Genomic DNA, 57671 nt, shown 5'->3' with positions numbered 1-57671 from the left:
CCGCGCCGCAGCAGGTGGCGCTGCTGGCGGCCGCCCAGTTGCTGCACGCGGCCACCTTCGCGCTGCATCATTCAGCCTCGGTGACGACCTTGCAGCGCTGGTTCTCGGGGCCGCTGCAGGCGCGCGGGCAGGCGCTGTTCATCAGCCTGTCGTATGGCATCGGCGGTTCGCTTGGCGGCTTGTTCCTGGCCCAGTGCTGGCAGCGCCTGGGGCCGCAGTCAGTGTATTACGTGGCGTCGTTGCTGGTGCTGGGGGCTGCTGCAGCGGCGGGACTGTCGTTCCGCTGGCAGCGCGAGGATGGCCGGGGCTAGACCAACGCCAGTCCAACGCTCGGTCAACGCCGGCCGGCCCTCGGCGAGCGCCAGCCGGTGCCGGGCACGCGCCCGGCCAATGCCAGGTCATCCCCGGCCAGTGCCGTCGCGCGCCGCTTATACGCCGCGGTTGACGATCACCGCTTCCAGCTTGTGGCGCCGCTCCACGTTCTTCATCACCAGTGCCCGCATGTCGTTCAGCAGCGCGAATTCAGTCTGGCTCAGCTGGATCGGTGGGAAAGTCTCGTCCCAGTCGCCGTACAGGAAGCCGGCCGGCTGGCCGTTCGACGACAGTGGCAGGATGACGAAGCTGCGCGCGTCGGACATGGTGTCCTTCCACCACTGCGGCAACTTGGCGCCGAACTTGGCATCCTTGGCGTTCTCGATGAAGATCACGCGGTCGCTGTTGAGGGCGGCATGGAATACGTTGGGCTCATAATTGTCGGAGAAGGTCATCTCGGCCAGCCGCTCCTTGACGCCTTCGCCAAAGCAGATCTTGGCCGCGTACTGGCCATCCTTGCGGTTGCGCACGAAGGCTACAGCGCGCGAGAAATCCAGCCCTTGATAGACGGTTTCCAGCGCGATCGACACCATTTGGCCAGGGGTGGCCGTATCGAGCACGTCGCGCATGTCGGCCAGGCCGGACAGCAGGATCTTGTTGCCCTCGGCCCGTTGGCGGGTGCTGGCCAGCACCTTGGCGCGCCGTTCGGCCGGGCGCGACAGGGGCGCGATGGTCAGGTCCTCGGCCGCCACGATCTTGGCTTGCTCGATGGCGGCCATCAGGTGGTCCGGCTGCACGCCCAGCATGCCGGAATAGCGCTCGGTCAGTTGCTGCACGACGGCCGCACCGGCCGCGTCGTCATGCCACAGCGAGTCGGCGCACAGGGCCGACATGGTCGACAGGCCGGCGATCCAGTCGGCCGGACTCACGTCCTGACCGGCTTCGGCCGGTTCCACCTTGCGCATGCCGCTGATCAGGCTTTGCGGCAGGCCCCAATGGCGGGCGGCGGCATGGCCGATATCCTCCAGGCTCAGGCCCAGTACTTCCGGCGCGATATCGTCCACCGTCAAGTTTTCCGCGTCGCCCCGTTGCTGCAGGTCGTGCCAGCGCTCGGGCATGTAGAAGGTCAGCATCATGCGCCCCAGCGTGTGCAGCATCGAGCATACGACGGCTTCCTCCGCGTGGCGGCTCTCGGCGCTGGTGGCGATCTGCTGGGCCACGATCCCGGCCAGCACGGCCTTTTCCATTTCAATGTGGGCAATGCCGGTGTCGGGCGAGGAGGCCGACAGTTCCTCGATCAGTTTCAGGCCCAGCGCCAGGTGGCCGATCGCCTCCGTGCCCAGCACCAGCACGGCCTTGGACACTGTGTTGACGTGCTGGCCGAAGGCCGAATACATGCCGCTGTTGGCCAGTCGCAGCACCTTCTGGGTCAGCACGGGGTCCGACAGCACGGTGCGCGCCATGTCGAATTCCTGCTCGTCCTCGCCGCGCATGGCGCCCAGGATGGCGGTGATGGCCTTGGCGAAACCGGGCATGTCGCCCTGGCGGCGGGTGCAGTCCCACAGTTCGGCCAGGGTTTTTTCGCCCAGCGGGGTAGGGGCCTTGAAACCGGCGTTCATTGGTGCACCTGGCGCAGTTCTTCCGGCAGCAGGTTGGCGTAGGTGCTCTCCTTGAGGGCAGTCATCGCCACGTTGGCCGGCATCGGCTTGCCCGTCAGGTAACCCTGGATGTACTGGCAGCCGCGATCATCGAGGTAGTGCAGTTGGTCTTCCGTTTCCACCCCCTCGGCCACCACGGACAGGTCCAGGTGCTTGGCCAGGTCCAGCACGGCGTTGCAGATGGCGCCATCCTTTTGCGAACCGGGCAGGTCGCGGATGAAGGTGCGGTCGATCTTGAGGACGGAGATCGGGAAGCGCTTGAGGTAGGCCAGCGACGAATAGCCGGTGCCGAAATCGTCGATCGCGATACGCGCCTTGCGCAGCGCCATTTTTGACAGGATAGTCTCGGCATGGATGGGGTCCACCATCAGCGTGCCTTCAGTAATTTCTAGAACCAATTGCTCACCAGATAAACCAGAGAATGCGAGTGCGTCATCGAGCACGTCGAGGAATTTGTCGTTGCGGAACTGGCGCGGGCTGATATTGACGGAAATGTACAGGCGCCGTTTGCACACTTCCTCGAACTGCTTGAGTTGCACAGTGGCCGCCTTCAGCGCCCACGCGCCCAGCAGGTTGATCAGGCCATTGGTTTCGGCGATCGGGATGAAGCGGGCCGGCGGCACCATGCCCAGCGTCGGGTGCTTCCAGCGCATCAGGGTTTCGAAGCCCTGGATCTCGCGCGTGCGGGCATCCACGATGGGTTGGTAATACAGCAGGAATTCGCCTTCGCGCACGGCCTGGAACATGGCCGCTTCCAGCGAGATATCGTGTTCCGGCGGGCCGCTGTGTTTGGGGCTGTAGACCACGCAGCGGGCCTTGCCGGTTTCCTTGGCGCGCGTCATGGCCGCATCGGCCAGCGCCACCAGCCGCACTTCGTCTTCGGCATGGTTGGGATAGACGGACACGCCCACCGAGGCGCCCACGTAGATGGTGTGGCTGTCGACCTCGAACGGCGATTGCAGGGTCGCGATCAGCCGGCCCGTGACCAGCTTGATCTGCGCTTCCGTGCTGGTGCCGGGCAGCACGGCCACGAATTCGTCGCCGCCCACGCGGGCCAGGGTGTCGCTGTCGCGCAGCGTCTTGCGCAGACGCGCGGCGGCCATGCGCAGCACGGCGTCGCCGACCGGATGGCCCAGGCCATCGTTGACTTTCTTGAAGCCGTCCAGGCCCACGGTGGCCACCGCGAAGCCCTGGCCGGAACGGCGCGCGTTGGCGATCACCATGCGGATCCGGTCCGACAGCAGCAAACGGTTGGGCAATTCCGTCAGACCATCATGGGTGGCCATGTGGCGCAGCCGTTCCTCGGTGGCGTGCTGGACCGACATGTCGCGGCCCACCACCAGCATCTCCGGCACCTGCAGCTGATTGAGGAAGCAGGACACGCGCAATTCGAACCATACTTCATGTTCCGGGGTCTTGAGTCGCACTTCGACCACGCTGGGGGCGAGCGACTGCAGGACTTCGGCCAGCGCTGCCTTGAGCGCCGGCTGGTCGGCTGCCGCCACGTGTGCGGCCAGCAAGTCGCCATGCAGATCGTGGGGGCTGGCGATCAGGGTCACCGCCCGCTTGCTGGCAAACAGCACCTGACCCGGTTGATTGAGTCTGAAGACAACATCGCCTGCCTCTTCCATGAGGTGATCTAATTCATCACGCGGATCGCGCTGGGGCAGGGATGGAGAACTGGAAAGCATTGTAACGATCTAATCTTTCATTTTGTCACGTAACAAATTTTACAACGTTTTGCCCCGGCCCATCGGGGCTGCGGCGCGGCGGACTTGCAAAACCACAACGAAATGTATCACTGATGGGAAAGCTTTCACATGAAAAAAGACAACATCTGCGCATGTTTTGATGAAATCGGCCTGGTTCTGAAGAAAAATCAGGCGCCAGAGGGGGATAGACTGAATATTTCTTAAATTTTCGGCTACTTGGCGAGCAATTGCTCGGTATTTGCAGGGCGGACTGGCTTGTCTAAAATCAAGGGAGGAATGCTTGAAATCAGTTATTCAAGCAAACGCTTGATTAGCGCATGGATCTGGGCTAGGCTAGCCTGGTCGCCATACCGGCCCCGGATACCACTATCTCATTGGAGCGCAACATGAATGTCTTCGATACGCATGCCGTCAGCAACACCGTGCCCCCGTTTGAAAACATCAACTTGTTCGCCTGCGACCCGGCCTTGGGAGCAGCGCTGGAACGGGAGGGCGGCGCCGCGTATGCGGCATCGCTGCACGCGCTGGGTGAGCGCCTGGGGCGGGCGGAAGTGCTGGACCTGGCCAGGCTGGCCAATCTGCACACCCCGCGCCTGCATAATTTCGACCGTGGCGGCCACCGTATTGATGAAGTGGAATTCCACCCTGCGTGGCACAGCCTGATGGCGCTGCTGATCGAGAACGGCGCCCATGCCTCGCCATGGGAAGCGCAGGGCGCCGGCGGCCAGGTGGCGCGGGCGGCCCGCTACATGTTGTTCGGCCAGCTGGAGAATGGTTCGCAATGCCCGGTCACGATGACCTACGCGTCCGTGCCGGCGTTGCGCCAGGCGCCCAGGATCGCGGCCAAGTGGTTGCCCAAGATCCTGTCGCGCGAATACGATCCCCGTTCGCTGCCGATCGAACAAAAGCGCGGTGCGCTGATCGGCATGGGCATGACGGAGAAGCAGGGCGGTTCCGACGTGCGTGCCAACACCACCATGGCCGAGGCCTTGCCGCCAGGGGAAGGCCGGCGCCTGTTTGGCGACGACGGCGAGGATGCCTGGCGCATCGTCGGCCACAAATGGTTCTTCTCCGCGCCCCAGAGCGACGCCCACCTGATCCTGGCCCAGACGGAAGCCGAAGGCAGCGCGGGCCTGAGCTGCTTCTTCGTACCCCGTTTCCTGCCCAATGGCGAGCGTAACGCGATCCGCGTCCAACGGCTGAAGGACAAAATGGGTAACCGCTCCAACGCCTCGTCCGAGGTGGAATTCGCGGGCGCGTACGGCTGGCTGGTGGGCAAGCAGGGGCGCGGCATCCCCAACATCCTGGAGATGGGCAGCCACACCCGGCTCGACTGCGTGCTGGGCAGCGCCGGCACCATGCGCGCCGCGCTGACCCATGCGCTGCACCACGCGCGCCGCCGCCACGCATTCGGCAAGGCGCTGTCCGAGCAGCCGCTGATGCAAAACGTGCTGGCCGACCTGGCGCTGGAATCGGAAGCGGCCACCGCCTTCGCGCTGCGGCTGGCCCGTTGCTACGACGAAGGCGGCGATCCGGCCCAGTCCCTGCTGGCGCGGGTGCTGACGCCGGCCGGCAAATACTGGATCTGCAAGCGTGGACCGGCGTTCGGCGCCGAGGCGATGGAAGTGATCGGCGGCAGCGGCTATGTGGAGGACTGCCCGCTGGCGCGGCTGTACCGTGAGCTGCCCGTCAACTCGATCTGGGAAGGCTCGGGCAACGTCATGTGCCTGGACCTGCTGCGGGCGCTGGGCAAGACGCCGGCCGCGCGTGACGCGCTGGCGGCCGAACTGGCGCTGGCCGGCACCGCCGACCCGGAATATGTGCGCTACACGCTGGCCCTGCTGGCCGACCTGGGCCAACCCCAAACGGACGAATATGGCGCCCGCCGCCTGGCCGAACGAATTGTGGTGGCGGTGCAGGCCGGGCTGCTGTTGCGCCACGCGCCGGCGTACGTGTCGTCGGCCTTCGTGGCCTCGCGCCTGGCGCAGGACGTGGGTGGCGCGTTCGGCCGGTTGCCGGATGGCGTCGACTGCGCCGCCATCCTGGGGCGGGCGCTGGTGGAGGCGGCGTGAGCGGAATTAATTTTCGGGAAACGGTTCCATGATGGTGTGCGGGCTGGGATAATGCGGCTTACAACCGATGACGCAGCGTGCCCCGTCCCGTACCCCTGGGAATGAGGGCCTCCGTCGACCAACAGCGAGCTCATAACAATGAAACAAGATCCGCGTTTCCCCAACCTGTTCATCACCAACCATCCCCTGATCCAGCACAAACTGAGCCACATGCGCGCCAAGGACACGTCCACGCGCACGTTCCGCGAGCTGTTGAAGGAAATCACGTTGCTGATGGGGTATGAGATCACGCGCGACCTGCCGCTGACCACCCGCACCATCGAAACCCCGTTGATGACGCTGGACGCTCCTGTCATCGCCGGCAAGAAACTGGCCATCGTGCCCGTGCTGCGCGCCGGCATCGGCATGAGCGATGGCTTGCTGAACTTGATCCCGTCGGCCCGCGTGGGCCACATCGGCGTCTACCGCGACCCGGACACCCACCAGCCGGTGGAATACCTGGTGCGCCTGCCCGACCTGGCCGAGCGCACCTTCATCCTGTGCGACCCGATGGTGGCGACCGGCAATTCGGCGGTGCACGCGGTGGACGTGCTCAAGTCGCGCGGCGTGAAGGATGAGCAGATCATCTTCCTGGCCCTGGTGGCCGCGCCGGAAGGCATCACCGTGTTCCAGAACGCCCACCCGGGGGTGAAGATCTACTGTGCCTCGCTCGATTCGCACCTGAACGACCATGCTTACATCGTGCCGGGCCTGGGCGACGCCGGCGATCGTATTTTCGGCACCAAGGGCTGATGCGCGTCCCATGGCGACCGTCACCGACCAGGAATTCCGCGCCCGCATGCAGGCGCTGTGCGACAAGTTCGCCGCCACCGTGCCCGTGACCCTGGACAAGATCACGCGCGCGCTGGCGGCCTGCCGCGCCGATGGCCCGGATGGTCCTGACGCCGCCCATCTGCATGAATTGCATGAATTGCTGCATGGCGTGGCCGGTACCGCCGGCACCTTCGGCTATGGCACGCTGGGCCAATATTGCCGCAACGTGGAGCAGCAGATGCGGGCCGTGCTGGCCGGCCAGGCCGAGTGGCCGGCCGTCGCCGATCAGGTCGACGCCTTGCTGCGGTGGGCGGCCCGCGATCCGCGCGCGCCGTCGTGGTAGGCGTGGCGGCTATCGTGGCAAGCGTAGTGATGAGAACAACAAGTGTGGCGCGCTAGTCATTCTTTTTGATACATCTCAATCCGAACGCTGATTTTCGGGCTATAGTGACAGTGCTACCTGTTAAAAGAGCAAGGTTGAGGTCGGTAAAAGGCGGTTGGGAATGCGGTAAGTATCGGTTTTCACAGTCATTTTCTCCCTCGCGTATTTATTTTTTCGAAAACGTGCTTTTCTCTTGTAATTGGGTATAATGCGGGATCGTTTAGATTCAAGAGTAGTGCAGTTTGTCTGTCATTTCTTTCTTGCCTCAAACGATATCACGGGCGCAAGCCCAACTTAACTGAAATAGGAATTGTAATGGCAACTGGTATCGTAAAATGGTTCAATGACTCGAAGGGTTTCGGCTTTATCACCCCTGACGAAGGCGGCGAAGATCTGTTCGCTCACTTCTCGGCGATTCAGTCGACCGGCTTCAAGTCGCTGCAAGAGAACCAACGTGTTTCTTTTGAAGTGACCGCTGGCCCTAAGGGCAAGCAAGCTTCGAACATTCAGCCACTGTAATACGCTGAGTCAAACGACATAAAGAAATCCTCGGTATCCGAGGATTTTTTTTCGTCTCAAGGTTTTGTTTTCGTCATTATTTCCACGCTTTGCGCCAGTAGTCGGGCTGGGCGTAGGTGTGGCGCAGGAAATCCACGAAGGCGCGGATGCGCAGCGGCAGGTGGCGTCGCTGGGCGAACACGGCGTAGATGTCGTTGCCCGGCGCGGAGTACTGGTCCAGCACCGTTTGCAGCTGGCCGGACTCGATCTCGCTGCCCACTTCCCACATTGAACGCCAGGCCAGGCCCTTGCCGGACAGCGCCCAGTCGTGCAGCACCTGGCCGTCATTGCAACCCATATTGCCCGTTACTTTCAAAGTGACGACCTTGCCGCCGTCGCGGAAGGTCCAGCCGCGCTGGCTGCCTTCGCTGCTGATGGCCAGGCAGTTGTGCTTGGACAGCTCGGCCAGCGTCTTTGGTTCGCCGTAGCGCTTCAGGTAGGCGGGCGCGGCCACCAACACCCGTTCGTTGTCGGCCAGCTTGACGCTGACCAGGTTGGAGTCCGACAGGCTGGCGATGCGGATCGCCACGTCCACTCCTTCACCGATCAGGTCTACCACGCGGTCATTCAAGTTCAGCGTGCACTGCACGTCCCGATGCTCGGCCAGGAAGGAGGGCAGCAGCGGCGCCACGTGCTGGCGGCCAAACCCGGCCGGCGCGGAGATGGTCAAGTGGCCGGTGGCGCGCGCGCTGCGCTCGGCCACGGCCGATTCCGCGTCCTCCAGCTCGGCGAGGATGCGCTGGCAATCCTCCAGGAAGGCGGCGCCCTCGTTGGTGAGCGCCAGTTTGCGCGTGGTGCGTTGCAAGAGTTTCACACCGAGGCGGGCTTCCAGTGCGTCCAGCCGGCGGCCTATCATGGCCGGCGCGATGCCCTCGGCACGGGCCGCGGCCGACAGGCTGCCCTTGGAAACGACTTCGACGAAGGTGGAAATTTGCCTGAACTGACCCATGGATGCCCGTTGCCCGTCACTTGTGAGAAAAACGCAAAGATGAAGTGATTTTTAGTCTTGTTTGCATAACTAAATAGTGAATATACTTGAAAACAGATCGTGATGTAACCGAGTCGCCCCACTAAAAGATTCGGCTGGCAACAAGATTAGCAGTGCTTATAATTTCGGATAGCAGTTCACTTTACCTTATACGGAGAGACATCCATGACGACCATCAACGTACCGGCTGGTATGCAAATTACGGGCGAGATCAAGCCCGGCTACGAACAGATTTTGACGCCGGAAGCGCTTGCCCTGGTGGTCAAGCTGTCGCGCGCCTTCGAACCACGCCGCCAGGAACTGCTGGCCGTGCGCGTGGACCGCGCCAAGCGCCTGGATGCCGGCGAGCGTCCTGACTTCCTGGCCGAAACGGCCCACATCCGCAATGGCGACTGGAAGATCGCCCCGATTCCGAAAGCGCTGGAATGCCGCCGCGTGGAAATCACCGGTCCGGTCGAGCGCAAGATGGTCATCAACGCGTTCAACTCGGGCGCCGACAGCTACATGACCGACTTCGAGGATTCGAACACCCCGAACTGGGACAACCAGATCACCGGCCAGATCAATATGTTCGACGCCGTGCGCCGCACCATTTCGATGGAGCAGAACGGCAAGTCGTACAAGCTGAACGACAAGATCGCCACCCTGGTGGTGCGTCCACGCGGCTGGCACCTGGATGAGAAGCATGTGCTGGTCGACGGCAAGCGTATCTCCGGCGGTATCTTCGACTTCGCCCTGTTCATGTTCCACAACGCCAAGGAACAGCTGGCCCGCGGCGCCGGTCCGTACTTCTACCTGCCGAAGATGGAATCGCACCTGGAAGCGCGCCTGTGGAACGACATCTTCGTCATGACCCAGAACGAACTGGGCCTGGCGCAAGGCACCATCAAGGCCACCGTGCTGATCGAAACCATCCTGGCTGCGTTCGAGATGGACGAGATCCTGTACGAACTGCGCGAACACAGCTCGGGCCTGAACGCCGGCCGTTGGGACTACATCTTCTCCTGCATCAAGAAGTTCAAGCTGGACAAGGACTTCTGCCTGGCCGACCGCGCCAAGGTGACGATGACCTCGCCATTCATGCGCGCTTACGCTCTGCTGCTGCTGAAGACCTGCCACAAGCGCAACGCGCCAGCCATCGGCGGCATGGCTGCGCTGATCCCGATCAAGAACGATCCGGAAAAGAACGAAGTGGCCATGGGCGGCGTGCGCAACGACAAGGCACGCGATGCGACCGACGGCTACGACGGTGGCTGGGTGGCGCACCCAGGCCTGGTCGACCTGGCCATGACCGAGTTCAAGAAAGTGCTGGGCGACAAGCCTAACCAGATCGAGAAGCAGCGTCCTGACGTCAACGTGACGCGCGCCGAACTGCTGGACTTCAAGCCGGAAGCGCCGATCACGGAAGCGGGCCTGCGTTACAACATCAACGTCGGCATCCACTACCTGGGTAGCTGGCTGGCCGGCAACGGTTGCGTGCCTATCCATAACCTGATGGAAGATGCGGCCACGGCCGAGATCAGCCGCTCGCAAGTGTGGCAGTGGATCCGTTCCGACAAGGGCGTGCTGGAAGATGGCCGCAAGGTCACGGCCGAAATGGTACGCGCCATGATTCCGGAAGAGCTGGCCAAGGTGCAGCGCGACGCGCCAGGCGGCGAAGGCCCGACCTACGTGCGCGCTGGCCAGATCTTCGAAGAAATGTCGACTTCGGCGGCATTCGCGGAGTTCCTGACCCTGCCGCTGTACGAAGAGATCTAAGGTGATGTCATTGCCGCCTTCCGGGGCGGCATCAAGATAAAGGGCAAGTCCGTCAACGCGGGCTTGCCCTTTTTTCTGTGCGCGGCAGGGGGGATTGTGTTACGTCCCCCTTTGTTTCAGAAGTCGTTCTTCCACAGCCGCAAGGCGGTGAAGGTGGCCAGCGCCGTGTCGCCCGGCGCCAGCCGGTCGGCCTTGACCAGTTGCGCGGCGATGGCGGGATCGCGGTAGCGCAGGAAGGGGTTGGTGGCCTTTTCCACGCCGATGGTGCTGGGCACCGTGGGTACGTTGTGCTCGCGCCGGTCCGTCTCCACCACCACGCGCTCGCGCAGGGCTTCGTTGTCCGGGTCCACCACGCGCGCGAAGCGCAGGTTGGACAGCGTGTACTCGTGGGCGCAATAAACCTTGGTGTCGTCGGGCAGGGCGGCCAGCTTGCCAAGCGAACTGATCATCTGCGCCGGCGTGCCTTCGAACAGGCGGCCGCAACCGCCGGCGAACAGCGTGTCGCCGCAGAACAGCCAGGTCGGTTCATCGTCCGTGGCCTCGCGCACGTAGGCGATGTGGCCCATGGTGTGGCCGGGTACGTCCAGTACGGACAGGTGCAAGTCCAGTCCCGGCACCTCGATGCGCTTGCCTTCGCCCACCGGCAGCGTGACGCCGGCGATGCGTTCGTTGCGCGGTCCGAAAACAGGAACCGGATAATGCTGCAATAATGCAGGCACACCGCCGATATGGTCAGCGTGGTGGTGGGTGAGTAAAATGGCAGTAAGCTTGAGGCCGTTTTCTTGCAATGCCGCCATGATGGGCTTGGCATCACCGGGGTCGACCGCAACGGCATGCTTGCCATCATGTATCAGCCATAGATAGTTGTCATGAAAAGCAGGTACCGTGAGGACGTGTAACGAGTGGGGAGTTGAGATGGTCATTGGGTCACAAAAGGCTAGACATGGATAACGCTGCATCCGACCAATCCATTATAGCGCTGGACGGCTGGCTGCAAACACCGGCAGGCAGGTACTTGTGTGAGTGGGAACAAACCTGCCTCGATAATCTGACGGCGGATATCTTTGGTTTCAACGCCCTGCAGATCGGCATGCCGCAAATTAATGCGCTGGCGGCCAACCGCATGCCGTATCAGTGGCTGGCCGATAACCGCGTGCGGCCCCGCAGCGTGGGCGTGCCGGCGGAGGACATGCCGCGCCAGGTGGCGGTCGCGCTCGATTACACGGAATTGCCGTTCGCATCGCAAAGCCTCGACCTGGTGGTGCTGCCCCATGTGCTGGAATTTTCCGCCGAACCGCACCAGGTGTTGCGCGAAGTGGAGCGGGTGCTGATTCCGGAAGGGCAGGTGATCATCTGCGGCTTCAACCCGGCCAGCCTGTGGGGCGCGCGCCAGGCCATCGGCCGGGTGACGGGGTCGGATTTCCTGCCGCGGGCACAGGAGCTGATCTCTATGCCGCGCATGCGCGACTGGTTAAAATTATTGAACCTGGGCGCCAGCCAGAGCCATTTCGGCTGCTATGCGCCCGCCTGCCGTACGGAAAAGTGGCTGCACCGCTACGCCTTCATGGATAATGCGGGCGCGCGCTGGTGGCCGTATCTGGGCGGCGTGTATATTGTGCAGGCCATCAAGCGCGTCAAGGGCATGCATTTAATCGGTCCGGCATGGACCAAACGAACGGCGGCGGCCCCGGTGGCCGTGCCAGTAACCAACAAGAGGCGGAAACAGCAGGATGGATAAAGTCGATATTTTTGCCGATGGCGCATGCAAGGGCAATCCCGGTACGGGCGGCTGGGGAGCATTGATGGTGGCCGATGGGGCGGAAAAGGAAATTTTCGGCGGCGCATTAAACACCACCAACAACCGGATGGAATTGCAGGCAGTGATCGAGGCGCTCAACGCGCTCAAGCGCCCCTGTGCCGTGACGCTGTACACGGATAGCCAGTACGTGCAAAAAGGCATCAGCGAATGGATACACGGCTGGAAGGCGCGCGGCTGGAAGACGGCGGCCAAGGAGCCGGTCAAGAACGAGGACTTGTGGAAGGCGCTGGACGCGGCCCAGGCCGTGCACCAGGTGGAATGGCGCTGGGTGCGCGGCCACAACGGCCACCCCGGCAATGAACGGGCCGACATGCTGGCCAACCGCGGCGTCGATTCCGTGCGCAAGCGCTAAACCCTATGTGGCAGCGCGGGGCCGCGCTTTGCTATACTGCGCGGCTCGCTTCAGCAACCGACCATTCAGGCAGACTTCATGCGTCAAATCGTACTCGATACCGAAACCACCGGCATCAACCCCAAACTGGGCAACCGCGTCATTGAAATCGGCTGTGTCGAACTGCACAACCGCATGTTGACGGGTAATAATTATCACGTCTACATCAACCCGGAACGCGAGTCGGAAGAGGGCGCATTGAACGTCCACGGCCTGACGACAGAGTTCTTGAGCGACAAGCCCAAGTTTCATGAAATCGTCGAGGATCTGCGGGCCTACGTGGCCGGGGCCGAAGTCATCATCCATAACGCGCCGTTCGACCTGGGCTTCCTGAACCACGAGTTCAAGCGCCTGAACCTGCCGGACTTCAGCGACCACGTCGGCAAGGTGATCGACACGCTGGTGCAGGCCAAGGAACTGCACCCCGGCAAGCGCAACTCGCTGGACGCGTTGTGCGACCGCTACGGCGTCTCCAACTCGCACCGCAAGCTGCACGGCGCATTGCTGGATGCGGAGCTGCTGGCCGACGTCTACCTGGCCATGACGCGCGGCCAGAACAGCCTGGGCATGGATGTGGAAGAGGAAGTGAGCGCCGGTGGTGCCAGCCTGGAGCATGTGGCCCTGGCCGACATCATCGTCGTGCCCGCGTCGGAAGCGGAACTGGCGGCCCACGAGGATACCTTGAACGGGCTGGACAAGGCCGTCAAAGGCAATTGCATCTGGCGCGCCATCAGCGCGCCGCAGGGCTCGTAAGGAAATTTCCGGAAATTTTCGGCGCAGCCCTTCCATTTTCCTAAAGTTGTATGCGATAATTCGCCCCGCTTCGGGAGGTTAGCTCAGGGGTAGAGCACTGCATTCACACTGCAGGGGTCGCAAGTTCGAAACTTGCACTTCCCACCAAAATTCTAGAAAAAGGCTTACGGCTCATACCGTAAGCCTTTTTTCGTATTGGCGATCGATTTGGCTGTCACATGCCGCCCGCTGTATGAATTCTGGGGCGCGGACTGCCGGTTCATCCTGCGGCGTCGCCAGCAATTGCATTCCACGCGATGCCATCGGCGTCGATCATCACCCTCTGCCCGTATGTTCAGTATGCGGCTCCGGCGCGGTTGAGGTGGAAGAGTCAGCCCCCGGGCCGGAGCTGGTTTTTAGGTGTGATGGGAGAAAGGTTGAGAATTCCAGGCCCCAACTCTGGCTATAATTGAAAAATTGAATTAATTATCAATTTTTCTCGTCGCGAAGATCGGAGTCCCGGGTATGACCACCATCGTTGCCATTCCTGCTGGGCGTGCCGCGCCGTACGCCCCATCCGCCGCGCTCGCCTTGGAACAGGCATCCGCCGCTACCCATGCTCCGGCACCAACTGCCGCTGTCAAGCTCAGTCCAGAAGGTCTGGCCGCCATCCGGCAAGACGCGGTGCAAGGCCCGGATCCGGACGCCACGCCGTTGCTGTGGGAGTCGCCGGCGCGCGACAAGATCACCTCGCTGATCGCGCGCAACTTCTTTGCGCCTTCGGTCGGTGGACGCTTTCATGGGCTGGGCAGTGCCTTGCTGGAGCGGTTCTATGGTGACGGTGCTGATGTGACCCAAGCGGCGCGCCTGCCGCAGTCCGGCTCCGAGTTGTATTCGCCGGTGGCGGCCGCCGCCATGGCCAAACCCGCCGCGCACGGCCAGGGTGACAACCAGGTCGCGCTCACCATCGCCACCACAGGCGGGGCACAAGTGAAACTGACGCTCGACAGCGGCGACGATGGCCTGGCCGTGCAGATGCAGACCACCGGCACCCTGAATCAGGCTGAACGCGACGCGCTCGCCAAGCTGACCGACGCTTTTCAGGATGCCATAGACGGCATCGCGCAGAGTCCGCCCCAACTGAAACTGGGTGGCTTGCTGGCGTTCGATCCGGCCGTGCTGGCGTCGGTGGACTTGCATACCGTGGTCAAGGTGGCGACCGTGCCTGAAACCGTGCAGACGCTGGACTTGCACGCCGATGGCGCACACCGCAAGGTCAGCTTCAGCGGCGCCGCCGGCGCGGTCAACGTCAACGTGGACATGAGCCAGGCGGCCGCGTTGGGCAACAAGGCCCAGCAGGCCAGGGCGGTGGGCAGTTATTTGCAGCAGGTCGATCTGGCCGCCTCGCGCGGGCATGGTGATGCGTCGCTGGTGTCCATGTTCAAGGATGCGTTTGCGGAAATGAATAGCGGCTACGACGCGGCCAGCCTGCCGCCAACGGAGGTCGCCCGCGCCGACAAGCTGACGCTGTCCGGCGAAGACCATGCGCTGCTGACGGGTCTGGCCGATTTCGACGCGGCCATCACGCAGACGTCGCAGTCGCCTAATCGCATGCGCCCTGGTGAGCACGATGCCTTCTCGTATCAGGTATCGCAGAGCACCAGCATCGGTGGCCGTAGCCAGGGCGACCGCTTCGTGGCCCAGCATCAGCGCTCGCAGCTGAACGCCAGCTACCACATGCCAGCCGTGCCTGGCGGCCAGTTGCGGCTCGATGGCGGGCCGGAAGACCAGAACTACGACTATTACCAGATCGACGACAACGCCAGTTCGGACGCGCTGATGGCATACGACCAGGGGCGCTTGAAAACTGCATCGCTGCGCCAATCGGCCACGCAATCGACTCACGTGATGAAGTACGCGATGGGCCATCTGATCGCCGATGCCACCACGCCGGGCCAGCGCACGCTGCAGCGCGACTTGGTGGAGGCGCTGGCGCCCGATTTGAAGGGCGACCGCCATCGTTCGCTCGATGAGATTTTCCGCCGCAAGCAGGCCTTGGAGGAGGTGGCTGGTCTGGTGCCGTTGCAGGCTTATGGTGACGCTTTTAAAAACTAACCCTACGATTTACGCTTTTCTTGGCAAAGTGGAGAAAAGCCCTTCCTGATTCGCCAGGTTATGTGTCAGACATCGGCGCGCCCGCTGGCCGCTGTCGACACCCTTCGCTCTCCACGTTCCGTACGTGCGCATCCACCGTCCTGCGGTTGCCCCGTTTTTCCGTTTCCCCTGATAGGTCAGGATAGGCGGCCTGCCGCATTCAAACAATATTTACTATTCATTAAATTATAGATATGGCATACTAATGAATACTAAATATTCTATAAGCACATCATGCAACTCAACTTCACCAAGGTCATCATCCTTAACGCCGTGAGTAGCGCTGTACTGGCCTTCATCTGGTTGCTCGCGCCGCAATTGCTGCTGAAAGCTTGGCGTGTCGCGCAATCGCCAGAGGTCGCACTGATAGGCCGCAGAAGCGCGGGACTGTTCGCTGGCATGTCGGTGTTGCAGTTCAGTGCGCGAAACATTGCGGATTTGGCTGCCAGGCTGGTTTTCGTGAAGGGCTTTTCAGCGGCCTATCTCCTTTTGGCGGCGTTGGGTTTGTTTGAACTTTTCAGCGGCCATGCGGGGTCAGGCATCTTGTCCGCCGTTTTCGTTGAGATTGGCATGGCTGTGGCGCTCATCGCCAGCGTATGGCGTCGGAATCAAACCACGGGATCCCTGTACATGACACCACAACAGCATCGCGTAACGCCCGTAGCGATTCCTTCAGACTCCGGCGTATTCAGGCACTACGCAGCAACGAATCTCGCTGATGCTTACTCGATCGAGCTTCCCGCCGGCGCATCGACCGACCCTGAAGTGTTGGCGAGGTTCATCTTTTCCCAGCAAGCACCCTGGATCGGCTATCTGATGGGGATCCGAGACGCGGTCGTCGGGCGCATCGGGCTCAAAACCACCGGCGGACTGGCGGCGCTTGGCGCCGACGGCAAGACAGGCCGTCTCGGGATATTCAAGATCTACGTCACAAGTCCGAGCGAAATTATTGTTGGAGAAGACGACAAGCACCTGGACTTCAGGCTTTCTGTCCTCTGTTCTCATCAGCCGTCGCCCGAAGGTAAACGTTACCTCACTATGTCAACGGTGGTTCATTGCCACAACCGTCTGGGCCGTCTCTATATTCTTGCCATCGCTCCGTTCCACCGCTTGGTCGTTCAGTCCAGTCTGCGCAGCGCTGCAAGAACCGGCTGGCCGTCGGTTACACCGACCTGAGCCCCCGGGTTCCCATGCGCGGCCCACTGAGGCACTGCATTAACTTTGAGGAAAGAACATGAAAACCACGCAAGCTCAGCAAGATAAAACCCGCCGCACCCTCATCCAATGTGCAGTCGACGCAATAACGGCCCATGGTTTCGACAACACCACCATGAAGCAGATTGCGCGGGCAGCAAAAATAGGCGATGCCACCATCTACAAGTACTTTCCCACCAAGGAAAAGCTGGTACTCGGCTATTTCGATCAGCTCATATTTGACGCGATTGACGCCACCCTGCAAACCCCAGGCCTGGCCGATTACGGTCTGCAGGAAAAGCTGCAACGGTTGACCGATGCCGTGCTGGAGCTGATGCTGCCCGACCGTGAATTCGTGGCCCAAGCCCGCACGCTGCTGGGCCGCGCACCCTTGGCGATGCTGGGTCAACAAATGGCGGGCAAACAGGCCATGACCCATCTGGTACTAACGTTCTTGCAAGCGGCGGAAGAATCCGCCGAGATGCCCACTTGCAGCTTCAAGTCCGGCTTAGCCGCGCTGTACAACGACTACCTGTTCGGCGTGTTGGCTTACTGGCTCAACGACGATTCCGACGAATTTGCCGACACGACGCAGTTTATCGATTTGTCCCTGGGCTTGCTGGTGCTGACCCTGCGCTCTGGCGTCGTCAACCAGGCGTTGCAACTGGGTGGCTTTGTGCTGCGCAGCCAGATGGCACGGTTGATGGTGCGCGGTAGTGGGGTGCTTGATTTGCTGCGCCTGGCCAAGCAGGCCGCCCAGGCCAGCCAAGGGCACAATGAACGCGTCCACTCAGCGCATGAACCCAAACCAGCCCCCAAGCGCAAGACGGCGAAAGCACCTGTCCGCCGCAAGGCCGCGCCATGAGTTCAACCAAGCCACCCCGCACCACAACCCTGACCCGTGGCGCCATCACGGGCATGGCCGCCGCACGCCTGGGCGCGGCCCGGCTTGGACAGCGCCTGCGTCCCCCGGCCAGCACGCCTGCCGCGCGTGCGTTGGCCCAAGACCGCGACGAAGCGCAACTGGGCCGCATTCTCTTTCAGGCTTTGAGCCAGTTACGTGGCAGCGCGCTCAAAGTGTCGCAATTACTGAGCATGGACATCGGCTTTCTGCCTGCAGGCGTACGCCGCGAACTGGCCGGTGCTTGTTACCAGGTCAGACCGCTGAACCGTGCCCTGATTGGCAAGGTTTTTCGACAGGCATTTGCTCAAGAGCCTGAAAGCCTGTTCGACCATTTTGAACCGACCGCCTTCGCCGCGGCCAGCCTGGGGCAGGTCCACCGGGCCAAGTTGCAGGGCTTTGGCGCGGTCGCGGTGAAGGTGCAATACCCTGGCATCGCGGCCACCATTCCGTCGGATATGCTGCTGCTGCGCCACGCGCTCAAAGTCTTGGGGGGCACACTACCCTTGCCGCCGCAACATGTGATTGACCAGGTGCTGGCGGATATCGAGGCCACGCTGCTGCGCGAGGTGGACTACCGGCAAGAAGCCGCGCAACAGCAATGGTTCGCTCAACATGCCGCTCGACCAGGCGTGGTGATTCCGCAAGTGCTGATGTCACATACCCGCGCCCAGGTGCTCACCCAGCAGCACTTGAGTGGCCTGCACTTGAATGAATGGTTGGCAAGCCAACCCAGCCAGGCAGAGCGCAATGCCCATGGACAGCGCCTGTTTGACTGGTTTATGCATTGCGCATTTGAGCTGGGGCATATCCATGCGGACCTGCATCCAGGCAACTTCCTGTTCATTGCGGACGATGTGCACGGTCAGGCGCTTGGTATTCTGGATTTTGGCTGTACGCGCCCGCTGTCGCCTGAATTTCGGCGCTTGATATTAGCCCACTGGTCAGCCGTACTGCTCCCCTGTTCGCCCGACCGTGATTCGGCGCTCTTGCAAAGTTACATACGCATGGGCCTGATTGCGCCAGACATCAGCATGCAAACTTTTGTCAGCGACATCATGCCAGCACTGATTCCTTTGCAGGCCTGGGCCACCGAGCCGTTCCGGCAATCTCATTTTGACTTCTCACACAAAAGCATGCTCACACAACCGTCCTCACAATATCAAAAAAACTTTGGCCAAAAAATGTGCGGCCTACCCGCCGAACTGCCAACGTTCGACCGGGCCTGGCTGGGTCTGATGCACATGTTGAGCCATATCGGCGCACGGATATGTGTGGACAACCCGTGGCTTCAACGGCGCTCCTAACCCATCAGTTTTTTCTTGGAGGACGTGGCCGGACTGGTGCCGCTGCGCGCTCATGGAGACGGGGCTGGAAACTAACCTTACGATTTACACTTTTTTTGGCCAAGTGGAGAAAAGCCCTTCCAAAAGCGGCGGGTTGTGTGTCATAATTCGGCCCGCTTCGGGAGGTTAGCTCAGGGGTAGAGCACTGCATTCACACTGCAGGGGTCGCAAGTTCGAAACTTGCACTTCCCACCAAATATAAAAAAGCCGCGTCGACACATCAGTCGGCGCGGCTTTTTGCATTGGTGGCCGCCGCCGGGGAGGGCTGCGGCGCTGGTGACAGTTCCGTGGCTTGAGTCCACACGGCACGCTCAACTTTATCTGCGAATGCGCCAACTTGCTTCGAGCATGCCGCCTATTGTCGCAAGGGCAGTGACGGCCCGCAGCCCAGCGCCGACCGTTGTTTCGCGGACTTGAACAGGTGGCTGACGCTCATGGTCAGCAGCGGTCCGGCCAGCGCCAGATAGGAGCTGTCGATACCGTAGGGATTGCCCGCCAGGAACCAGCCTATCGTCATCACCACCGACAGGATCACGCCAAGGAAGGCGCCGCGCGGCGTGCCGAATTTCGGCGCATAAAACGCCATCAGGATCAGCACGGCGAGGGTGGCGCGCAATGCCTTGCCGAGGAAGGCAATCATCAGCAGTTTCTCCGCCGACAGCGCCAGCACCAGGGGCAGCAGGCCGCCGACGACGATAGCGATCCGAACGAAGATCAGTGATTTCCTGTCGTTGCCCTCCTTGTTGAAGAAGGGATCGTAGAAGTCTTTCATTGCCAGCGTGGCCGACGCGAGCGTGGTCGCCGAGATGCCGCCAAACAGCGCCCCGGCCAGGCCAACCACCATCACGCTGGCGGAGAAGGCTGGCATATGCGCGATCAGCGTCGGGAAGGCGTCGATCGACTTCACGCCTGGATAAAGCACGGCGCTGCACATGCCGATGAGCGCCGCCATCAGTCCAAACGGGATCATCAGCGACGAGACATAGAAGCACGCACGCCTGGCGACCATCGGGTTGTCGGTACTGACCAGCGCCTGGATGACATACTGCGTCGCAAAAATCGAACCGATGCCTCCGATCATCCACGCGAAGACCTGGCTCCAGCCGATCTCGATCCAGTTGAACATCTTGACCGGCAGTTGCACCTGCAACTGGGTGATGCCGCCGGTCGCCTGCAGGGCGTACGCCAGGGCCAGGATCACGCCCAGATATTTGGCGATAGAGTGGAGGAAATTGGTGTACACGACCGAACGCATGCCGCCCAGGCTGACGTAGATGACCGTGGTCGCGCCCACCATCAGGATCGCAACCGTCTTGTTGATGTGCAGGACGGCGGCCAGCACCGCACCGCCGCTGGCATACAGCGCGACGGCCACGATACCGAGCGCAACAATGGTGAGCGCCGAGGCGGCATAGCGCACCGGCTGGCCGTAGGCCTGGGCGAGGATGCCGGAAATCGTGCTCTGCCCGCTTTCCTTGTATTTTTTAACGAGAATAAGGGCCAGCAATAGAAAACCCAAAGCCAGCGCGACCAGGTTCCAGGCCGCCGAAATACCGACTTCATAGCCTTTTTGTGCCGTGCCGATGCTGACGGAACTGCCGATGAACTCCGACAACAGCAGCGCTCCGATCAGGTAAGCGGGGAAATTTCGCCCGCCCGCGGTCATGCCTTCGCTACTGTTGGCGTGTTTGCGCACCCGGTAGGTGATATATGAAATGAGCGCGAAGTAGCCGGCGGTCAGCCCGCCGATAATCAACAACCTGGTATCCATCTTTGTTCTCCAAATTGGCTGGAGCATGAAGTCATCGCCAGCCGAGACGTACGGCATTTTCAAAGTTACTGCCCGATTTTTCGAATCATATTTATTCCGTATGATCCGAAGTGGTGTAACAACGATATTCCCTATGAGGAGCGCCGTCCAACACTGCTTGGATATCGATCCGATACCTGGAGGGTATGAAGATTGAACTGATGCCAGCAACAACCATGGCGCCAGACACGTGTCGAAGGCGTGGGCAAAGCTGGGAGGATGGAATGCGCATCGCCACGGGGCATTCGGCGATGTAGAGCTAAAAGAAAAAAGGCTTGCGAATGATCGCAAGCCTTTTGGCATGTTGGGCCGCCGGCCCGCTAGCGTGCCGCCGATTTTGCCGTTGCGGCGGCGGCCGTATCCCGTATCAATTGTACGAAGGCGGGATCGACCGCGCCGATCTTGAGCGTGCGGCCCAGCACGCGGCCGTCGCCATCGAGCAGCACCAGCACCGTGGTGTGGTTGTATTCGCCGCTCTCGAGCCGCCGGTACTGGATGTCGAGCGTGGCGGCGATCTTGCGTACGCTGGCCGCGTCGGTGCGGGCCACGGACCAATGGGCCGGGTCCAGTTCGCGCTGGCGGGCCACGGTCTTGAGCGCTTTGATATCGTCGCGCGCGGGATCGAAGGTGATCAGCAGCATGGACAGGCGCTCGCGTGTGGCCGGGTCCAGCGCCTGCTGGGTCTGCCGCATGGTATCGATCAGCATCGGGCAGACAAATTCGCACGAGTTGTAGAACATGCTCACCAGCACTGGATGGCCGCGCAGGTCGCGCAGCTTGAACGGTTTGCCGTCCTGGTTGTTGAGCGTGGCAGGCAACTGGTAGAGCGAGGTGGACGGCAAGGCCGCCGCCGGCGCGGCCGGCGCATCCGTGGCCCACGCGGGCAGGGCCAGCGCGCACAGGGACGACAGCAGCAGGGCGGACAGGTGGGGGCGGACAGTCTGGATCATTTCTTATCCTTGGTCAGGCTACGGGCGCAGCGGAAGCCCAGGTCGTTGGTGCTGTCGGCGCCCTTCAGTGAGGACAGCAGCGCCACCCGCATCAGGACGGCGAAATTGTCGCGGTCTTGCAGGCTGATGGCGCCCGCGCCGCAGTATTGCAGTTTTTCCGGGTCGCCCTGGTCGCGGCTGTCGGCGCTCACCAGCAGGGCGTTGAAGTCATCCACCCATTCCCAGATCAAGCCATGCACGTCGCGGATGCCGTAAAAGTTCGGCTTGCCGCCGATGGCGCCATGGCTGCCATTCGACGCTTGCGAATACCAGGCCAGGATGCGGGCGCGCCAGGCCGGGTCCTTGCGGGCGTCGGGGCGGCGCTCGTCGGCCGCCGCCACGTATTCCCATTCATACCAGCTGGGCAGGCGGGCCTGCTCGCTTTCGCAGAACGCCTGCGCCGCGAACCAGCTGACGTTGGTGACGGGCTGTTGGTTCAAGCCGTCGCCGGCCTCGGCACCGTCATACTGGCGCAGGTAGTTGGCGTCAACGAAGATAGGCGGCGCTGCGCCCCGTTGCCATTCGGGGTGGGCGGCGATGAAGGCCTGGAATTCGCCGTTGGTGACCGGTTCGGTGCGCATGGCGAAGCGGCCCACCTTGACGGGCGGGTTGCCGGCATTCCCGCCCGACAGCACGGTGACAAGGCGGCCCGCCGGCACGGCCACATAATCGGCCGCGCCGGCTGGCCCTCCCGAGGCCAGCAGCGGTGCTGCCAGCGTCAGGAGGAGGGTGCTTGTCAGAGGCAGCTTCACTGATCCGCCTTAGTGCGCGGCCTGCGCCTTGGGCGCCGGCTTGGCCCGCGCGGCCTTGACGTCGGCGGCCTTGATCTGGCCACCCTTGTTGTCCCAGCTGTTGAGCACGTAGGTGAGGATGTTGGCCACTTCGTCGTCGTTCAACTGGTTCATCGGCGGCATCACCGAGTCATACTGTTTGCCGTTGACCTGTACCTTGCCCGTCAGGCCGTGCAGCACGATGCCGCTGGCGCGCTTGGGGTCGGCGTTCAGGAAGTCGGACTTGGCCAGCGGCGGGAACACATTGGGCAAGCCCTCGCCATTGGCCTGGTGGCAGACCGAGCAGGTACCGGCGAACAGCGATTTACCGGCGGCGATCTGGTCCTGCACGGTCAGGTTGCCGCTGGCGGCGGCGGCCGTGGCCGTGGTGACCGATTTCAGGTTGGGTGCGGCGCGGTCGCCCAGGTAGACGGAATCGACTTCCTTGCCGGAGTAGATGCTCTTTTCTTCAGCACCGTCCACCTTGAGGATGGCCAGCGCGCCCTTGTTGAAGGCGCGGAAGATGGAGTGGTCCACCATCACATAGCTGCCCGGTACCTTGGTGGTGAATTCCGCGATGGCGGCGCCACCGGCCGGAATCAGCGTGGTCTGCACATTGGTCTGGCTGTTGGTGCCGCCTTCGAAGCGCACCCGGTCGAAGATGGCGCCGATCACGTGGAAGCTGGACACCATGTTGGGGCCGCCATTGCCGATGAACAGGCGCACCGATTCATTGGTCTTGGCCTTGATCGCGTTGTCGCCCGTGAGTGCGCCCTCGGCGCCGTTGAACAGCACGTAGGTGGGCTTCTCGTCGATGGCTTTTTCCATGTCGAATGGCTGCAAGCCTTTTTCACGGTATTTGCCGGTAGTGTAGAAGTCACCCTGCATCACGTAGTACTCATGATCGACCGGTGGCAAGCCTTCCGGTGGTTCCACCAGGATCAGGCCATACATGCCGTTGGCCACGTGCATGCCGACCGGCGCCGTGGCGCAGTGGTACACATAGATACCTTCGTTGAGCGCCTTGAACGTGAATTGCGACTCGTGGCCCGGCGCCGTGAAGCTGGAAGCGGCGCCGCCGCCTGGCCCTGTCACGCCGTGCAAGTCGATGTTGTGCGGCATTTTGCTCGATGGATGGTTCTTCAGATGGAATTCCACCGTGTCACCCTGGCGCACGCGGATGAAGCTGCCCGGCACGGAGCCGCCAAAGGTCCAGAAAGTGTAGCTGACGCCTTCCGAGATCTGCATCTGTTTCTCCACCACTTCCAGGCTGACGATGACCTTGGCCGGGTAGTGGCGGTTGGTGGGCGGCGGCACCATGGGCGGGCTGGTCAGCACAGCGTTGATGGGGGCGCCCTGCGGTGGGCCGAAATCGCCGGGGAATTTGCTGGGCTCGGCCGCGTTGGCCGAGGGCAGGCCCGCCATCAGCGCGGCGCACAGTCCGGCGGCGCGCAACAGGGTGGACAGGGATAAGACGGAAGTTTGCATGTTGGGACCCCTTTTTTCTCTTATAGTGCCGGCCTGGCGGCGCCGGTGTTGTGTGAAAGCCTTAAAATAACATTTCTACAACATTGGTCTTGATGCGGCGCAAAGACCACGACAGGTATACCGTAGCCGAATTATAAAAAAATTGACCCAAATCAAATTTGGGGCAGATTGAAAGGGCGGAGAGGGAAGCGGCGAGAGGGGCGACGGCTTGGCCCTGGTCAATACGGCCAGGTGGTCGTGGCGCGGCGCTGGGCCACCCACTGCGCCATCAGGGGCGCGGTCATGGGCGGGGCGATGGCGAAGCCTTGGGCCAGGTCGCAGCCCAGATGTTGCAGCAGGGCCGCCACCGCCCCGGTTTCCACCCCTTCCGCGATGACTTGCCGGTGGAACACGGCGGCCAGGCCGAGGATGCCCTTGACGATGTCGAGGTCACCCGGATCGTTGTGCATGGTGCGCACGAAGCTGCGGTCTATCTTCAATGTCTTGACCGGCAGGTGGCGCAGGTAGGCCAGCGAGGAATAGCCGGTGCCAAAGTCGTCGAGGGCGCAATCGATACCGATGCGGTGGCAGGCGTGGATCACTTCCGACACCTTGAACAAGTCTTCGACCGCGCTCGACTCCAGGATTTCCAGCTCCAGCGAGTTCGGCTTCAGGCGCGGATAGCTGGCCAGCCGGTCGGCCAGATAGGACACGAAGTCGCTCTGTTGCAGCAGGTGCGCACACACGTTGACGCTGACCGGAATATTCAGTCCGGCCTGCTGCCAGGCCGCCGCCTGCTGCAAGGCGGTGTCGATGACCCAATGGCCCAGCTCCACGCCGATGCGCTGATCGTCGATCATGGTGATGAACTGGGCCGGTTCCAGCAGGCCGCGCCGGGGGTGTTGCCAGCGCAGCAGCGCCTCGGCGCCCACCACCACGCCCGTGCGCAGGTTGACCTTGGGCTGGTAGTAAAGCTGGAACTGCTTTTCCGCCACGGCCAGGCGCACTTCCTGCAGGTATTCGAACTGGCTCTTGAGCGCTTCGTCATGCTCCACGTCGAACAGGTGGTAGCGGTTCTTGCCGGCCAGCTTGGCCTGGTACATGGCCTGGTCAGCGTGGCGCAGCAACTGGTCCGGGGCGGCCGGATCGGCGGGGTAGAGCGTGACGCCGATGCTGGCCGTCACCTGCAAGGTCAGCTCGTCCAGGCGGATGGGCGACGATACCGCGTGCAGCAGGCGGCTGACCATCGACTCGAACTCGTGGTGGTGTTCCAGGTCCACCAGCAGGGCCACGAACTCGTCGCCGCCCAGGCGGGCGATGGTGTCTTCGTCGCGCAGTGCCGCCTTCATGCGCGCGGCACAGGCGATCAGCAAGGCGTCGCCCACGCCGTGGCCGTGCTGGTCGTTGACGGCCTTGAAGCCGTCCAGGTCGAGAAACACGACGGCCAGCGCGCGTTGCTGGCGCTGGCTCTGGGCCAGCGCCTGCTGCAGCCGGTCCAGCAGCAGGACCCGGTTGGGCAGGCCGGTCAGGGCATCGAAATGGGCAATATGTTCCAGGGCGTGCTGGTTCTGCTTCAACTGGGTGATGTCAGTGAAGATGGCGACATAGTTGACGGGCCGGTTGGCATTGTCGCGCACGGCGCTGATGCCCAGCATGGCCACGAATTCGGAACCGTCCTTGCGCCGGCACCATAATTCGCCTGACCAGTGGGCATGTTCGGCGACGGCCCGCCACACGGCGTCGTAGCTGACCGTTTCAGCGTGCCCGGACTGGAGAAAACAGGGACTGTGGCCCAGCGCTTCGGCGCGGCTGTAGCCGGTGATGCTGGAAAAGGCGTTGTTCACGTCGATCAGGACGCCGTCCGCGTCCGTGATCATGATGCCTTCGCTGGCGTAGGCAAAAACGCTGGCGTCCAGTTGCAGCCGGGCCGCGGCCGATTTCTGTTCCGTGACGTCGACGATGACGGCGCGGCATTCGATGCCATCTGGCGCCAGCATGGCGTCGATCTGCACCGTGCGCGGCAGGTGGCCAGCCTGGCTCAACCTGACTTCACAGTGCTGCTTGGCGCCGGTGGCGTACACCTTGGCCAGCATGGCGCGGAACGCGGCGCGGTCGGCCAGGATCAGGAACGTGTCGAAGCGGGTGCCGACCGGACTGTCGGCCGCGCGGTCGAGCAGTTGCACGCTGGTGGCGTTAATCTGGATGATCTTGCCGTCGCGGTCGAGGCTGACGAAACCGGATGGCGAACAATGGTAGAAGTCGGCGTAGCGTTCCTTGATGTGCTCCACCTCACGATAGGCGCGGAGCAACTCCTCGTTTTGTGCCTGCAATTCTTCCTGGTGGACCTCAAGCCTGCTTAGCAGGTGCAGCAACGCCGTCGTTTCGTTGGCGCCGCCGGTGCCGGCGCCGCCGCGCCGCCGATGGCGTGCCGAAGTGCCAGTGCGCTCACCATCCTTGTCGGCGGGTGCTGGTTCACTGCCTGTGTGGACCGGATTGTTCATGTTGCCACTCGAAAACGGGGGACAGAATTTGTACAGTATTGTGAATTTTCACCTCACGTACAACCCGCAGATCAATCGGCTGACAGAAATTTCCTGTACACGGACGGGAAGGGTACATACCGTGGTTGCTGTCCAACACACTTCATTCATGCCAGTGATGGCGTTCGAACAGAACCTACGCAGTCCTTACTTCTCACAAACCCGATGGTGTCATCGACTGACCAAATATACAATTTCTTACATCTTTGCACAAATTTCCAGTCCACCAATAGTGCGCGGGTTTCGTTTAGCCAATAACCAGATCGCAATGGCGGCAAACACACTCGCTGCCGCCACTGCGGAATGGGCCTTACGAACAACCATAAAATTTAAGAATGGGAAACGATATGATGAAATCCAAGAAAATCGCCCTGGCGGCCCTCGCCCTGTGCGCCTCCTTCTCCGCCGTCGCCGCGGACGAAGCGATCAATCCCTCCTGGTACATCCAGCCCAGCGTCAACGCGATCAAGCCCGATGGCGACTTCGGCGTGGACAAGCACGGCTTCGGCGCCGGCTTGAAATTCGGCAAGGCGGTGAGCGACAACTGGGACGTGCAGATGGGCACCACCTACGCCCGTTCCCGCGACAACGGCGAGCGCTACCAGCAAAACACCTTCGGCGTGGATGGCCTGTACCTGTTCTCCCGTTCCGCCTTCCGTCCATTCCTGCTGGTGGGTGCCGGCCTGGAGCATGACAAGGCCAACCTGAACACGCTGGGCCAACTGTCGAAGAACTCGCCGTTCGTGAGCGCCGGCCTCGGTTTCCAGGCATCGCTGAATGACCAGTGGTCGATGCAGGCCGACCTGCGCGATGTGCACGGCTTCATCCGTGGCAACGAGTTCGGCACCAGCAAATCGAACAATTACTACCTGACCGTGGGCCTGAACTATGCGTTCGACAAGCCTGCCGCCCGCCCCGTGCCAGTGGCGCCCGTGGTGACCCCGCAGCCTGTCGTGGAAGTGGCGCCGCCGCCACCAGCGCCAGTCGCTCCGCCGCCACCAGCGCCTGCCCGCTTTGAGAAAGTGACGATGTCGGCCACCGAACTGTTTGATTTCGGCAGCGACAAGCTGCACGCCGGCCAGCCCAAGCTGGACGAGATGGCCAAGTTCCTCAACGACAACACCAGCGTCGAACATGTGGTGGTGACCGGTTATGCCGACCGCCTGGGCAACAGCAAGTCCAATCACGCGCTGTCGCTGCGCCGCGCCGAAGCCGTCAAGGCTTACCTGGTGGGCAAGGGTGTCGCCGCTGGCCGTATCAACACGGCCGGCAAAGGTGAAGAGCAGCCTGTGGCAAAATGCGACAACAAAAAGCAAAAGCGCGCTGAGCTGATCAAGTGCCTGGAGCCGAACCGTCGCGTGGAGATCGAACAGATCACCGTGGAACGCCGCGTCAACTAAGTCCGACGGCCCGCGCCGCGCCAGATGACGGCGCGCGCGGGCCGGTATCACACTACCAAATCAGGAGCACACCATGAACAAGCACACCATCCTGCTGGCAGCCATGCTGGCCACCGGCTTCATCTCCTCGCACGCTTCGGCGGCCGCTCAACCTGCCAGCCAGGGCGCCCAGGACGCGGCGGCCCGCTATGACAGCGACAAAAAGATGTGCGCCGACGAGCGCGAAGCTTCGCTGCGCATGCAATGCCTGCGCGACGCCAAGACCGTCTTCACCAAGGCGATGGAGAGCGCCAAGGCGACTTCGCCAGCCAACGGCCATGCCGTGTGCGCGACCTGCGGCAAGGTCACCTCGGTCCACGTGACGGAGCAGGCGGGCAAGGGCGGCGCATTGGGCATGGTCGCCGGCGGCGTGGCCGGCGCGCTGCTGGGCCACCAGGTGGGCGGCGGCACGGGCCGCGATGTGGCCACCGTGGCCGGCGCGGCGGGCGGCGCCTACGCGGGCAACAAGGTCGAAGAGAAAATGACGGCCAAAAAAGTGTGGACCGTGGCGGTGCAGTACGAGAACGGCCACCAGGCCAAGTTCACCTTCGACAAGGATCCTGGCATGGTCGCTGGCGACAAGGTGAAGAACTCTGGCCACAGCATCGTGCGCAACTGATCGCGCCAGTACGAGCCAGTACGAAATAGCGTGCGATAGAACGGCGGGGCGCCTGGGCGCTCCGCCGTTTTTCATTTTCCGTTAGGTAGGCGTGTTCCGCGCCGGATTCGTCGCATGCGACGATGTATGTGTTTCCGCGCCCGGTTACACTGGTAGCATCAGCCAACCACACCAATCGGGGACACATCGCATGGGCATACTGTCGGGCATACGTATCATCGAAATCGCAGGCATCGGGCCGGCGCCATTCTGCGGCATGCTGCTGGCCGACATGGGCGCGGACGTGATCCTGGTTGAGCGGGCGGCCGGCAAGTCCGGCGATCCGCTCGATTTGGGCGACAAGAACATCACCAACCGCGGCAAACGCTCGCTGGCGCTGGACTTGAAAGACCCGCAGGCCATTTCCACGCTGCTCAAGTTGATCGAAGGGGCCGATGCGCTGATCGAAGGCATGCGCCCCGGCGTGATGGAGCGCCTGGGCCTGGGACCGGACGCCTGCCTGGCCCGCAACCCCAAACTCATCTATGGCCGCATGACGGGCTGGGGCCAGGACGGCCCGCTGGCCAAGGCCGCCGGCCATGACATCAACTACATCGGCCTGTCCGGCGCGCTCTGGTATAGCGGCAGGCCGAATGAAGCGCCGGTGGCGCCGCCCACGCTGGTGGGCGATATCGGCGGTGGCGCCTTGTACCTGGCCATGGGCGTGCTGGCCGGTGTGCTGGGCGTGCGCAATGGCGGGGCGGGCCAGGTGGTGGACGCGGCCATCGTGGACGGCAGCGCCAATATGATGAACCTCCTGTTGTCGCTGCACGCGGCCGGCATGATGCCGATGCGGCGCGGCGAAGGCTTGCTCGACGGCCCGCACTGGTATGGTTCCTATGTGTGCCAGGATGGCCTGAGCGTGACCATCGGCGCGCTGGAACCGCAGTTCTACGGGCTGCTGCTGGAGAAGCTGGGCCTGAGCGGCGATCCCGAATTCGGCCGTCCCTACGATAAGCGCTGCTGGCCTTCGCTGCGCCTGAAATTGACGGCGCTGTTCCTGTCCCAGCCGCGTCAGCACTGGACCAAGCTGCTGGAAGGCAGCGACGCCTGCTACGCGCCCGTGTTGTCGCCGGTCGAGGCCCAGGCCCATCCCCACATGGCGGCGCGCGCCATCTACAGCGAACGCGATGGTGTGCTGCAGGCCGCGCCCGCGCCCCGGTTCCTGGCGGCCCCGCATATGCCGGGCGCCGTGCCCCGGCGCGGCGAGCATGGCGCCGCCATCCTGCGCGAAGCCGGTTGCAGCGAGGCCGATATCGCCAATTTGCTGGCGCCGCGCGACTGAAGGGCGGCACGCAGTGCAGCATAGTTCACCGCGAATGATTGTTTTGCTGTCATGAAATGCGAAGCGATCGTCATGAAATGGATGGGCAGCCCCGAGGTGGGAGCGGCTACCATTGAGGGGATTTTCGCAACAAAGGGCGGGGGAAGCGCGCTCAGATGGCCGGAACCGGGTGTGCGAAATTGACATCGGGCCGCGAAAGCCCCAGACTTCCTGTCGGAATTGACGCACTGCGGCATAATATGTCCGCTTTATGTCCGCTTTATGCCTGCGTTATGTCCGCATTGTGTCGCTGCGGCGCAAGTGCGCCGGCATGCACCAGCCCTTCGATCACCCGCTTTTAAGGAATTATCATGACTAAAGAAGTAGTTGTACTGAGCGCCGCTCGTTCCCCCATTGGCGCCTTCGGTGGTTCGCTGTCGGAGATGGAACCGGCCGAATTGGCGGGTATCGTGATGAAGGAAACCATCGCCCGCTCCGGCGTCGATGCTTCGGCCATCGGCAACGCCGTGGTTGGCACCTGCATTCCGACCGATGGCCGCTACGGCTACGTGTCGCGCGTCGCTTCCGTGCAAGCCGGTATGCCGATGGATTCCATCGCCATGCAAGTGAGCCGCCTGTGCTCGTCCGGCCTGCAAGCGATCGTGACGGCCGCCCAAGGCGTGATGCTGGGCGATTTCGAATACGGCATCGGCGGCGGCGTGGAAGTGATGTCGCGCGGTGGCTACATGCTGCCGGCGCTGCGCTCGGGCGCGCGCATGGGCGACACCAAGGCCATCGACATGATGACCTCCATCCTGACCGACCCGTTCGGCGTGGGCCACATGGGCATCACGGCTGAAAACCTGGCCGCCAAATACGGCATCACCCGCGAACAGCAGGACGCGTTTTCGCTGGAATCGCAGCGCCGCGCTGCGCTGGCCCAGGCCGAAGGCCGCTTCCAGTCGCAGATCGTGCCGATCGTGCGCCAGACCCGCAAGGGCGAAGTGGTGTTCGACGCCGATGAGCACCTGAAGCCAAATACCACGCTGGAATCGCTGGCCAAGATGAAACCGGCCTTCAAGAAGGACGGAACGGTCACCGCCGGTAACGCATCGGGCATCAACGACGGCGCCGCCTTCATGGTGCTGGCCGACGCCGCCCTGGCGGCCCAGCGCGGCCAGACCCCGATCGCCCGCATCGTCAGCTACGCCGTCGCCGGCGTGCCGAACGATGTGATGGGTGAAGGCCCGATTCCGGCCAGCCGCAAGGCCCTGGCCAAGGCCGGCCTGAAGATGGACCAGATGGACGTGATCGAATCGAACGAAGCGTTCGCCGCCCAGGCGCTGGCCGTCACCAAGGTGCTGGAACTGGATCCGGCCAAGACCAACCCGAACGGCGGCGCGATCGCGCTGGGCCACCCGGTGGGTTGCTCGGGCGCCTTCATCGCCACCAAGGCGATCTACGAACTGCAACGCACCAACGGCCGTTACGCGCTGGTGACGATGTGCATCGGCGGCGGCCAGGGTATCGCCGTGGTGTTCGAGCGCTGCTGATCCTGGTCGTTCGCGCTTAGTCCGTTAGCGTCTGGCCGGCGCCGCGCCGGATGTCCGCCCCCCAAGGCGGCATCTGCCGCGGCGCCGTTTTATTTCCGTGGCTCGTGGGGTCGGCTATACTGCCCCGCAGGCCCGGCTGGTCCACTAGGGCGACGTTCAACCAACTCGAGGAAATGCTGCATGAATTTGACTGACAAGGTAATCATCGTGACGGGCGGCGCCCAGGGTATCGGCCTGGCCATCGCCGAGCGTTGCGCCGTGGCCGGCGCCACCGTGGCGATCTGGGATAACCGCGCCGACGCCATCGAGGCGGCCGTGGACCATGTGCGTGCCACGGTGCCGGGCGTGGAAGTGGCGGGCTACGCGGTGGATGTATCCGACCTGGCCAGCGTGCAGGCGGCCGCCAAGGCCACGCGCGAGCACTTTGGCCGCGTCAATGGCCTGGTCAACAACGCCGGCGTGGTGGCCGATGCCCAGTTGACCAAGATGAGCGAGGCCCAGTGGGACCGCGTGATCGACATCAACCTCAAGGGCGTGTTCAACTGCGCCAGCGCCAATGTGGACGCGCTGCTGGCCACGGCCGGCGCCATCGTCAACATTTCGTCCATCGTGGGTTTGTCGGGTAACTTCGGGCAGACCAACTACGCGGCAGCCAAGGCCGGGGTGCTGGCCATGACCAAGACCTGGACCCGTGAACTGGGCCGCAAGGGCGTGCGTTGCAACGCCGTGTGCCCCGGTTTCGTCAACACCCACATCGTCAAGGACATTCCGGCGCCGGTGGTCGAGGAGATGCTCAACATGATCCCGCAGCGCCGCATGGGCCAGCCGTCCGAAATCGCATCGGCTGTCGTGTTCCTGTTGTCGGACGAAGCCAGCTACGTCAACGGCGCCACGCTGGAAGTGGCGGGCGGGCTGACGCTGTAAGCTGGTCCGTTTTCCGTTTTCCGTTTTCCGTTTTCCGTTCTTCGTTCCCCGATCCGTCAGCCGGTTAGTCGGGCTGGCGGTTCGGCAGCGGTGCGGCGGATATGCGCTGCACCGTCATCACCAGGTCGGAATAGCTGCTGCGGTAGTTGCGGCCTTTCCCTTCCGTCGCCTTGGTGTCGACCAGCGACACATCCTTGCGATGCACATAGCCCAACCGCGGCGCCATGTAGAACTGCACCGTGCGCGGTACGGAGCGCACCACGTTCTGGGTCTTGCCTTCGCAAGTGCTGGAGACGCATTCGAGCGTCTCCACATAATCGATCACCACGTCCACGTTCACGTTGTAGGTGCCCACGCTCAGGCGTACCGGGCTGCCCGGCAGTTGCGCCAGCATCAGGCGCAGCTTGCCGTTCTTGGACGATGGGAGTTCGAACACCCCCAACGCGTTCGGCTTTTCCTTGAACCCGGCCTGGATTTCCGTCAGCTTGAAGATCTGGAACAGGTTCTTCTGGTACGACATCAACCGCCGCGTCTCATCCTCCACTTCCTGCCTTTGCACGGACTGGCGGGCCTTGCTGTCTTCATCCTCTTCCGTGGCCGGCTGTTGCGCGGGCGCCGGCACGGGCTGCGGCGTGGCGCTGGGCGGGCGATGCGGCATCTCCGCCGGATTGCGCGGCGGCAGGCGGGTGATCTGCGGTTCCGGCGGGGCGCAGCCGATCACCAACAGGGCCAGGCTGATGCTTGTTGCTCGAAACAGGACGTTCATGGAAGCCTTTCTCGTTCGTCAATAAGCGGTAGCCGGTGGCGCGGAGGCGGTAGGTTGTTTGTCCGCCGCCGGGGTGTTCCTTGAACCCGACCTGCTGCCGTGCCTCGGGGCCGATGCGGGCTGGCTCGCCGCTGCGGCACCGGCCGTGGCGGCGCCCGGCGTGGCGGCCGATGCCGACGACAATGCGGCGGCTGGTGTGGACGCGGTGGTTGGGGCAGCCGCCGGAGTGGCTGCCGCGCCAACCGCTGCCGCTGCAGGTGCCGGCGCAGGTGGCGGCGTGCGGCCGATGCGGAAGCCGACGCGCGGATCGCTGCTGGTGCGGTCGCCGAAGGTGCGCGCCACCGGACGCACATCGCCGCTGGTGGAATCGAAGGCGCCGCCTTTCTGCACCCGTTTCTTGCACGCCGCCGTCGTCTGGGCCGGCGTTATTTTGGCATCCTCGGCATGGCTGGCATGCCAGCAATCATCCACCCACTCATAGACGTTGCCCACCATGTCGTACAGGCCGGCGTAAGCCTTGAAGCTGCCCACCGGCGCGGGACGGTGGAAGTCCAGGTGGCTGCCGCACTGGCCGCAATGGGCGTTATCCTGGCCCGCGCGATCGCCCCACGGGAAGATGGTGCTGGTGCCGCTGCGCGCAGCGAATTCCCACTCCGCTTCCGTGGGCAGGCGGTAGCTGCCGCCCGTCTTCTTCGACAGCCAGTCGGCATACCCCTTGGCCGCATCCCAGCTGATGCCGGTGACTGGCAGCTTGTCCAGGTCGGGGCCGGACATGCCTTGTGGCGCCGGGCAGGCCCTATCCTTGACGCACAACTGCCATTGGGCGTAACTGATCTCCTGCGCCGACAGGTCGAAGGCGGCGATGGGCGCGGGCTTGCCGCCCATTTCCTCGGGCAGCGCGCCCGGCTCGCCGGCCTGGGAGCCCATGCGGTAAGTGCCGGCCGGGATGGCGACCATGGACGGACATCCGGGCGTGCCATCGGCCAGCTTCAGCGGGCACGGCGGTGGCGGTGGTGGTGCGGGCGGCGCTTCCGCCACCGGGGCGGCCGCTTCGGCGGACGCGGATGCCGACGCGGTGGCCGATTCCGCCGGCGCCGCTTCCGGCGCAGGGGCGATCACGGGCGGCGGCGGCGCGACCGCCGCCACCGCCGCGGGCTTGGCCCCCGGTGGCGGGGGCAGGTAGGGAATGTCGAACGGCAGCGCGTTGTTCCACCACAGCCAGCCACCGCCACCGCCGGCGCCCAGCACGGTCAGGCCGAACAGACTCAACAACACGGCTTTCCAGCGGCTCTTGCGCGGCGGCGTGGCGGCCGCCTCGTCCTGCACCGGCAGGCCGGTGGTGCGTGACTGGGTGGGCGCGCCGGTACGGCCGGTGCCGCCTTGGGTGGCGATGCCCGGCTGCGTCACCGCGCCCGGCTGCGTGGCCGTGGCCCGTGGCGCTGACGCCCGCTGCGGCTGTTCGATGCCCAGCAGTGCGCGGAACTCGGCCACATTCTGCGGCCGCTGTTCCGGCCGCACGCCCAGCCCCGCGTCGATGGCGCGCAGGAATTCGGGGCTGTAGCGGTCGGCGGCGCTTTCAGTCAGGGGCACGAGCGAATCGGAAACCAGGCGGGTGAGGGCGGCCGGCGGCACCTTGTCGGTGATGATGAAGTAGACCACCGAGGCCAGCGCGTAGAAATCGGTCCACGGCCCCTGCGACATATTCGTCATGTCGCCATACTGTTCGATGGGCGCGTAGCCGGGCTTGAGGATCACGGTCAGCGCCTGCGTCATGTCGCCGATCACGCGCCGCGCGGCGCCAAAGTCGAGCAGCAGCGGGCGGTCGTTCTCCAGCATCAGGATGTTGTCGGGCGCAATATCGCGGTGGTAGCACTGCTTGGCGTGCAGGACTTCAAGCGCGTCCAGGATGTGGGCCAGGAAGTTGCGCAGCCAGTCCTCCTGCGCCAGCAGTGTATGGTCTTCCTTGAGCAGCTGTTTCAGCGTGGGCGCCTGATAAAACGGCATGGCCATGTAGCCGGTGCCGTTGGCTTCCCAGAAGCGGTACACCTTGACCAGGCAGGGATGGTCGAACTGGGCCAGCAATTGCGCTTCATTGACGAAGCTGTGCAGCCCGACCTGGAACGTCTCCGCATAGTGCTCGGACAGCATGGTGACCTGGGTGCCGCCCACCCGGCCGGCGAAAGCGGCCGGCATGTACTCCTTGACGGCGACGTCGCGGCCCAGCGAGTGGTCCTTGGCGTGGTAGACGATGCCAAAGCCGCCCTGGCCGACCACGCAGGTGATTTCGAATTCGCCCAGCTTGGTGCCGGGCTGCAGCGCATTGGGAAACGCGGCGCCGGGCGCCAGGACCGTGTGGTCATTGTCACTGTTAGGTGGTGGGTTCATGATGACAGTTGCCGTTTAAGGGTGAGTTCATCTTTAACGCCCGGGCCAGCCTCGCGCGGACGTACTAAAAACCGGCGCTACCAGTACCAATTGCTTGCAGACGGTAAGCATGGTGTTCAAATGCTCATATGGTCTGTCAGGCACGAGTATAAACGAAGACTTGCCCGCCTAAACGAGTTGTGCGCATAATTGCTGCGAATATAAGAATAGCAATGGAACAGGTCAGCTTCCCACCCGGAAGCGGCTCACCCTATCCTCGTCACACGGACCGATCGATGCCCATTACATTGACCGTGCAAACCCATCGTGCCGCGCCCCCGGCGGAACCCTTGTCGGCCGTATTCGACCGGCTGGGCGGCACCATAGGACGTTCTCCCGGCAATGGCCTGGTGCTCGACGACCCCGGTAAGTACATCTCGCGCAACCACGCCAAGATCGAATTCCAGGATGGCGGCTACTGCCTGGCCGACATCGGCGCCAATCCCAGCCTGGTCAACGGCCGGCCGGTGGGTAACGGCCGTCAGGCGCCCCTCAGCGACGGCGATACGGTGGTGATCGGGCCTTATCTGCTGGGGGTGGTCATCACGCCGGAACCGGGAATGGCTGGGCGCATGGCTGCTGGCGGCGCGACCATGTATGGCGCGCCGGCGGCGGCCGAGCCGGCGCTCGATGCGCTGGCCGCTTCCAGCCTGCTCGATTGCGCCGTCGCGCCGGGCGCCGATCCCCTGAACGTGGACTGGCTGGCGCCCCAGGATGCGGTGACGCGGCAGGTGACGGTGGCCAGGCCCGCGCCCAGGGTGGAGCTGCGCACGGAGTCACCGGCCGGGGCGGATCATGTGGCGCCCGCCCAACAACTGTACCCGCAACCGTCGCCCGTGGTGCAGGCGCCGGCTCCTTCATTCGCGATTCCAGACGATTACGATCCGTTGGCGGACCTGCTGCGGCCGGCGCCGCTGGCATCGCCGAAAAACGACGCGCCCGTTGCCTTGGACCTGGTGGCTGCGCCGGTTCAGCCTCCTGCACAGATCATAGTTGGGGAGCGGCCTCCAGCCGCTGTCGTTGCTCCTCCACCAGTTGAGGACGTGCTTGCGATCGTGCCAGCAGCCGCCAGCGTGCCCGCATCCGCACCGGCAGCTGCACCAGTGGCCGCACCCCCACCCGCACCAGCGTCCGCTCCCGTGCCTGCGCCTGCTCTGGCGCCCGCGCCCGGCCAGCCGTCGGCCCCGGCGCAATCAAGCGCCTCCGATGCGCTGCTGCTCGACGCGTTGCTGCGCGGGCTGGGCATGACGGGCATGAAGGTCGAACGGCCCGCCGCCGAATTTGTCGAACTGGTGGGTGCCATGCTGCGTGCCGCTACGACCGGCACCATGGGCGTGCTGCTGGCGCGCACCCTGACCAAGCGCGAAAGCCGCATGGCCGTTACCATGATCGCCAGCCAGGCCAACAACCCGCTCAAATTCTTCCCGGACCCCACCAGCGCGCTGTTCCAGATGCTGGGCAAGCCGGGCAAGGGCTACATGCCACCGGTGGCGGCCTTCGATGGCGCGTTCGATGACATGAAAGCGCACGAAATGGCGCTGCTGGCCGGCATGCGCGGCGCGCTGGAAGGCATGCAAGCTCATTTCGACCCGGCCGAAATCGAACGCACCATGGCGTTGCCGTCCGTGATGGACAAGATGCTGCAGGCGAACCGCAAGGCCAAGCTGTGGGACCGCCACGTGGAGTCCTACCGCCAGTTGGTGCAGGACGCCGACGAGGAATACCAGCGCCGCTTCAGCGAACAGTTCGCGCGCGCCTACGAGGAGCAGATCGCGCGCATGCGCAAAACCCGGACACCTTAGCGCGCCACAGGACGCCATAGGACATCAGAGGATAACAAAGGACACTAAACGTACGTAATGCCGTCATCCGCTAACCGGAGGTCATGTCATTGTGAGTACCAACGATCCGCAGCAGCCGTCGCCCGACGACGAGCGTACCATCCTGATTCCCAGTCCCGGTGGCAAGCGCGGTGCCGCCGCGCCCGCGCCGCAGGGGGAGGCCTCGCAGGCGACGACCGTGCAGGTGCCCCCCGCGCAAGCGGCCATGCCGTCTGCTGGTCCCGGCGGCGCGGCAACTGCGCCGGCCATTCCCCGGATCGGCGGCTACGGCCTCAATCCACTGGTGGCGGCGGCCAGTCCCTTGCTGGACCTGGTGCTGCCGCTTCGCCACATGGCCGCCTATCCGCAGGTGGAACATTTGCGCCAGCAACTGGTGGCAGGCATCAAGAGTTTCGAACAGACGGCCAAGGCGGGGCAGGTGCCGGTCGATGCCATCGCCGTGGCCCGTTATTCACTGTGCACCTTCCTCGACGAAACCATTTCGGCCACGCCATGGGGCAGCGGCGGCGTGTGGTCGAGCCGCAGCCTGCTGGTGACGTTTCATAACGAAGCTTCGGGCGGCGAAAAGTTCTTCCTGGTGCTGCAGAAGCTGTGCCAGGAACCCGGTGTCCACATCGACGTGCTGGAGCTGATGTATCTGTGCCTCTCGCTGGGCCTGGAAGGGCGCTACCGCGTGCTTGATGGCGGCAGGGGACAATTGGAGATCCTGCGCGAACGGCTGCTGGAATTGATCAGCCGTCAGCGTGGCGCCGTCGAACCGGCCCTGTCGCTGCACTGGCGTGGGGCCGGCGGTAAAGGCGAGGCGTTGTGGCGCATGCTGCCCGTGTGGGTGGTCGCTGCCATCGCGCTGTCCGTGCTGGTGCTGCTGCACATGGCCCTGAGCTTCAGCCTGAGCCGGGCCTCGACGCCCGTGCATGCGCGTTTGCACGGCATCGCCGTCGCCGCCTGGCCGAAGTCGGCCGCCGCCGCACCGCTGCCGGCGCCCGCCGCGCCGGCCCGGGTCGCGAAATTCCTGGCGCCGGAAATCGAGCAGGGCCTGGTGAGCGTGAGCGAGCTGCCGGACCGCTCTATCATCACGTTGATGGGTAACGGCGTGTTCGCGCCCGGCAGCGCGGAAGTGACGCCCAGCTTTGTCCCGCTGCTGCAAAAAATAGGCGATGCGCTGCGCCCGGTCGATGGCAAGGTCAAGGTGGTGGGCCATACCGACAACACCACCGGCTTCACCACCCGTTACCCATCGAACTGGGATCTGTCCAAGGGCCGCGCCGCGACTGTGGCGCGCATGCTGGGCGAGCGGGCCGGCCCGCCGGAACGCTACAGCGTTGAAGGGCGGGGCGACACGGAACCGGTGGCGCCCAACGACAGCGCCGCCAATCGCGCGCGCAACCGGCGTGTGGTGATCATGCTGCTCGCGCCGCCCTCGGCCTGACATTCCCGCAACCGAAAACTGGACGAATACTACGATATGAAGCGTATCTTTTCCTGGTTGTTGCGGCCTGCGCCGCTGTCGCTGATCGGCGTACTGCTGCTGTCGCTGGTGATCTGGTTCGAAGGGCCGCTGCTGGCCTTCAACGGCAAGGAGCCGTTCGCGTCCAGCGGGGTGCGCTGGTTCTGGATCATGTTGCTGCTGCTGATCTGGGCCGGCTACTTCCTCTACAAATGGATCGCCGCCCGCATGGCCAACGCCAAGCTGGCCGCCGGCGTGGCGGGCGCGCAGCAGGCACCCAGCCCGGAGGCGCAGGAATCGCAGGCCGAGGTCACGCTGCTGGGCAAGCGCTTGCAGGAGGCGATGGAGATCCTGCGCAAAAGCAGCGGCCGGCGCGGCGGCCAATACCTGTACCAACTGCCGTGGTATATGTTCGTGGGCGCGCCCGGTGCGGGCAAGACCACGGCGCTGGTGCAATCGGGCCTGAATTTCCCGCTGGCCGATGCGATGGGCAAGACCGCCATTGGCGGCGTGGGCGGCACCCGCAATTGCGACTGGTGGTTCACGGATGACGCGGTGCTGCTCGACACGGCCGGCCGCTACACCACCCAGGACAGCCACGAGGAAGTGGACCAGGCGGCCTGGCGCGGCTTCCTGCAATTACTACGCAAGCACCGGCGGCGGCGCCCGATCAACGGCGTGATCCTGGCCGTCAGCGTGGCAGACCTGCTGCAACAGGGCGAACCGGCCCGCAAACAGCAGGCGCTGGCCATCCGGGCCCGCATCCAGGACCTGCACGAGCAGCTGGGCATGCGCTTCCCGATCTACGTGATGGTCACCAAGTGCGACCTGCTGGCCGGCTTCACCGAGTTCTTTGGCGAAATGGGCAAGGAGGACCGGGGCCAGGTGTGGGGCATGAGCTTCCCGCTGGTGGAACCGGAACAGGTGATGGCGTCGCTGGCCGCATTCCCGGCCGAATTCCAGTCGCTGGAACGGCAGCTGCAATCACGTCTGCTGCAACGCATGCAGGGTGAGCGCGACATCCAGCGGCGCGCGCTGTTATACGGCTTCCCCCAGCAGTTCGCCGGGCTAGGCGACGTGCTGCAAGCCTTCCTGACGGACGTATTCCAGTCCACCCGCTACGAAACGGCGGCCTTGCTGCGGGGCGTCTACTTTACCAGCGGCACCCAGGAAGGCCACCCGATCGACCGCGTGATGGGCGCCATGGCCGCCGCCTACGGGCTGGAACGGCAGGTGCTGCCCGCCAACGCCGCCAGCGGCCGCAGTTACTTCCTCACCCGTTTGCTGCGCGAAGTGATCTTTGCCGAAGCCGAAGTGGCCGGCGTAAATCGCCAGTTCGAGCGCCAGCGGCGCCGCCTGCAATGGGGCGCCACGATTGCCATCGGGCTGGTGCTGGTGCTGGGTACGGCCGGCATGGTCACCAGCTACGCCCGCAACAGCAGCCTGGTGAGCCAGGTGGACCACAAGGTGCCGGAAATCGCCAGGCTGGCGCAAGCCGTCACCCCGGACACCAGCGCCGCGCAGACCTTGCCGCTGCTGGACGCCGTGCGCGACCTCCCGGCCGGCTACGCGGCCCAGGGCCAGGACGTGCCGCTGCTGATGACGCTGGGCCTGTACCAGGGCGACAAGCTCGGCGCCGGCGCCCAGTCGCTGTATCTGCGCACGCTGCGCGCCACGCTGCTGCCCCGTATCGTGTACCGCATGGAGCAGCAACTGCGGCGCGGCAGCGCCAATAATCTCGACTACCTTTACGAAGTGCTGCGCCTGTACCTGATGCTGGGCGACACCCGCCATTACGACGCCGCTTCCATCGCCGGCTGGGTGGAGCTGGACTGGCTGCGCAACATGAACGACGCCAGCCCGGCCCAGCGTGAAGCGTTGATGGGCCACGTGGCGGCGCTGCTGAAAGCCTACCCCAGCTTCGAACTGCCGCAGCAACTGGATGCGCAACTGGTGGCCGACACGCGCCTGGCGCTGGCCCGCATGCCGCTGGAGCAGCGCCTGTACAACGGTCTGAAACGGGCCGTCGCCCGCGCCCAGTTGCCGGAATTCAGCGCCACCGCCGCCGGCGGGCGCGACGCGCCGCAAGTGCTGATACGGCGCAGCGGTGAGGCGCTCACGCGTGGTGTGCCGGGCCTGTACTCGGTGGCAGGTTATGCCAAATTCCTGGAATTGAGCGGACAGGCGATGGATGACGTGAGCCGCGATAACTGGGTGCTGGACCGCCAGGAAGCCGTCACGGGCAAGGCCGGCAATGAGCAGATCCGGGCCGCGCTGCTGCAGTTGTACTACAACGACTACATCGCGGAATGGGACCGCTATCTGGCGGACCTCAGCATCGTACCGTTCTCCACGCTGGACCAGGGGGCGCGCGTGACGGCCATGCTGTCCAGCGTCGATTCGCCGCTGCGCAAGGTGCTGGTGGCGGCCGCCCGCGAAACGACGCTGGCCGCCGGTGCCGCCAAGAAGCCCGAATCGTCCGTGCTCGCCTCGCTCAAGGACAAGAGCGACAGCTACAAGAAGAAGCTGGAAGGGGTGCTGGGCATGGGCGATGGCGACGGCGCCCCGGCCGCCGCCGCGCAGCAGATCCCGGTCGATGTCCACTTCGACGACCTGCACCGCATGGTGGCCGGTTCGCCCGCACCGCTGGACAACCTGCTGGCCATGCTGCGTGACGTGGCCACGTATTTCGACGCCGCCGCGGCGGCCAAACGGGCCGGCCAGCCGCCACCGCCGGGCGAGGCGTTGACCAAGTTGAAGCGGGAAGGGGACGGCAAGGCCGCACCACTGGGCCAGATGCTCAAGAATATCGACAGCGGCGGCGCCGGCCTGACCATGGGCAGCGAGCGTGAACGCCTGAACGCGTTGTGGACGGCCAGCGCCGCCCAGTTCTGCCGCCAGGCCATCGCCGGCCGTTATCCGCTGGTGCGCAGCGCCACGCAGGAGGTGACGCAGGACGATTTCGGCAAGTTCTTCTCGCCGGGCGGGCTGGTGGACCAGTTCTTCCAGCAGAATTTGCTGCCTTACGTGGACATGGGCGCCCGCCAATGGCGCTGGCGGCCCAACGGCGACAAGGTTACGCTGGGCATTCCGCAGGACGTGCTCGATTCCTTCCAGCGTGCGGCGCTGGTGCGCGATGCCTGGTTCGGCAGCGGCGGCAAGCAGGCCTCGATGCGCTTCGACCTGAAGCTGGTGAGCGCCGATCCGGCGTTGAGCCAGGTGAACCTGGAAATCGATGGGCAGCCGGTGCCGTTCGGCGCGCCGGCCACCGTACGCGCCGCCTCGCTGCAAGTCCCCAGCGGCAAGGGCACGGGCCTGGTGCGGCTGGAAACGACGCCGGCCGGGCGCAGCCTGCGCACGGAAGGTGCATGGGCGTGGCTGCGCATGATAGACCAGGGCACGCTGGAACCGACGCCGCAGGGCGAGCGTTTCAAGCTCAGTTACGACATCGATGGCCACAAATTAAGCTACAGCCTCACGGCCAGCAGTGTGATCAACCCGTTCCGGCGTGAGGCGCTGGAAGGCTACCGTTGCCTGGATCGCTTGTAGGCGCCGGGGCGGTGCCCGCGTCCGTGCCGTCGCTGGCCAGCAGCGCCGTCAGCGTGGCTCGTTCGACCACTTCCGTTTCCAGCAGCCGCTTGGCCAGCGCGTCGAGCACGGGCCGGTGCTGCTCCAGCGTGGCACGCACACGGGTGCGCGCGTCGGCCAGCAATTGGGTCACTTCGGCGTCGATCATGCGGGCCGTGCGTTCGCTGTAGCCCTTGCGCGCGCCGGGCATGCCGCCCATGCCGTTGATCCAGCCGTTCTGGCCCGATTGCTCATAAGTGGCCAAACCGAGCCGGTTGCTCATGCCGTACTGGCTCACCATCTGCACCGCCAGTTCGGTGGCCCGTTGCAGGTCGTTCTGGGCGCCGGTGGAGACGTCGCCATACACCAGTTCCTCGGCCACCCGGCCGCCCAGCAGCACATCGAGCCGTTCCAGCAGTTCGCTGTAGCGCATCAGGTAGCGGTCCTCGGTGGGCGTTTGCTGGGTGTAGCCCAGCGCCGCCACCCCGCGCGGGATGATGGAAATCTTGGCCACCCGGTCGGCATGGGGCCGCAGTTCCGCCACCAGCGCATGGCCAGACTCGTGGTAGGCGACGGTTTCCTTTTCCGTCCGGTTCATCACCCGCGTCTTCTTCTCGATGCCGCCCACGATGCGGTCCAGCGACTGTTCGAAGTCGTTCATGTCGATCTGGTCCTTGTCGGCGTTGGCCGCATGCAGGGCCGCCTCGTTGACCAGGTTGGCCAGGTCGGCGCCCGCGAAACCGGCCGTGGTGGCGGCCAGCCGCTCCAGGTCCACGTCCGGGCCCAGCTTCACCTGCTTGACGTGCACGTCGAGGATCTGGCGCCGGCCGTTCAGGTCCGGCCGGTCCAGCGCGATGTGGCGGTCGAAGCGGCCGGGCCGCAGCAGGGCCGGGTCCAGCACTTCCGGGCGGTTGGTGGCAGCCATGATGATGACGCCCGTGTTGGCGTCGAAGCCGTCCATCTCCACCAGCAGCTGGTTGAGGGTCTGCTCGTGTTCCTGGTGGCCGCCCATGGAAGCCAGGCCGCGCGCCTTGCCCAGCGCGTCCAGTTCATCGATGAAGATGATGCACGGCGCCTGTTGCTGCGCCTGTTCGAACAGGTTGCGCACGCGGGCCGCGCCCACCCCGACGAACATCTCCACGAATTCCGAACCGCCGATCGAGAAGAACGGCACCCCCGCTTCGCCGGCGACGGCCTTGGCCAGCAAGGTCTTGCCGGTGCCCGGTGCGCCCACGATCAGCACGCCCTTGGGGATGCGCCCACCCAGGCGCCGGTAGCGTTCGGGGTGCTTGAGGAATTCCACGATCAGCATCAACTCATCGCGCGCCTCGTCGATGCCGGCGATGTCCTTGAACGTGATGCCGGTATCCTTCTGCATGTAGACGCGCGCCTTGCTCTTGCCCACCTCCATCAGGCCGCCGATGCCGCCGCCGGCCGGCATGGCCAGGCGCCAGAACAGCAGCAACAGGATAACGGGCGCCAGCCAGGACAGCAGCATCGGCAAGTGGCTTTCCTCCTCGGCCGTGTAGCTGATGTGCGCCGCTTCCAGGTCTTTCACGAGGTCGGGATCGGTCACGCGCAGGGTGGTGAAACCGGCGTGGGTCTTGGCGGCCGCGCGCACGGCGTCGGCCCGTTGCTGGCTCAGGGGCGGGTTGAGTGGACCGTCCACCAGCGCGCCGCTGACCTGTCGCTCGCTGACAGAGAGGTCGTGCAATTTGCCCGCATGGAGCAGGGATTTGAACTCACTATAGGGCAGGGGCGCGCCGGGAGGCGTGTTGCCGAACAACAGCCACAACGACATGGCCATCAACCCGGCCGCCCAATACCACGACGCGCGCGGGATGCGGTTGGCGGGCGAGGGCAGCGGCGAACGGTTGGGCGGCTGGTCGGTCACATTCATTTCCTGCGGGAAAAGAGTTTATACACCTGTCGAAGTTAGTGTATCCGCAAGCGACGCAAAGTGACGCAAATCATGCGCGGCGCGATCTAAATTGTTGTGTTGGTAAGATATGCTGCTATTTGTGAATTTGATACAGGTCAATGCAATATCATTTTCATCAGTCCACCATGTGCGGACAACTTGACAAGACCGGAACGCGAATTCGCACCGGCCCAACACCGCCACGAGGAGAGACGCGATGACCCATCAACCCGGCAACGGCCACGTGGCCGCCCCCCAGTGCCATGGCCACTGAGCGCGAAACGCTGTCGGTGGTCGATCATGCGTGGCTGCGCATGGACCGTCCCACCAATTTGATGATGATCTGCGGCCTGATGACGTTCGCCGGTAAGCTGGACCTGGTGCGCCTCAAGGCCGTGGTGCGGGAACGCATGCTGTGCTTCCACCGTTTCCGCCAGCGCGTGGGCTGGGAGGGCGGCGAGGCTTATTGGGAAACCGACCCCGCCTTCGACCTGGACTGGCATGTGCGCCAGCTCGCCCTGCCGCGCGGCGCGGGCCAGCGGGGGCTGGACAAGCTGGCCGGGGACCTGGTCAGCACGGCGCTGGACCCCAGCAAACCGATGTGGCAGATGCACCTGATCGACGTGGACGCCAGCCACAGCGCCCTGATGTTGCGCATTCACCACTGCTATGGCGACGGTTTCGCGCTGGCGCATGTGATGGGCGCGCTGACCGACAGCAGCGCCAACCACCACGCGCTGCCGTCGCCGGACCTGGACGGCACCCCGCCGCCACGGGCCGCCTGGGAAAAGATGCTGGGCCAGGTGACGGAACTGGCCGGCGATGGTGTGCGGCTGGCCCGCACGGCCTACGCGCTGGCGGCCGACTGGAGCGGCCACCCCGATCATGCGCTGGCAGCCGCCCGCCGCGGCGTCAACCTGGCCACGGAACTGGCCGTGGTCGCCGCCATGGAACCGGATTGTCCCACCCGCTTCAAAGGCCCGCTGGGCGTGATGAAACGGGTGGCCAGCGCGCGCAGCCTGTCGCTGGACGAGGTGAAGGCCGTGGCCAGCGCCTTGTCGTGCTCCGTCAATGATGTGCTGCTGTCGTGCGTGACGGCGGCGTTGCGCCGCTATCTGCTGGACCAGGACGATGCCGTGGACGGCGTGGAAATGCGGGCCCTGGTGCCCGTCAACCTGCGTCCGCCCGGTCCGGTGCAGGAACTGGGCAACCATTTCGGGCTGGTGTTCCTGGGCCTGCCGCTGGGCGAGGCGGATGCGCTGCGCCGCACACGGGCGATACATGAACGGATGGAAGCGCTCAAGCATTCGCAGCAAGCGACGGTCGCGCTGGGCATCCTGGCCTGCATGGGCGCCGCGCCCGACGGGTTGCGGGAAACGCTGGTGCAGGCGCTGGCCGCCAATGCCAGTGCCGTCATCACCAATGTGCGCGGCGCGCCGGAAGCGCGCTACCTGGGCGGCCAACGGATAACCCGCCAGGTGTTCTGGGTGCCGCAGTCGGGAGGCATCGGGCTCGGTATCAGCATCCTCAGTTACGCGGGCCAGATCAACCTGGGCGTGGTGGCCGATGTGCAGCGGGTGCCTGATCCTGAAGCACTGGCCAACCACATCGGGACGGAATTCGAAGCGCTGTTGCTGCGCTGCCTGACCATGCCCTGGCCGGCGCGCCTCGCGGCCGACGTGGGCAAGGCCGCCGTCACCACAGCACCGAAGCGCAAGCGCAGCACGAACAGGACCACCGGGGCCAGCAGGACCGCCGGCACCACAGGGATTACCAAGCCGCCACCAGCACACCAGGGAACGGATTAGAACGGACTTCATGAACAAGAAAAATTTGACGATCGCGAGCGGCGCCGTGTTGGCGCTGGCCGCGTTGTATTTCAGCGGCGTGCTGCCGCAATGGCACCGCGAACATCGCGGGCAGGACATCCACCTGTCGGGCAATATCGAAGCCCACGAGAGCGTGCTCAGTTTTAACGGCTTGCAGGCCCGCGTGGTGCAACTGCCGTTCAACGAAGGTCAATGGGTGAGCAAGGGCACGGTGCTGGCCGTGGTGGACCAGCAGGAGTTGAACCAGCAGGTGGCAGTGGCGGCGGCCGGCGTGGCGGTACAGCGCAGCCAGCTCGACATGGCGCAGGAAAACGTGGCCGCCAGCCGCAAGACGGTGGAGGTGGACGAAGCCACCGTGGCCCAGCGCAAGCTGGACCTGGAACGCAGCCAGGCCTTGCAGCGGCAAGGCTTCCTGGCCAACGCGGCGCTCGATAACGCGGTCACGGCGCTCAAGCAGGCGCGCGCGCAGCTGGAGCGCGACCGCGCATTGGCGCAGGTGGCGCAGCGCAGCGTCAAGGTGGCGCAGGCCGGCGTCCACAGTGGTGAACAGACGGAACAACTGAGCCGCATCATGGCCAGCTACGCCACGCTGGTCGCGCCGTTCGATGGCGTGGTGCTGACGCGCCAGGCGGAATTGGGCGAAGTGGTGGCGCCCGGCACGCCCGTCATTACGCTGGCCGACCTCGATCATGTGTGGTTGCGGGCCTATTTGAATGAAACGGACCTGGGCCGCGTGCGGCTGGGGCAGCAAGTGGTGATTAGCAGCGACAGCTTCCCCGGCAAGCGCTTCAACGGCAAGCTGTCGTTCATCGCGGCCAAGGCGGAATTCACGCCGCGCAGCGTGGAAACCCACGCCGAACGGGTGACGTTGGTGTACCGGGTGAAGATCGATATCGACAACCGCGACCGCCAGTTCGTGCCGGGCATGCCGGCCGATGCCGTGCTGGCGCCGCCCCAGCCATGACGGCAGCACCCGGCCAGCAGGCACTGGCGCTCGATGTGCGCGGCCTGAGCAAGCGCTTCGGCGCGCTGACGGCGGTCGACAACGTGAGCTTTTCCGTGCGTTCGGGCGAGATTTTCGGCCTGGTGGGGCCGGACGGCGCCGGCAAGACCACCACCATGCGCATGCTGGCCAGCGTGATGCGGGCCGACGCCGGCGCCATCCGCATCGACGAGGTGGACGTGGTGGCCGATCCCGAGCGCACCAAGCGCCACGTGAGCTACATGCCACAGCGCTTCGGCCTGTATGACGACCTGACGGTGGACGAAAACATCCGCTTCTTCGCCGACCTGTTCGACGTGCCGCGCAAGCTGTGGCAGGAACGGGCCGTGCAACTGCTGACGGCTTCGCGGATGCTGCCGTTCCGCCAGCGGCTGGCCGGCCAGCTGTCGGGCGGCATGAAGCAGAAGCTGGGCCTCACCTGCGCGCTGGTGCATGCGCCGCGCGTGCTGCTGCTGGACGAGCCGACCACCGGCGTCGATCCCGTATCGCGGCGCGAGTTCTGGCAGATCCTGTATTCGCTGCGCGCCACCGGGGTGGCCATGGTGATCTCCACCGCTTATCTGGACGAGGCCGAGCGCTGCGACCGGCTGGCCCTGTTCGACGAGGGCAGCATGATGTATTGCGACACACCCCAGCAGCTCAAGCGCGAACTGCCCGGCGCCATCGTGCGCGTGGCGAGCGTGCGCCCGCGCGAGGCCGCCGCCGCCATCGAGCGTGTGGCGGGCGTGCGCGGCGTGCTGCTGGTGGGTGACGGCGTGCATGTGCATGTGGACGATGCGCAGGCCAGTGGCGCGCCGCTGGCGCAGGCATTGCAGGCGGCCGGCGTTCCGGCCGGCCCTGTGGAGCGGATCGAGCCCACCATCGAAGACCTGTTCGTGGCCCTGCTCGAACGCAAGCACAAGGCCGCATGATGGACAGCAAGATGGACAGCATGACGGACAAGCAGCCAGCCATCCAGGTGGACCGCCTGAGCAAGCAATTCGGCGCCTTCCGGGCGCTCGATGACGTCAGCTTCGACGTGGGCCGGGGCGAGATCATGGGCTTCCTCGGCCCCAACGGCGCCGGTAAATCGACCCTGATCCGGGTGCTGTGCGGCCTGCTGCGTCCCAGCGGCGGGCGGGCCGTGGTGGACGGCATCGACATCGCCAAAGACCCGGAAGCCGTGCGCCAGCGCATCGGCTACATGTCGCAGAAGTTCTCGTTGTATGGCGATTTGAGCGTGACGGAGAACCTGCGCTTCTTCGGCGGCATCTACGGCGTGGCGCGTAACGCCATCGACGAACGGGTGGCCTACGCGGTGCGGATGGCGGGCCTGGAGGGCAGGGAAGGCGCGCTGGTGGCTACCCTGGCCGGCGGCTGGAAGCAGCGGCTCGCGCTGGGCTGCGCCATCCTGCACCGGCCCCGCGTGCTGTTCCTGGACGAACCCACGTCCGGCGTCGATCCCGGTTCGCGGCGCCGGTTCTGGAACCTGATCCATGACTTGAGCGCGGACGGCGTCAGCGTCCTGGTGTCGACCCACTACATGGACGAGGCGGAATACTGCATGCGCATTGCCATGATCGAATCGGGCAAGCTGGTGGCGCTGGGCACACCCCATGAATTGAAGCAGCAGTCGATCGGCGGCGCGTTGCTGGAGCTGGAATGCGCGAATCCCGGCGCGGCGCTGGAGCTGCTGTCCGGCGCGCCCGGCGTGCATGATGCGGCCGTTTTCGGCAACGCGCTGCACTTGCTGGTGGACGATGCCGCGCGCGACGGCGACGCCATCGTCGCCTTGCTGGAGCAGAACGGCCAGCCCGGCGCCCGTTACCGTGCCATCGAACCGGGCATGGAGGACATGTTTGTCCACCTGGTGCGCCAGTCGCGTGCGCGTAACGGCCAAGGGGCGGCTGGAGCGGCGCCATGAAGTTGCGCCGCATCGTCGCCATCGCGCGCAAGGAAACCTTGCAGGTCTTGCGCGATCCGCGCAGCCTGATGATCGCCTTGCTGCTGCCGTTGATGCAGATGTTCATGCTCGGTTACGGCGTGAACCTGGATGTGGACGCGATCCCGATCTGCGCCTTCGACCAGGAAGGCAGCCAGCAAACCCAGGATCTGCTGGCCCGCTTCGCCAGTTCGCGCTATTTCCAGCCGCCCGTGAGGGCCAACACTCATGCGGATGTGATACGAGGACTGGATGGCGGCCGCTGCACGGTGGCGCTGGTGATCCCGTCCGGCTTCACGCGCAGCCTGGCCGATCAGGGCACGGCCACGGTGCAGCTGCTGGTGGACGGCACCGATTCCAACACGGCGAACATCGCCGCCAACTACGCGCGGCTGGTGGTGGGCGGCTACGCCAGCGAAGTGCAGTTGAAAGCCATCCAGCGCCAGGGCGGCCGCATCCAGACCCAGACCCCGGTGCAGGTGCAGGCCCGCGTGTGGTTCAACGAGGAGCTGGAAAGCCGCAACTTCATCATCCCAGGCGTGGTGGCGCTGGTGATGGCCATCGTGGGCGCCCAGCTTACGTCGCTGACCATCGCCCGCGAGTGGGAACGGGGCACCATGGAGCTGCTGGTATCCACCCCCATCAAGCCGATGGAGCTCATGATCGGCAAGCTGGCGCCGTATTTCGTGGTCGGCATGCTGGATGCGGCCATCTGCCTGGCGCTGGCCGTGGGATGGTTTCAGGTGCCGTTCCGGGGCACCGTCGTCACGCTGATGCTGACCACGGCGCTGTTCCTGATCGTGGTGCTGTGCATCGGATACTGCGTGTCCGTGGCCTTGCGCAGCCAGGTGGGCGCCAGCCAGGTGGCGCTGGTGCTGACCATGCTGCCCACCACGTTGCTGTCCGGGTTTTCCTTCCCCATCGACCAGATGCCGGCCGTGGTGCGGGACGTGACTTATCTGGTCAGCGCGCGCTACTATGTGACCATCCTCAAGGCCGTGTTCCTCAAAGGCTCCACCCTGGCCGAACTGGCCGTGCCCGTGGCTTGCCTGGCCGCCTACGCCGTGGCGCTGGTGGTGCTGGCGGCGCGTGCCTTCCGCAAGACATTGGACTGAACCCATGCTGTACCGTATCGCCCAACTGCTGATCAAGGAATTCCTGCAACTGAAGCGCGACAAGTCGGCCCGCTTTCGCTTGCTGATCCCGCCCATGATCCAGATGCTGCTGTTCGGGTATGCGGCCACGTTCGAAGTGTTCAACGTATCGACAGCCATGGTGGACCAGGATCACACGCCGGAAAGCCGCGCACTGGTGGCGGCATTCGTCCACAGCAGCCGGTTCGAACTGAGCACGGTGGCCAGCACGCGGGACGAGGCGGAACAGGCCGTGGCCAGCAGTTCGGCGCAGGTGGGCATCGTGGTGCCGCCCGGTTTCGCGCAACTGCTGCGCAAAGGCCAGAGCGCGCCGTTGCAGGTGCTGCTGGATGGGACCAATTCGAATACGGCGCTGATCGCGCTGGGCTATGTGAACGACATCGCCAACAGCTTTGGCCAGTCCATGGCGCTGGACCTGGCCCAGCGCACCGGTCATGCGCTGGCGCGGCCGCTGGTGCACATCGACGTGGCCCAGCGCTACTGGTACAACCCCAACCTGAACTCCCGCTGGTTCTTTGTGCCCGGTGTGATCGGCACGCTGACCTTGATCACCATCGTCAACCTGACGGCGTTCGCCATCGTGCGCGAGCGCGAGGTCGGGACGCTGGAGCAGTTACTGGTGACGCCGATCCGGCCCGCCGAATTCATCCTCGGCAAGACCTTGCCGTTCTTCCTGATCGGACTGATCCAGGTGGGGCTGGTGGCGGCGGTGGGCATGTTCTGGTTCCACGTGCCCTTCGTCGGCAATCCGTGGCTACTGTTCGCCGCCACCTGTCTGTTCCTGATCAGCATATTGTCGATCGGGCTGTTCATCTCCACCATCTGCACCACCCAGCAGCAGGCGTTCGCCTCCAACTTCTTCGTGCTGAACCCGATGTTCATCCTGTCCGGCTTCAGCTTCCCCATCGCCAGCATGCCACACTTCCTGCAGTGGATCACGCTGCTCGACCCGCTGCGCTACTACCTGGTGATCATACGCGGCACCTTCCTCAAGGGCGTGGGGCTGGACGTGCTGTGGCCCCAGATGGCGGCGCTGGCCGCCATCGGCGCGGTGCTGTTGACGGTGTCCGTGCTGCGCTTCCGCAAGGCACTGGACTGATGAAGGGTTAGCGGTAGACCAGCACCGGCACCGTGCTATGGGTGGTGACCAGGCGGGTCTGGCTGCCCAGCAGCAGCTGGCCCATGCCGCGCCGGCCGTGGGTCGCCATGCACACCAGGTCGCATTGATACTGTTCGACCGCCTTGATGATTTCCTCGTACGGGGTGTACGAGTCCACCACGTGCACGGTGCAGGGCACACCCATTTCGGCCGCGTCGTCGGCCACGCGCTGGGCCGCCTGCTCGGCCTCGGCCAGCATCTGCTTGCCATAGGCTTCCACGTCCAGCACGGCGCCAAATTCCGCGTACGGCGAATAAGGGTAGGACTGCCAGACGGCCAGCACTTCCACTGTGGCGCCGCAGGAGCGGGCGAACTGGATGGCGGCGTGGGCGGCGCGGTCGGACAGCTCGGAGCCGTCGGTGGGAACGAGGATACGGGTGAACATGGTGTGGACTCTTTGATTGAGGTTGGCGAGGTTGAAAGCGGGGTGGGTGCCGCTACAGCACGACCACCTTGTCGGGTAGTTCATTGGGCCGCCCGGCCACGGGCGGGTAGTGGCGGGCCAGCATCTGGGTGACCATGGAAATGGCGCTCACCGCCCCATGCTCGTAGCTGCCGTGGCCAAACGCGCGCTGCATGCGGCGGCACACGCGGTCCCAGTGCGACGCCCCGGCCAGCGCGTGGACGCCGCGGTCGGCCACGATTTCGACGGCGTGTTCGGCCAGCAGCAGGTAAATCAGCACGCCATTGCGCTCGCTGGTATCCCACATGCGCAGCGCGCCGAACAGGTCGATGGCCCGCTCGCGCGCCGTGGTGCCCTGCCACAGGGCGGACAGGGGCAGGGCGGCTTCCACGGCGAAGCGCACTTCGCCCCCGTGCAGCCGTTCGCTGGCGCGGATTTCCTGTTCTATCGCTTGCAGTGTCGGTGCCGGAAAGGCGTGCCGCAACGTCCAGCGGGGTGTGCACAGATGGCGCAGCACGCGATTGAGCCTGGCCATCACTACCACCTTCCGGAAGCGCCGCCGCCGCCGAAGCCGCCGCCGCCACCGCCAAAGCCACCACCACCGCCGCCACCAAAGCCGCCGCCACCACCGAAGCCGCCGAACGGCCCACCGTAGCGTCGTCCCGGCATACCGCGCATGCCGCCCAGCAGGGTCGACATCAATCCGGCCAGGCCGACCAGCAGTGCGGCCGGCACGGTGGCCAGCACGGCCCAGGCCAGCCATCCGCTCACGCCGCCGGCCACCAGCGCGCCAGGGAAACGGCCCAGCAATGCGCGCAACACACTGCCGATGACCAGCGCCGCCAGCAGCAAACCCGGCAGCGAGAACGACGTGTCGGCGGCCCCCTCGTCGCGCGCGCGGGGCGGCGCGGGCAGCGGCTCGCCATCCACCACGGCCATCATGGCGTTGGTGCCGGCCACCAGCCCGCCGTAGAAATCGCCCTGGCGGAAATACGGGGTGATGATGTCGCTCACGATGCGCTTGCTGACGGCATCGTTCAACGCGCCTTCCAGCCCGTAGCCCACTTCGATACGCAGCGCGCGGTCATCCTTGGCCACCAGCAGCAGGGCGCCGTCATCGACCTTCTTGCGTCCCAGCTTGGTCTGTTCGACGGCCTTGAGCGCGTATTGTTCGATGCTGTCCGGCGCCGTGCTGTTGACCAGCAGGACCGCGATCTGGCTGCCTTTGCGCGTCTCGAAATCACGCAGCGCCGCCTCCAGCGAGGCCGTTTGCTGCGCGCTGAGCGTGCCGGTGAGGTCGGTCACGCGGGCTGTCAACGCCGGCGCGGCCAGTGCGGTGGTGGCGCCCAGGGCCAGCACGGCCAGCCAGCACAGCAGGCGCCGCAGGGTGTTCATTTGGGCGCCTCAGGCGTGGCGGATGGCTGGGGTGCTGGCCCGAACTGCACGCGCGGTGGCGTGGAGATGGCGTTCACATTGTCAACCGTGAAGTTGGGTTTGACGTCGAACGAGAACAGCTTGGCCGTCAGGTTGGACGGGAAGGAGCGCACCGTCGTGTTGTAATCCTGGACCGCCGCGATGTAGCGGTTGCGCGCCACCGTGATGCGGTTCTCCGTGCCTTCGAGCTGGGCTTGCAGATCGCGAAAATTGGCGTCCGCTTTCAGTTGCGGATAGTTTTCCGACACGGCCAGCAGGCGCGTGAGCGCGCCGTGCAATTCGTTCTGGGCGCGCTGGAAGTTGGCCAGCGCGGCCGGGTCGTTCAGCGTGGCCGGCGTCACTTGCAGCGCGCCGACCTGGGCGCGGGCCTGGGTGACGGCCGTCAGCACGTCCTTCTCATGGCTGGCGTAGCCTTGCACCGTGTTGACCAGGTTGGGAATCAGGTCGGCCCGGCGCTGGTACTGGTTCAGCACTTCGGACCAGGATGCCTTGATCTGTTCATCTTCCGTTTGCAGCGTGTTGTAGCCGCAACCGCCCAGCATGGCCAGCAACGACAGCATTCCCAGTAATTTCAGCAGCTTCATGGCTGGCCTCCGGTTGGATGGATGGGCGGGTGCCCTTAAGTCGCACTATGGTCGTTCAAGCAATCAAAATCTTTGATGTGAATCAAAACGGCGGCACAAGTTTTAGTGCGGCCGCTCGAAGACCGGTAGCCGGGTTCGGCTGATATTTGATCGGGTCGATTGACTTGGATCACACAACGGACGTGATAAAAAATTACATGCGCGCTACTGTGACTGCGTCGGCGCGAACGTGCGCGGACAAATCATCAAGGAGCGTAAGATGCGCAACGGAGTATGCCATGAATAAACCACTTGAGACGCAAGCCGCGTTGCAGCTGATCGCGCCGTCTTCGCTGGAGCTGGATGCCGACATTACACCGCTGAGCATGTCGCTGATGGAAGTGCTGCGCAAGCGCAAATCGAGCCGCGAATTCAGTACGCGCACGTTGTCCATTTACAAGTTGTCGCGCCTGCTGTGGTGCGCCTTCGGCATCAACCGCGAGGAGGGCGGCTTGCGCACGGCGCCATCGGCCAAGGATGCGCAGGAAATCGACATTTACGTGGCGCTGGCCACTGGCTTGTACCGCTACGACCCCCATCAACTGCTGTTGCAGCCGGTGCTGGCGGACGACATCCGCGCCGACACCGGGTGGCAGGATTTCGTGGGCGATGCCCCCGTCAACCTGATCTACGTGGCCAACCTGGAGCGCATGAGCGCCGCCTCGCGCGTGGAGCAGAAATTCTATGCCGCGCTGGACACGGGTTTCATCAGCCAGAACGTGTACCTGTTCTGCGCCGCCGAGGGCTTGGCCACGGTCACGCGCGGCTGGGTGGACCGGCCCGCGCTGGCCGAACGGATGGGGCTGGGCCCTGGACAGCGCATTGTGCTGGCCCAGACCGTCGGCTACCCACGCGCATGACGCTGGCGTTGCGCCCGGCCGCCGCCGGAAAACAAAAGGATGCGCAATGAATGACCGTTCCGACCTGGCCCAGCAGGCGTCGCTGGTGCAGCGGCTGGCCAGCGCCCTGACGGCGCAGGGGCAGCCATGCCAGCTGTTCGAGACCCATATTTCGTGGGTGCTCGTCACGCCCGCCTACGCTTACAAGATCAAAAAGGCCGTCAAGTTCGATGTGCTGGACTACAGCACCCTGTACGCCCGGCGCCGCCTGTGCGAGGAGGAAGTGCGCCTGAACCGGCAGTTGGCGCCGGACATTTACCTCGACATGACGCCCGTCACAGGCAGTTGCGCCCAGCCCGAGTTGGGCGGCGACGGCGGGCGCATCGAATATGCCGTGCGCATGCGCACGTTCCCGCAGGAAGCGCTGTGGACGGCCCGGCTGGCGCAGGGCAGTTTAGGTCCCGCCGAAGTGGAGGCCCTGGCCGACAAGCTGGCCGGCTTCCACGCCAAGGCCGCGGTGGCGCCGGTCGGCACGCCCTGGGGCGGTTACCGCTTCGTTGACAAGGCCGCGCGCCAGGACCTGGCGACGGTGGAAGCGCTGGCCGACACGGGCGAGATGCGCACCCAGGCCCACTTGCTGACGGTGTGGCAATCGACCCAGGACCGGGTGCTGGACCTGATCGGCCAGCGCAAGGCGCAAGGCTTCGTGCGCGAATGCCATGGCGACCTCCATTGCGGCAACATCCTCACGCTGGACGGCAAAGTCGAGGTATTCGACTGCATCGAATTCAATGACGATCTGCGCTGGATCGACGTGATCGGCGACCTGGCCTTCGTGGTCATGGATTTGCGCTTCCACGGCCAGGGCGGCCTGGCTGCCATGCTGCTGGAACGTTACCTGGAAACCAGCGGCGATTACTCCGGCCTGGCCGTGCTGGGCTACTACCTGACCATGCGGGCCGTGGTGCGCGCCAAGGTGTGCCTGTTGCGGGGGCGCGCGCTGGCCGGCGCGGCGGCGGCCGAGCAAGCCGCGCTGGCGCGCCGCTATCTCGATTTCGCCGCCGCCTCGGTGCAGCCGGTCAAGCCGCCGCTGGTGATCGCCCACGGCTACTCGGGCAGCGGCAAGACGTATTATTCGGGACAACTGGCGCGGGCGCTGGAAGGGATACGCATCCGCTCCGACGTCGAGCGCAAGCGGTTGCATGGGCTGGCGCCCAGCGCCCGTATGGCGGCGCCGGCCGGTGCCGGCATCTATTCGGCCGACAGCAGCCGCGCCACCTACGCGCGCCTGCTGGAACTGGCGCGCTATGGCTTGCGGGCAGGTTTGCCGGTGGTGGTGGACGCCTCGTTCCTGCAGCGCTGGCAGCGCGAGCCGTTCGAGCGCATCGCCCGCGAATGGGGCACAGAGTTCCGCATCCTGCACTTGCGGGCCGCCGCGCGCACGCTGCGTGCGCGCCTGGCCCAGCGCGTGCGCGAGGGGCGCGACGCCTCCGACGCGGGGCCGGAATTGCTGGAGCGGCAGGCTGCCGCCAGCGAAAAGCTGAGCGCGCGGGAACGGCGCCAGACTTGCGTGATCAATACCGAATCGGCCGATGCGGAGAACGCGTTGGCGGCGCTGGCGGGGGGGCTGCGTGAGCGTCGTTGAAACACTGGCGGCGGCCCGGCGAGCCTGCGCCGCGGCCGGGGCCGGCCGCCAATGCAGCCGTGGTCGCCAATGCGGCCGTTGCAGTCAGTACAGCCGTCGCAGCCGATGCGGCCAACACGGCCTATGCAGCCGTCTTTCTGCTTGCTTGCCGGCCCCGGGTCAGGCCAGTTGCAGCACGGGGCTGGCCGGCGCGATGGCGCCCAGCGCAGGCGCTGGATGGGGCGTGCCGGTGGCGATGCGGGTCAGCATGGCCTGGTCGAGGATGATGATGTTGCGCCGCACGGCCTTGATGCAGCCCTGGCCCTTGAAGTTGCAGATCAGCCGGCTGATGGTGGCGGCCGTCAAGCCCAGGAAGTCGCCGATCTCCTGGCGCGACATGGGCAACTGGAACAGATTGGGCGCGCTGCCCCTGCCCGTGTAGCAACGCGACATGCGCAGCAGGAAGTTGGCGAATTTCTGGTCGGCGTGGCCGTTACGCAGTAACAAGGTCGTATCCTGCTGGCGCGCCAGTTCCTTGCTGAGCAGGTTGTGGAACAGTTGCGACAGCGGCTCCATGCGCTGGGCCGCGTCGGCCAGCCGATGGTAGGAAAACTCGCACACTTCCGCATTGGTCAGGGCCACGGCGCTGCCGCGGTGCACGTGCAGGCCGATGGCGTCCAGGCCGAGGAATTCACCACTCATGTGGAAGCCCGTGACGCGTTGTTCGCCTTCCGGGGTCAGGTGGTAAGTCTTGAACTGGCCGCTGCGGATCGCGTACAGGTGGTCGCTCAGCGGTTCGTTCATCTGGTACAGGTGTTCGCCACGCACCAGTTGCACGCGGCGTTCAACCAGCTGGTCGATGGCGGCGCAATAGCTGTCGTTCATGCCGGTGGGCAGGCAGTGCGCGCGCGCGGGGCAGGTGCCGCAATTGGCCGGCTGGGCATTGTGGCGCGCCAGCGACGAGCTGGCCGGGAGGCGGTTCATGAGGGCATGCCTTTCCATGATTTAAAGCTCCCCTCTGGGCAGGGGCAAGGTCTGGGGCATCGCGTCGAGCGTGGCACCGGGGGTGCCGCCAGCGTTGGCGGCCAACTGCTTGAGGCCGATCGCGTCGACCAGCGTGACGTCGCGACCCGTGACGTTGATCAGGTTCTGGTCCTTGAACTGGAACATCAAACGGCTCACGCTTTCCGGCGTCAGGCCCAGGAAGTCGGCGATGTCGCGGCGCGACATGGCCAGCCGGAAGCGGGCCGGCGAGAAGCCGCGCACGCCGTAGCGCCACGACAGGTTCAGCAGGAACGCGGCCAGCCGTTGTTCGGCGCGCGTGTTACGCAGCAGCAGGGCCACGTTCTGTTCGTCCGTGATTTCCTTGCTCAGGATGCTGTGGAAGAAGGGCAGCAGCGGCTTCATGCTGCCGCAGGAGATTTCGCATACTTCACTGTCTTCCAGCGCCACGGCGGTGCAGTTATGTTGTTGCAGGCCGATGGCGTCCAGCGCCAGGAATTCGGCGCTCAT

Annotated in this window: 47 protein-coding genes and 2 tRNA genes (2 of these 49 only partly in view); 31 read left to right on the top strand and 18 right to left on the bottom strand. The window is 64.5% G+C overall.

The features are described 5' to 3' along the window. Positions 1-311 carry the end of an MFS transporter gene (locus H3H39_RS12120; protein ID WP_182153633.1) on the top strand. The gene continues 844 nt to the left of window position 1, outside the view, so 311 of the gene's 1155 nt are visible here — the last part of the coding sequence; the start codon falls outside the window, past its left edge; its stop codon occupies positions 309-311. A 117-nt stretch (positions 312-428) separates the two neighbouring features. Here the strand turns inward: H3H39_RS12120 and H3H39_RS12115 are convergent, their stop codons facing one another. Continuing rightward, positions 429-1931 carry an HDOD domain-containing protein gene (locus tag H3H39_RS12115; protein ID WP_182153632.1) on the bottom strand — a complete coding sequence of 501 codons (1503 nt, stop codon included), beginning with the start codon at positions 1929-1931 and terminating at the stop codon, positions 429-431. After that, on the bottom strand, positions 1928-3601 hold the full coding sequence (locus H3H39_RS12110) for a putative bifunctional diguanylate cyclase/phosphodiesterase (protein ID WP_229217998.1): 1674 nt from the start codon (positions 3599-3601) through the stop codon (positions 1928-1930). Before H3H39_RS12110 ends, H3H39_RS12115 begins: the two co-directional genes overlap by 4 nt. Positions 3602-4068: 467 nt before the next feature. Between H3H39_RS12110 and H3H39_RS12105 the strand changes: the two genes are divergently transcribed. The 4 genes from H3H39_RS12105 (at position 4069) to H3H39_RS12090 (ending at position 7468) form a co-directional block, all read left to right on the top strand. After that, positions 4069-5754, top strand: a complete 1686-nt coding sequence (locus H3H39_RS12105; RefSeq protein ID WP_182153630.1) for an isovaleryl-CoA dehydrogenase — start codon at positions 4069-4071, stop codon at positions 5752-5754. Positions 5755-5892: 138 nt separating this feature from the next. After that, on the top strand, positions 5893-6546 hold the full coding sequence (gene upp / locus H3H39_RS12100; RefSeq protein ID WP_182153629.1) for a uracil phosphoribosyltransferase: 654 nt from the start codon (positions 5893-5895) through the stop codon (positions 6544-6546). Positions 6547-6556: 10 nt separating this feature from the next. Beyond that, positions 6557-6910, top strand: coding sequence for an Hpt domain-containing protein (locus H3H39_RS12095; protein ID WP_182153628.1), 354 nt, complete (start codon positions 6557-6559; stop codon positions 6908-6910). 354 nt (positions 6911-7264) lie between these two features. Next, the gene (locus tag H3H39_RS12090) at positions 7265-7468 is read left to right on the top strand and encodes a cold-shock protein (RefSeq protein ID WP_134383344.1); all 204 of its coding nucleotides are present in this window, start codon (positions 7265-7267) and stop codon (positions 7466-7468) included. A 76-nt stretch (positions 7469-7544) separates the two neighbouring features. Here H3H39_RS12090 and H3H39_RS12085 read toward each other — a convergent pair whose 3' ends face one another. Further along, complete coding sequence (locus tag H3H39_RS12085; RefSeq protein WP_182153627.1) at positions 7545-8456, bottom strand: LysR family transcriptional regulator; 912 nt, start codon at positions 8454-8456, stop codon at positions 7545-7547. 204 nt (positions 8457-8660) lie between these two features. On the opposite strand from H3H39_RS12085, the gene aceB reads away from it, so the two are divergent. After that, positions 8661-10253, top strand: coding sequence for a malate synthase A (gene aceB / locus H3H39_RS12080; RefSeq protein ID WP_182153626.1), 1593 nt, complete (start codon positions 8661-8663; stop codon positions 10251-10253). Between the two features lie 116 nt (positions 10254-10369). On the opposite strand, the gene gloB is transcribed toward aceB, so the two are convergent. Then, on the bottom strand, positions 10370-11176 hold the full coding sequence (gloB, locus tag H3H39_RS12075; RefSeq protein WP_182153625.1) for a hydroxyacylglutathione hydrolase: 807 nt from the start codon (positions 11174-11176) through the stop codon (positions 10370-10372). A 20-nt stretch (positions 11177-11196) separates the two neighbouring features. Here gloB and H3H39_RS12070 point away from each other — a divergent pair, with 20 nt between their 5' ends. The 9 genes from H3H39_RS12070 (at position 11197) to H3H39_RS12030 (ending at position 18985) form a co-directional block, all read left to right on the top strand. After that, positions 11197-11991: a class I SAM-dependent methyltransferase gene (locus H3H39_RS12070; protein ID WP_182153624.1), complete on the top strand. Its 795-nt coding sequence runs from the start codon at positions 11197-11199 to the stop codon at positions 11989-11991. After that, complete coding sequence (gene rnhA, locus H3H39_RS12065) at positions 11984-12424, top strand: ribonuclease HI (protein ID WP_182153623.1); 441 nt, start codon at positions 11984-11986, stop codon at positions 12422-12424. The genes H3H39_RS12070 and rnhA overlap by 8 nt, the downstream gene beginning before the upstream one ends. Before the next feature lie 78 nt (positions 12425-12502). Next, positions 12503-13216: a DNA polymerase III subunit epsilon gene (gene dnaQ / locus H3H39_RS12060; RefSeq protein WP_182153622.1), complete on the top strand. Its 714-nt coding sequence runs from the start codon at positions 12503-12505 to the stop codon at positions 13214-13216. Positions 13217-13288: 72 nt separating this feature from the next. Then, a tRNA-Val gene (locus H3H39_RS12055) sits at positions 13289-13363 on the top strand. A 357-nt stretch (positions 13364-13720) separates the two neighbouring features. Next, a complete protein-coding gene (locus H3H39_RS12050; RefSeq protein ID WP_182153621.1) occupies positions 13721-15310 on the top strand; it encodes a hypothetical protein in 1590 nt (529 codons plus the stop codon). Between the two features lie 273 nt (positions 15311-15583). After that, on the top strand, positions 15584-16525 hold the full coding sequence (locus tag H3H39_RS27845) for a DUF2867 domain-containing protein (protein ID WP_229217997.1): 942 nt from the start codon (positions 15584-15586) through the stop codon (positions 16523-16525). 58 nt (positions 16526-16583) lie between these two features. Beyond that, positions 16584-17408, top strand: a complete 825-nt coding sequence (locus H3H39_RS12040; RefSeq protein WP_182153620.1) for a TetR/AcrR family transcriptional regulator — start codon at positions 16584-16586, stop codon at positions 17406-17408. Continuing rightward, positions 17405-18751, top strand: coding sequence for an ABC1 kinase family protein (locus H3H39_RS12035; protein ID WP_182153619.1), 1347 nt, complete (start codon positions 17405-17407; stop codon positions 18749-18751). Before H3H39_RS12040 ends, H3H39_RS12035 begins: the two co-directional genes overlap by 4 nt. A gap of 159 nt (positions 18752-18910) precedes the next feature. Then, a tRNA-Val gene (locus H3H39_RS12030) sits at positions 18911-18985 on the top strand. A gap of 160 nt (positions 18986-19145) precedes the next feature. On the opposite strand, the gene H3H39_RS12025 is transcribed toward H3H39_RS12030, so the two are convergent. From H3H39_RS12025 to H3H39_RS12005, 5 genes are all read right to left on the bottom strand, one after another. Next, entirely contained in the window at positions 19146-20561 is a 1416-nt protein-coding gene (locus H3H39_RS12025) for a sodium:solute symporter family protein (protein ID WP_182153618.1), read from the bottom strand. 359 nt (positions 20562-20920) lie between these two features. After that, positions 20921-21550 carry an SCO family protein gene (locus tag H3H39_RS12020; protein ID WP_182153617.1) on the bottom strand — a complete coding sequence of 210 codons (630 nt, stop codon included), beginning with the start codon at positions 21548-21550 and terminating at the stop codon, positions 20921-20923. Beyond that, positions 21547-22335 carry a formylglycine-generating enzyme family protein gene (locus tag H3H39_RS12015; RefSeq protein ID WP_220461531.1) on the bottom strand — a complete coding sequence of 263 codons (789 nt, stop codon included), beginning with the start codon at positions 22333-22335 and terminating at the stop codon, positions 21547-21549. The genes H3H39_RS12020 and H3H39_RS12015 overlap by 4 nt, the downstream gene beginning before the upstream one ends. 15 nt (positions 22336-22350) lie before the next feature. Then, positions 22351-23847, bottom strand: coding sequence for a copper-containing nitrite reductase (nirK, locus tag H3H39_RS12010; protein ID WP_182153615.1), 1497 nt, complete (start codon positions 23845-23847; stop codon positions 22351-22353). Positions 23848-24065: 218 nt separating this feature from the next. After that, positions 24066-26327 (bottom strand): putative bifunctional diguanylate cyclase/phosphodiesterase, encoded by a 2262-nt coding sequence (locus H3H39_RS12005; RefSeq protein ID WP_182153614.1) that lies wholly within the window; start codon positions 26325-26327, stop codon positions 24066-24068. A 386-nt stretch (positions 26328-26713) separates the two neighbouring features. On the opposite strand from H3H39_RS12005, the gene H3H39_RS12000 reads away from it, so the two are divergent. The 5 genes from H3H39_RS12000 to fabG all read left to right on the top strand — a co-directional run bounded on the left by H3H39_RS12000 (position 26714) and on the right by fabG (position 32204). Then, positions 26714-27766: an OmpA family protein gene (locus H3H39_RS12000; protein WP_182153613.1), complete on the top strand. Its 1053-nt coding sequence runs from the start codon at positions 26714-26716 to the stop codon at positions 27764-27766. Between the two features lie 73 nt (positions 27767-27839). After that, a complete protein-coding gene (locus tag H3H39_RS11995; protein ID WP_182153612.1) occupies positions 27840-28424 on the top strand; it encodes an outer membrane lipoprotein in 585 nt (194 codons plus the stop codon). Between the two features lie 190 nt (positions 28425-28614). Beyond that, positions 28615-29748 carry a CaiB/BaiF CoA transferase family protein gene (locus H3H39_RS11990; protein ID WP_182153611.1) on the top strand — a complete coding sequence of 378 codons (1134 nt, stop codon included), beginning with the start codon at positions 28615-28617 and terminating at the stop codon, positions 29746-29748. A gap of 350 nt (positions 29749-30098) precedes the next feature. Then, a complete protein-coding gene (locus H3H39_RS11985; RefSeq protein ID WP_182153610.1) occupies positions 30099-31280 on the top strand; it encodes an acetyl-CoA C-acyltransferase family protein in 1182 nt (393 codons plus the stop codon). Between the two features lie 180 nt (positions 31281-31460). Beyond that, entirely contained in the window at positions 31461-32204 is a 744-nt protein-coding gene (gene fabG, locus H3H39_RS11980) for a 3-oxoacyl-ACP reductase FabG (protein WP_182153609.1), read from the top strand. 64 nt (positions 32205-32268) lie between these two features. On the opposite strand, the gene H3H39_RS11975 is transcribed toward fabG, so the two are convergent. Further along, positions 32269-32970, bottom strand: a complete 702-nt coding sequence (locus tag H3H39_RS11975) for a hypothetical protein (protein WP_182153608.1) — start codon at positions 32968-32970, stop codon at positions 32269-32271. An 18-nt stretch (positions 32971-32988) separates the two neighbouring features. After that, on the bottom strand, positions 32989-35355 hold the full coding sequence (locus tag H3H39_RS11970) for a bifunctional serine/threonine-protein kinase/formylglycine-generating enzyme family protein (RefSeq protein ID WP_182153607.1): 2367 nt from the start codon (positions 35353-35355) through the stop codon (positions 32989-32991). A gap of 275 nt (positions 35356-35630) precedes the next feature. Here H3H39_RS11970 and tagH point away from each other — a divergent pair, with 275 nt between their 5' ends. The 3 genes from tagH (at position 35631) to tssM (ending at position 42231) form a co-directional block, all read left to right on the top strand. Further along, the gene (gene tagH / locus H3H39_RS11965) at positions 35631-37196 is read left to right on the top strand and encodes a type VI secretion system-associated FHA domain protein TagH (RefSeq protein ID WP_182153606.1); all 1566 of its coding nucleotides are present in this window, start codon (positions 35631-35633) and stop codon (positions 37194-37196) included. 91 nt (positions 37197-37287) lie between these two features. Further along, positions 37288-38664, top strand: a complete 1377-nt coding sequence (gene icmH / locus H3H39_RS11960; RefSeq protein WP_182153605.1) for a type IVB secretion system protein IcmH/DotU — start codon at positions 37288-37290, stop codon at positions 38662-38664. A 36-nt stretch (positions 38665-38700) separates the two neighbouring features. Then, entirely contained in the window at positions 38701-42231 is a 3531-nt protein-coding gene (gene tssM, locus H3H39_RS11955) for a type VI secretion system membrane subunit TssM (RefSeq protein WP_182153604.1), read from the top strand. Here the strand turns inward: tssM and ftsH are convergent. Further along, positions 42176-44056, bottom strand: a complete 1881-nt coding sequence (gene ftsH / locus H3H39_RS11950; protein WP_229218009.1) for an ATP-dependent zinc metalloprotease FtsH — start codon at positions 44054-44056, stop codon at positions 42176-42178. The two genes, tssM and ftsH, sit on opposite strands and share 56 nt — an antisense overlap. 377 nt (positions 44057-44433) lie before the next feature. Here ftsH and H3H39_RS11945 point away from each other — a divergent pair, with 377 nt between their 5' ends. From H3H39_RS11945 to H3H39_RS11920, 6 genes are read left to right on the top strand one after another with little or no spacing between them, the layout of a single operon-like run. After that, positions 44434-45978, top strand: a complete 1545-nt coding sequence (locus H3H39_RS11945) for a WS/DGAT/MGAT family O-acyltransferase (protein ID WP_182153602.1) — start codon at positions 44434-44436, stop codon at positions 45976-45978. Between the two features lie 10 nt (positions 45979-45988). Then, positions 45989-46963, top strand: coding sequence for an HlyD family secretion protein (locus H3H39_RS11940; protein WP_182153601.1), 975 nt, complete (start codon positions 45989-45991; stop codon positions 46961-46963). After that, positions 46960-47913, top strand: coding sequence for an ABC transporter ATP-binding protein (locus tag H3H39_RS11935; protein WP_182153600.1), 954 nt, complete (start codon positions 46960-46962; stop codon positions 47911-47913). Before H3H39_RS11940 ends, H3H39_RS11935 begins: the two co-directional genes overlap by 4 nt. Next, on the top strand, positions 47910-48905 hold the full coding sequence (locus H3H39_RS11930; RefSeq protein ID WP_229217996.1) for an ABC transporter ATP-binding protein: 996 nt from the start codon (positions 47910-47912) through the stop codon (positions 48903-48905). The genes H3H39_RS11935 and H3H39_RS11930 overlap by 4 nt, the downstream gene beginning before the upstream one ends. After that, complete coding sequence (locus H3H39_RS11925) at positions 48902-50038, top strand: ABC transporter permease (RefSeq protein WP_182153599.1); 1137 nt, start codon at positions 48902-48904, stop codon at positions 50036-50038. The genes H3H39_RS11930 and H3H39_RS11925 overlap by 4 nt, the downstream gene beginning before the upstream one ends. 4 nt (positions 50039-50042) lie before the next feature. Then, entirely contained in the window at positions 50043-51176 is a 1134-nt protein-coding gene (locus H3H39_RS11920; protein ID WP_182153598.1) for an ABC transporter permease, read from the top strand. Positions 51177-51183: 7 nt separating this feature from the next. Here the strand turns inward: H3H39_RS11920 and H3H39_RS11915 are convergent, their stop codons facing one another. From H3H39_RS11915 to H3H39_RS11900, 4 genes are read right to left on the bottom strand one after another with little or no spacing between them, the layout of a single operon-like run. Further along, the gene (locus tag H3H39_RS11915) at positions 51184-51621 is read right to left on the bottom strand and encodes a universal stress protein (RefSeq protein ID WP_182153597.1); all 438 of its coding nucleotides are present in this window, start codon (positions 51619-51621) and stop codon (positions 51184-51186) included. A gap of 52 nt (positions 51622-51673) precedes the next feature. After that, on the bottom strand, positions 51674-52174 hold the full coding sequence (locus H3H39_RS11910; RefSeq protein ID WP_182153596.1) for a TPM domain-containing protein: 501 nt from the start codon (positions 52172-52174) through the stop codon (positions 51674-51676). Positions 52175-52176: 2 nt separating this feature from the next. Continuing rightward, positions 52177-53034: a TPM domain-containing protein gene (locus tag H3H39_RS11905; RefSeq protein WP_182153595.1), complete on the bottom strand. Its 858-nt coding sequence runs from the start codon at positions 53032-53034 to the stop codon at positions 52177-52179. Further along, on the bottom strand, positions 53031-53657 hold the full coding sequence (locus H3H39_RS11900; RefSeq protein ID WP_182153594.1) for a LemA family protein: 627 nt from the start codon (positions 53655-53657) through the stop codon (positions 53031-53033). Before H3H39_RS11900 ends, H3H39_RS11905 begins: the two co-directional genes overlap by 4 nt. A gap of 278 nt (positions 53658-53935) precedes the next feature. On the opposite strand from H3H39_RS11900, the gene H3H39_RS11895 reads away from it, so the two are divergent. Both H3H39_RS11895 and H3H39_RS11890 read left to right on the top strand, forming a co-directional pair. Then, positions 53936-54556 carry a SagB/ThcOx family dehydrogenase gene (locus H3H39_RS11895; protein ID WP_182153593.1) on the top strand — a complete coding sequence of 207 codons (621 nt, stop codon included), beginning with the start codon at positions 53936-53938 and terminating at the stop codon, positions 54554-54556. A gap of 46 nt (positions 54557-54602) precedes the next feature. Beyond that, positions 54603-56180 (top strand): bifunctional aminoglycoside phosphotransferase/ATP-binding protein, encoded by a 1578-nt coding sequence (locus H3H39_RS11890; protein WP_182153592.1) that lies wholly within the window; start codon positions 54603-54605, stop codon positions 56178-56180. Positions 56181-56339: 159 nt separating this feature from the next. Here the strand turns inward: H3H39_RS11890 and H3H39_RS11885 are convergent, their stop codons facing one another. Together H3H39_RS11885 and H3H39_RS11880 are read right to left on the bottom strand one after the other, a co-directional pair. Then, positions 56340-57143, bottom strand: coding sequence for a helix-turn-helix domain-containing protein (locus H3H39_RS11885; protein ID WP_182153591.1), 804 nt, complete (start codon positions 57141-57143; stop codon positions 56340-56342). 21 nt (positions 57144-57164) lie between these two features. Further along, positions 57165-57671, bottom strand: partial view of a helix-turn-helix domain-containing protein gene (locus tag H3H39_RS11880; protein ID WP_182153590.1) — the 3' portion only. Its footprint extends 285 nt past the window's final position; 507 of the gene's 792 nt are visible here — the last part of the coding sequence; its start codon lies off the right edge, out of view; its stop codon occupies positions 57165-57167.

Origin of the sequence: Rugamonas apoptosis, from assembly GCF_014042355.1 — a bacterium.
Lineage (GTDB): Bacteria > Pseudomonadota > Gammaproteobacteria > Burkholderiales > Burkholderiaceae_D > Rugamonas > Rugamonas apoptosis.
The sequence above is the reverse complement of the archived record's forward strand: the minus strand, read 5'-3'. Positions and strand labels throughout refer to the sequence as shown.

Bases quoted from the DNA above. Each gene is read 5' to 3' on its own strand.
- ftsH (WP_229218009.1), bottom strand. From the start codon at position 44,056: ATGGCCATGTCGTTGTGGCTGTTGTTCGGCAACACGCCTCCCGGCGCG.
- H3H39_RS11920 (WP_182153598.1), top strand. From the start codon at position 50,043: ATGCTGTACCGTATCGCCCAACTGCTGATCAAGGAATTCCTGCAACTG.
- aceB (WP_182153626.1), top strand. From the start codon at position 8,661: ATGACGACCATCAACGTACCGGCTGGTATGCAAATTACGGGCGAGATC.
- H3H39_RS12005 (WP_182153614.1), bottom strand. From the start codon at position 26,327: ATGAACAATCCGGTCCACACAGGCAGTGAACCAGCACCCGCCGACAAG.
- upp (WP_182153629.1), top strand. From the start codon at position 5,893: ATGAAACAAGATCCGCGTTTCCCCAACCTGTTCATCACCAACCATCCC.
- H3H39_RS11975 (WP_182153608.1), bottom strand. From the start codon at position 32,970: ATGAACGTCCTGTTTCGAGCAACAAGCATCAGCCTGGCCCTGTTGGTG.
- fabG (WP_182153609.1), top strand. From the start codon at position 31,461: ATGAATTTGACTGACAAGGTAATCATCGTGACGGGCGGCGCCCAGGGT.
- H3H39_RS12020 (WP_182153617.1), bottom strand. From the start codon at position 21,550: ATGATCCAGACTGTCCGCCCCCACCTGTCCGCCCTGCTGCTGTCGTCC.
- tagH (WP_182153606.1), top strand. From the start codon at position 35,631: ATGCCCATTACATTGACCGTGCAAACCCATCGTGCCGCGCCCCCGGCG.
- dnaQ (WP_182153622.1), top strand. From the start codon at position 12,503: ATGCGTCAAATCGTACTCGATACCGAAACCACCGGCATCAACCCCAAA.
- H3H39_RS12000 (WP_182153613.1), top strand. From the start codon at position 26,714: ATGATGAAATCCAAGAAAATCGCCCTGGCGGCCCTCGCCCTGTGCGCC.
- H3H39_RS12110 (WP_229217998.1), bottom strand. From the start codon at position 3,601: ATGGAAGAGGCAGGCGATGTTGTCTTCAGACTCAATCAACCGGGTCAG.
- tssM (WP_182153604.1), top strand. From the start codon at position 38,701: ATGAAGCGTATCTTTTCCTGGTTGTTGCGGCCTGCGCCGCTGTCGCTG.
- H3H39_RS11905 (WP_182153595.1), bottom strand. From the start codon at position 53,034: ATGAACACCCTGCGGCGCCTGCTGTGCTGGCTGGCCGTGCTGGCCCTG.
- H3H39_RS11910 (WP_182153596.1), bottom strand. From the start codon at position 52,174: ATGGCCAGGCTCAATCGCGTGCTGCGCCATCTGTGCACACCCCGCTGG.
- H3H39_RS11900 (WP_182153594.1), bottom strand. From the start codon at position 53,657: ATGAAGCTGCTGAAATTACTGGGAATGCTGTCGTTGCTGGCCATGCTG.
- H3H39_RS11940 (WP_182153601.1), top strand. From the start codon at position 45,989: ATGAACAAGAAAAATTTGACGATCGCGAGCGGCGCCGTGTTGGCGCTG.
- H3H39_RS12035 (WP_182153619.1), top strand. From the start codon at position 17,405: ATGAGTTCAACCAAGCCACCCCGCACCACAACCCTGACCCGTGGCGCC.
- H3H39_RS12095 (WP_182153628.1), top strand. From the start codon at position 6,557: ATGGCGACCGTCACCGACCAGGAATTCCGCGCCCGCATGCAGGCGCTG.
- H3H39_RS11890 (WP_182153592.1), top strand. From the start codon at position 54,603: ATGAATGACCGTTCCGACCTGGCCCAGCAGGCGTCGCTGGTGCAGCGG.
- rnhA (WP_182153623.1), top strand. From the start codon at position 11,984: ATGGATAAAGTCGATATTTTTGCCGATGGCGCATGCAAGGGCAATCCC.
- H3H39_RS11945 (WP_182153602.1), top strand. From the start codon at position 44,434: ATGGCCACTGAGCGCGAAACGCTGTCGGTGGTCGATCATGCGTGGCTG.
- H3H39_RS11925 (WP_182153599.1), top strand. From the start codon at position 48,902: ATGAAGTTGCGCCGCATCGTCGCCATCGCGCGCAAGGAAACCTTGCAG.
- H3H39_RS12050 (WP_182153621.1), top strand. From the start codon at position 13,721: ATGACCACCATCGTTGCCATTCCTGCTGGGCGTGCCGCGCCGTACGCC.
- H3H39_RS11930 (WP_229217996.1), top strand. From the start codon at position 47,910: ATGATGGACAGCAAGATGGACAGCATGACGGACAAGCAGCCAGCCATC.
- H3H39_RS12070 (WP_182153624.1), top strand. From the start codon at position 11,197: ATGGATAACGCTGCATCCGACCAATCCATTATAGCGCTGGACGGCTGG.
- H3H39_RS12025 (WP_182153618.1), bottom strand. From the start codon at position 20,561: ATGGATACCAGGTTGTTGATTATCGGCGGGCTGACCGCCGGCTACTTC.
- H3H39_RS11915 (WP_182153597.1), bottom strand. From the start codon at position 51,621: ATGTTCACCCGTATCCTCGTTCCCACCGACGGCTCCGAGCTGTCCGAC.
- H3H39_RS12090 (WP_134383344.1), top strand. From the start codon at position 7,265: ATGGCAACTGGTATCGTAAAATGGTTCAATGACTCGAAGGGTTTCGGC.
- H3H39_RS12115 (WP_182153632.1), bottom strand. From the start codon at position 1,931: ATGAACGCCGGTTTCAAGGCCCCTACCCCGCTGGGCGAAAAAACCCTG.
- H3H39_RS11985 (WP_182153610.1), top strand. From the start codon at position 30,099: ATGACTAAAGAAGTAGTTGTACTGAGCGCCGCTCGTTCCCCCATTGGC.
- H3H39_RS11885 (WP_182153591.1), bottom strand. From the start codon at position 57,143: ATGAACCGCCTCCCGGCCAGCTCGTCGCTGGCGCGCCACAATGCCCAG.
- nirK (WP_182153615.1), bottom strand. From the start codon at position 23,847: ATGCAAACTTCCGTCTTATCCCTGTCCACCCTGTTGCGCGCCGCCGGA.
- H3H39_RS27845 (WP_229217997.1), top strand. From the start codon at position 15,584: ATGCAACTCAACTTCACCAAGGTCATCATCCTTAACGCCGTGAGTAGC.
- H3H39_RS11895 (WP_182153593.1), top strand. From the start codon at position 53,936: ATGAATAAACCACTTGAGACGCAAGCCGCGTTGCAGCTGATCGCGCCG.
- H3H39_RS12105 (WP_182153630.1), top strand. From the start codon at position 4,069: ATGAATGTCTTCGATACGCATGCCGTCAGCAACACCGTGCCCCCGTTT.
- H3H39_RS12085 (WP_182153627.1), bottom strand. From the start codon at position 8,456: ATGGGTCAGTTCAGGCAAATTTCCACCTTCGTCGAAGTCGTTTCCAAG.
- gloB (WP_182153625.1), bottom strand. From the start codon at position 11,176: ATGACCATCTCAACTCCCCACTCGTTACACGTCCTCACGGTACCTGCT.
- H3H39_RS11990 (WP_182153611.1), top strand. From the start codon at position 28,615: ATGGGCATACTGTCGGGCATACGTATCATCGAAATCGCAGGCATCGGG.
- H3H39_RS11935 (WP_182153600.1), top strand. From the start codon at position 46,960: ATGACGGCAGCACCCGGCCAGCAGGCACTGGCGCTCGATGTGCGCGGC.
- H3H39_RS11970 (WP_182153607.1), bottom strand. From the start codon at position 35,355: ATGAACCCACCACCTAACAGTGACAATGACCACACGGTCCTGGCGCCC.
- H3H39_RS11995 (WP_182153612.1), top strand. From the start codon at position 27,840: ATGAACAAGCACACCATCCTGCTGGCAGCCATGCTGGCCACCGGCTTC.
- H3H39_RS12040 (WP_182153620.1), top strand. From the start codon at position 16,584: ATGAAAACCACGCAAGCTCAGCAAGATAAAACCCGCCGCACCCTCATC.